Origin of the sequence: Gluconobacter sp. P1C6_b (genome assembly GCF_018811945.1) — a bacterium.
Lineage (GTDB): Bacteria > Pseudomonadota > Alphaproteobacteria > Acetobacterales > Acetobacteraceae > Gluconobacter.
Genome location: NZ_JACRVU010000001.1, coordinates 56753 through 114423, shown reverse-complemented (window position 1 = coordinate 114423; position 57671 = coordinate 56753). Strand labels below are relative to the sequence as shown.

At 61.8% G+C, this 57671-nt stretch carries 47 protein-coding genes (2 of these 47 running past the window's edge); 28 read left to right on the top strand and 19 right to left on the bottom strand.

Translation table 11 applies throughout. From position 1 onward, the window contains the following. The 3 genes from KP701_RS00530 to KP701_RS00520 all read right to left on the bottom strand — a co-directional run. Positions 1 to 34: the 5' end (the start) of an MFS transporter gene (locus KP701_RS00530; RefSeq protein WP_215745239.1), read on the bottom strand. The gene continues 1148 nt to the left of window position 1, outside the view; only the first 34 of its 1182 coding nucleotides appear in the window; the start codon lies at positions 32 to 34; the stop codon falls past the left edge of the window. 211 nt (positions 35 to 245) lie between these two features. Further along, positions 246 to 2291 (bottom strand): FUSC family protein, encoded by a 2046-nt coding sequence (locus tag KP701_RS00525; protein ID WP_215745238.1) that lies wholly within the window; start codon positions 2289 to 2291, stop codon positions 246 to 248. Positions 2292 to 2499: 208 nt separating this feature from the next. Continuing rightward, positions 2500 to 3705: a diguanylate cyclase gene (locus KP701_RS00520; protein WP_215745237.1), complete on the bottom strand. Its 1206-nt coding sequence runs from the start codon at positions 3703 to 3705 to the stop codon at positions 2500 to 2502. A gap of 263 nt (positions 3706 to 3968) precedes the next feature. Between KP701_RS00520 and KP701_RS00515 the strand changes: the two genes are divergently transcribed. Beyond that, positions 3969 to 4889: a bile acid:sodium symporter family protein gene (locus tag KP701_RS00515; protein ID WP_215745236.1), complete on the top strand. Its 921-nt coding sequence runs from the start codon at positions 3969 to 3971 to the stop codon at positions 4887 to 4889. On the opposite strand, the gene KP701_RS00510 is transcribed toward KP701_RS00515, so the two are convergent. Beyond that, the gene (locus tag KP701_RS00510; protein ID WP_215745235.1) at positions 4861 to 6183 is read right to left on the bottom strand and encodes an ATP-dependent RecD-like DNA helicase; all 1323 of its coding nucleotides are present in this window, start codon (positions 6181 to 6183) and stop codon (positions 4861 to 4863) included. The two genes, KP701_RS00515 and KP701_RS00510, sit on opposite strands and share 29 nt — an antisense overlap. Positions 6184 to 6280: 97 nt before the next feature. Between KP701_RS00510 and tmpT the strand changes: the two genes are divergently transcribed. Next, the gene (gene tmpT / locus KP701_RS00505; RefSeq protein ID WP_215745234.1) at positions 6281 to 6943 is read left to right on the top strand and encodes a thiopurine S-methyltransferase; all 663 of its coding nucleotides are present in this window, start codon (positions 6281 to 6283) and stop codon (positions 6941 to 6943) included. Between the two features lie 3 nt (positions 6944 to 6946). Here the strand turns inward: tmpT and hpnR are convergent, their stop codons facing one another. The 4 genes from hpnR to KP701_RS00485 form a co-directional block, all read right to left on the bottom strand. Next, the gene (hpnR, locus tag KP701_RS00500; RefSeq protein WP_215745233.1) at positions 6947 to 8500 is read right to left on the bottom strand and encodes a hopanoid C-3 methylase HpnR; all 1554 of its coding nucleotides are present in this window, start codon (positions 8498 to 8500) and stop codon (positions 6947 to 6949) included. A 365-nt stretch (positions 8501 to 8865) separates the two neighbouring features. Then, complete coding sequence (locus KP701_RS00495; protein ID WP_215745232.1) at positions 8866 to 11550, bottom strand: TonB-dependent receptor; 2685 nt, start codon at positions 11548 to 11550, stop codon at positions 8866 to 8868. 99 nt (positions 11551 to 11649) lie between these two features. Next, positions 11650 to 12573 carry a FecR domain-containing protein gene (locus KP701_RS00490; protein WP_215745231.1) on the bottom strand — a complete coding sequence of 308 codons (924 nt, stop codon included), beginning with the start codon at positions 12571 to 12573 and terminating at the stop codon, positions 11650 to 11652. A gap of 12 nt (positions 12574 to 12585) precedes the next feature. Then, positions 12586 to 13059: an RNA polymerase sigma factor gene (locus KP701_RS00485; protein ID WP_215745230.1), complete on the bottom strand. Its 474-nt coding sequence runs from the start codon at positions 13057 to 13059 to the stop codon at positions 12586 to 12588. 242 nt (positions 13060 to 13301) lie between these two features. Between KP701_RS00485 and KP701_RS00480 the strand changes: the two genes are divergently transcribed. Then, positions 13302 to 14900 (top strand): alkaline phosphatase, encoded by a 1599-nt coding sequence (locus KP701_RS00480; RefSeq protein WP_215745229.1) that lies wholly within the window; start codon positions 13302 to 13304, stop codon positions 14898 to 14900. 19 nt (positions 14901 to 14919) lie between these two features. Here the strand turns inward: KP701_RS00480 and KP701_RS00475 are convergent, their stop codons facing one another. From KP701_RS00475 to KP701_RS00465, 3 genes are read right to left on the bottom strand one after another with little or no spacing between them, the layout of a single operon-like run. Beyond that, on the bottom strand, positions 14920 to 15111 hold the full coding sequence (locus KP701_RS00475) for a hypothetical protein (protein WP_215745228.1): 192 nt from the start codon (positions 15109 to 15111) through the stop codon (positions 14920 to 14922). Beyond that, on the bottom strand, positions 15111 to 16979 hold the full coding sequence (locus KP701_RS00470) for a ferrous iron transporter B (protein WP_215745227.1): 1869 nt from the start codon (positions 16977 to 16979) through the stop codon (positions 15111 to 15113). The genes KP701_RS00475 and KP701_RS00470 overlap by 1 nt, the downstream gene beginning before the upstream one ends. 5 nt (positions 16980 to 16984) lie before the next feature. After that, positions 16985 to 17227 (bottom strand): FeoA family protein, encoded by a 243-nt coding sequence (locus KP701_RS00465; RefSeq protein WP_215745437.1) that lies wholly within the window; start codon positions 17225 to 17227, stop codon positions 16985 to 16987. Between the two features lie 409 nt (positions 17228 to 17636). Here KP701_RS00465 and KP701_RS00460 point away from each other — a divergent pair, with 409 nt between their 5' ends. Beyond that, the gene (locus KP701_RS00460; protein ID WP_225197475.1) at positions 17637 to 17978 is read left to right on the top strand and encodes a metal-sensitive transcriptional regulator; all 342 of its coding nucleotides are present in this window, start codon (positions 17637 to 17639) and stop codon (positions 17976 to 17978) included. Between the two features lie 13 nt (positions 17979 to 17991). On the opposite strand, the gene KP701_RS00455 is transcribed toward KP701_RS00460, so the two are convergent. The 4 genes from KP701_RS00455 to KP701_RS00440 form a co-directional block, all read right to left on the bottom strand. Further along, positions 17992 to 18324: a hypothetical protein gene (locus tag KP701_RS00455; protein WP_215745226.1), complete on the bottom strand. Its 333-nt coding sequence runs from the start codon at positions 18322 to 18324 to the stop codon at positions 17992 to 17994. 35 nt (positions 18325 to 18359) lie between these two features. Beyond that, complete coding sequence (locus tag KP701_RS00450; protein WP_215745225.1) at positions 18360 to 19133, bottom strand: copper resistance protein B; 774 nt, start codon at positions 19131 to 19133, stop codon at positions 18360 to 18362. Next, entirely contained in the window at positions 19130 to 20941 is a 1812-nt protein-coding gene (locus tag KP701_RS00445) for a copper resistance system multicopper oxidase (RefSeq protein ID WP_215745224.1), read from the bottom strand. Before KP701_RS00445 ends, KP701_RS00450 begins: the two co-directional genes overlap by 4 nt. Before the next feature lie 86 nt (positions 20942 to 21027). Then, positions 21028 to 21423 carry a hypothetical protein gene (locus tag KP701_RS00440; protein ID WP_215745223.1) on the bottom strand — a complete coding sequence of 132 codons (396 nt, stop codon included), beginning with the start codon at positions 21421 to 21423 and terminating at the stop codon, positions 21028 to 21030. Positions 21424 to 21729: 306 nt separating this feature from the next. Between KP701_RS00440 and KP701_RS00435 the strand changes: the two genes are divergently transcribed. The 4 genes from KP701_RS00435 to KP701_RS00420 all read left to right on the top strand — a co-directional run bounded on the left by KP701_RS00435 (position 21730) and on the right by KP701_RS00420 (position 28589). Then, a complete protein-coding gene (locus KP701_RS00435) occupies positions 21730 to 21942 on the top strand; it encodes a heavy-metal-associated domain-containing protein (protein ID WP_215745222.1) in 213 nt (70 codons plus the stop codon). A 152-nt stretch (positions 21943 to 22094) separates the two neighbouring features. Further along, complete coding sequence (locus KP701_RS00430; protein WP_252345303.1) at positions 22095 to 24443, top strand: TonB-dependent siderophore receptor; 2349 nt, start codon at positions 22095 to 22097, stop codon at positions 24441 to 24443. Beyond that, positions 24430 to 26148, top strand: coding sequence for an ABC transporter ATP-binding protein/permease (locus tag KP701_RS00425; protein ID WP_371818855.1), 1719 nt, complete (start codon positions 24430 to 24432; stop codon positions 26146 to 26148). Before KP701_RS00430 ends, KP701_RS00425 begins: the two co-directional genes overlap by 14 nt. Positions 26149 to 26213: 65 nt before the next feature. Continuing rightward, positions 26214 to 28589 carry a heavy metal translocating P-type ATPase gene (locus tag KP701_RS00420; RefSeq protein WP_215745220.1) on the top strand — a complete coding sequence of 792 codons (2376 nt, stop codon included), beginning with the start codon at positions 26214 to 26216 and terminating at the stop codon, positions 28587 to 28589. Positions 28590 to 28610: 21 nt separating this feature from the next. On the opposite strand, the gene KP701_RS00415 is transcribed toward KP701_RS00420, so the two are convergent. After that, positions 28611 to 29279, bottom strand: coding sequence for an alpha/beta hydrolase (locus tag KP701_RS00415; RefSeq protein ID WP_215745219.1), 669 nt, complete (start codon positions 29277 to 29279; stop codon positions 28611 to 28613). A 124-nt stretch (positions 29280 to 29403) separates the two neighbouring features. Beyond that, entirely contained in the window at positions 29404 to 30399 is a 996-nt protein-coding gene (gene cysK, locus KP701_RS00410) for a cysteine synthase A (protein WP_041111260.1), read from the bottom strand. 322 nt (positions 30400 to 30721) lie between these two features. Here cysK and KP701_RS00405 point away from each other — a divergent pair, with 322 nt between their 5' ends. The 10 genes from KP701_RS00405 to KP701_RS00360 all read left to right on the top strand — a co-directional run bounded on the left by KP701_RS00405 (position 30722) and on the right by KP701_RS00360 (position 41532). After that, complete coding sequence (locus KP701_RS00405; protein WP_215745218.1) at positions 30722 to 30919, top strand: hypothetical protein; 198 nt, start codon at positions 30722 to 30724, stop codon at positions 30917 to 30919. An 82-nt stretch (positions 30920 to 31001) separates the two neighbouring features. Continuing rightward, a complete protein-coding gene (locus tag KP701_RS00400; protein WP_371818853.1) occupies positions 31002 to 31973 on the top strand; it encodes an ABC transporter permease in 972 nt (323 codons plus the stop codon). After that, the gene (locus KP701_RS00395) at positions 31970 to 32953 is read left to right on the top strand and encodes an ABC transporter permease (RefSeq protein WP_215745217.1); all 984 of its coding nucleotides are present in this window, start codon (positions 31970 to 31972) and stop codon (positions 32951 to 32953) included. The genes KP701_RS00400 and KP701_RS00395 overlap by 4 nt, the downstream gene beginning before the upstream one ends. Then, complete coding sequence (locus KP701_RS00390; protein WP_215745216.1) at positions 32943 to 33896, top strand: ABC transporter ATP-binding protein; 954 nt, start codon at positions 32943 to 32945, stop codon at positions 33894 to 33896. Before KP701_RS00395 ends, KP701_RS00390 begins: the two co-directional genes overlap by 11 nt. Further along, positions 33893 to 34825, top strand: a complete 933-nt coding sequence (locus KP701_RS00385) for an ABC transporter ATP-binding protein (RefSeq protein WP_215745215.1) — start codon at positions 33893 to 33895, stop codon at positions 34823 to 34825. The genes KP701_RS00390 and KP701_RS00385 overlap by 4 nt, the downstream gene beginning before the upstream one ends. Before the next feature lie 105 nt (positions 34826 to 34930). Next, positions 34931 to 36391 carry a xanthine dehydrogenase small subunit gene (gene xdhA, locus KP701_RS00380; RefSeq protein ID WP_215745214.1) on the top strand — a complete coding sequence of 487 codons (1461 nt, stop codon included), beginning with the start codon at positions 34931 to 34933 and terminating at the stop codon, positions 36389 to 36391. Further along, positions 36384 to 38699 carry a xanthine dehydrogenase molybdopterin binding subunit gene (gene xdhB / locus KP701_RS00375; RefSeq protein ID WP_215745213.1) on the top strand — a complete coding sequence of 772 codons (2316 nt, stop codon included), beginning with the start codon at positions 36384 to 36386 and terminating at the stop codon, positions 38697 to 38699. Before xdhA ends, xdhB begins: the two co-directional genes overlap by 8 nt. Before the next feature lie 2 nt (positions 38700 to 38701). After that, a complete protein-coding gene (gene xdhC / locus KP701_RS00370; protein ID WP_215745212.1) occupies positions 38702 to 39574 on the top strand; it encodes a xanthine dehydrogenase accessory protein XdhC in 873 nt (290 codons plus the stop codon). Positions 39575 to 39679: 105 nt separating this feature from the next. After that, a complete protein-coding gene (locus KP701_RS00365; protein WP_155721201.1) occupies positions 39680 to 41227 on the top strand; it encodes a glucoamylase family protein in 1548 nt (515 codons plus the stop codon). 119 nt (positions 41228 to 41346) lie between these two features. Continuing rightward, complete coding sequence (locus tag KP701_RS00360; RefSeq protein ID WP_062501854.1) at positions 41347 to 41532, top strand: YqaE/Pmp3 family membrane protein; 186 nt, start codon at positions 41347 to 41349, stop codon at positions 41530 to 41532. 83 nt (positions 41533 to 41615) lie between these two features. Here the strand turns inward: KP701_RS00360 and KP701_RS00355 are convergent, their stop codons facing one another. Continuing rightward, positions 41616 to 43034, bottom strand: coding sequence for a sugar porter family MFS transporter (locus KP701_RS00355; protein WP_305798389.1), 1419 nt, complete (start codon positions 43032 to 43034; stop codon positions 41616 to 41618). Positions 43035 to 43356: 322 nt separating this feature from the next. Here KP701_RS00355 and KP701_RS00350 point away from each other — a divergent pair, with 322 nt between their 5' ends. Together KP701_RS00350 and KP701_RS00345 are read left to right on the top strand one after the other, a co-directional pair. Beyond that, complete coding sequence (locus KP701_RS00350; protein ID WP_215745211.1) at positions 43357 to 44262, top strand: LysR substrate-binding domain-containing protein; 906 nt, start codon at positions 43357 to 43359, stop codon at positions 44260 to 44262. Between the two features lie 130 nt (positions 44263 to 44392). Further along, complete coding sequence (locus tag KP701_RS00345; RefSeq protein WP_215745210.1) at positions 44393 to 46198, top strand: FUSC family protein; 1806 nt, start codon at positions 44393 to 44395, stop codon at positions 46196 to 46198. Here KP701_RS00345 and KP701_RS00340 read toward each other — a convergent pair whose 3' ends face one another. Continuing rightward, on the bottom strand, positions 46199 to 46993 hold the full coding sequence (locus tag KP701_RS00340) for an SDR family NAD(P)-dependent oxidoreductase (protein ID WP_215745209.1): 795 nt from the start codon (positions 46991 to 46993) through the stop codon (positions 46199 to 46201). A gap of 172 nt (positions 46994 to 47165) precedes the next feature. Between KP701_RS00340 and KP701_RS00335 the strand changes: the two genes are divergently transcribed. From KP701_RS00335 to KP701_RS00300, 8 genes are all read left to right on the top strand, one after another. Then, positions 47166 to 50798: a PAS domain-containing protein gene (locus KP701_RS00335; protein ID WP_215745208.1), complete on the top strand. Its 3633-nt coding sequence runs from the start codon at positions 47166 to 47168 to the stop codon at positions 50796 to 50798. Positions 50799 to 50874: 76 nt separating this feature from the next. Continuing rightward, positions 50875 to 51714, top strand: a complete 840-nt coding sequence (locus KP701_RS00330; protein ID WP_215745207.1) for an aldo/keto reductase — start codon at positions 50875 to 50877, stop codon at positions 51712 to 51714. Between the two features lie 81 nt (positions 51715 to 51795). Beyond that, a complete protein-coding gene (locus tag KP701_RS00325; protein ID WP_215745206.1) occupies positions 51796 to 53061 on the top strand; it encodes an outer membrane beta-barrel protein in 1266 nt (421 codons plus the stop codon). Positions 53062 to 53104: 43 nt separating this feature from the next. Further along, positions 53105 to 53581: a flavin reductase family protein gene (locus tag KP701_RS00320; RefSeq protein WP_041112625.1), complete on the top strand. Its 477-nt coding sequence runs from the start codon at positions 53105 to 53107 to the stop codon at positions 53579 to 53581. Between the two features lie 128 nt (positions 53582 to 53709). Continuing rightward, positions 53710 to 55893, top strand: coding sequence for a TonB-dependent siderophore receptor (locus KP701_RS00315; protein WP_215745433.1), 2184 nt, complete (start codon positions 53710 to 53712; stop codon positions 55891 to 55893). Positions 55894 to 55898: 5 nt separating this feature from the next. Next, on the top strand, positions 55899 to 56171 hold the full coding sequence (locus tag KP701_RS00310) for a hypothetical protein (protein ID WP_215745205.1): 273 nt from the start codon (positions 55899 to 55901) through the stop codon (positions 56169 to 56171). Beyond that, positions 56168 to 56485, top strand: a complete 318-nt coding sequence (locus tag KP701_RS00305; protein ID WP_225197455.1) for a hypothetical protein — start codon at positions 56168 to 56170, stop codon at positions 56483 to 56485. Before KP701_RS00310 ends, KP701_RS00305 begins: the two co-directional genes overlap by 4 nt. Further along, on the top strand, positions 56482 to 57671 hold the 5' portion of the coding sequence (locus KP701_RS00300; RefSeq protein ID WP_215745204.1) for a PepSY domain-containing protein. Its footprint extends 403 nt past the window's final position; 1190 of the gene's 1593 nt are visible here — the first part of the coding sequence; its start codon is at positions 56482 to 56484; its stop codon lies beyond the right edge, outside the window. Before KP701_RS00305 ends, KP701_RS00300 begins: the two co-directional genes overlap by 4 nt.

The window sequence follows — 57671 nt, the reverse complement described above, 5'->3', positions numbered from 1 at the left end:
CTGCGATCACCGGACCGGAGAGCGTTTTGAACACGACGGACTTCCTGACTGGAACGGCGACCTGAGCGTCCCGAACGCGAGGGCTTTTGGCACTTTGATCGTATTACGGAAACCCAAAAATTCAGCTCAGGCCCATCATCGCTCCTGAAGCGGCGGAATGCTCCGGGAGAGCCGGTTTTTCAGGGGGTTACGAACATCATGACTTTCATTTCTGCGCCCTGACATCACGGATTCGGGAGGCTGCTTCAGGTTCCTTCCAGAATGTCGTTCCGTCGTCCCAGCTCACTCGAAATGATGATGAGACATCCCGTGATGCTGGAGAGGAGCAGGCGGAGGTTGCTGTTGGTCTCCACCGTTTCCATTGTGGAAAAACTTTCCAGCGCATCCCGGGACTGGAGTTCCAGTGCCTCGGGGCCGGTAAAGGGGCTGGCAAAGCTCTGGCACAGGCGGGAGAGGACGGCCCGTGCATTCTCGGGCAGGCTGTTCTGGCCGCGATAGGCCTGGATCTGGAGCAGGTTGCGTCCGACCGTCATCATTGAAAAGGCGGCATGAAGCCATCGGTCGTTGGAGCCGGAACTGCTGGCTTTGGTATGGGCGATCAGCTGCTCCATGCCCAGGACGATCCGTCCGACCCAGACGGCTTCAGTCATGGACCGGCGGTTCCTGCCGATCAGCCGCAGGTCGGACAGCAGGTCCAGCCGGAAATTCCGGTAAAACCGTGTCAGCTGGAATGGAAAGACATAGCGGAACACGAGAACGCCGAAGCCGAGCCCGCTCAGCAGGGCGAACACCGTATTGAACCACTCGGCCTCGTTGATGCGGCTGTGGTTGTCCAGACCGATCAGATACGGAAAGAAGTTGCTGAAGGATGCCGCCCGCGCGGCGAGGGCGGGTGTGCGCGTCGCAAGCCCCCCGATCAGCATCGGAACCGAAATCGTCAGGCACAGCATCGCATAGGATGCCGTGGCCGGCATGACCAGAAAGACGGGAATGATCGCCGCGACCGCCGCCCAGACCGCACCCGAGAAGAACGCGCTGCTCGCCAGAACCGTGTTGCTGAAGGATGCGAAACGGGCGCAGACCACCGAGACAAACGTGATGAACAGCGGTCCGTCCGGCCAGGCCGTCACTTCCCACACATAGGCCGCCATCAGGACCGCGGCGCAGGAGCGCAGTCCGTTATGGATGGCAGCGTACCAGTTGCGGGGACGGGCGAGCCTGTAGCTTTCGGCTCTGGGGTCTTCGCCGGGATCGCCCGCCAGACAGCCCAGAAGATGCTGAAGCTCCGTCAGCGTCAGTTGCAGCCCCTGGATCAGGATGCGGTCGTTGAAAACGGTGCCGCTGTCACTTTCCTCGCGGGGCAGCCTTACGGTCTGTTCGACGTCCTCCTGACATCGTCCGATCAGGGCAAGAACCTCCTGACGCAGGGCCTGAAGCGCCTTTTCGTCATCAATATCCGCACGCAGCCGATCCAGAATCCCGGCCGCGTCATGCAGCAGGTCCTGGGTCCGCGCTGAACGTCTGGTCACGGCGCCCAGACGGCTGCGCATGCCAAGGGCCCGCGACATCAGGCGGGAGGCAAGGCCGAGCGTAGCCCGGGCGTAATCGACGATCCCTCGTGTGCGGCCGACCTCGATGGCGCTGAACTCGATCCGGTCGCTCAGGCTGAGAGACAGCGAGAAGATGTTGTGCAGATCGCTTTCGGGCGTGCCATGTTCGAGCAGGATATCGCGCGAGGCATTGGCGGCTTCGAGAACGATCTGCTGAAGCTGGCTGCGGATGGCGGCGCGTGCCTTGGCGGGAACATTGCTCCGGCAGGCCATATCCGCCACTGTGCCACAGATCACGCCCAGAAGAATGTATGTGCCCCGTGCCATCGCGATACTGAACACCTGATCGGGCTGCGCCTGTGCGCTCAGGGATACGATGGAACAGGTATAGGCCGTCAGAACGAACGCGTAGCTGCGGAAGTTATGGACCAGCGTTCCCAGCGCAGTGCACAGCCCGATCCACCCGGCCAGAGCCGGAAAGAACAGCCAGGGCGCCTGCGGAAAGGCTGAGGCCAGAGCGATCGCCGAGACGATCCCGCCCAGTGTCCCGGCCACGCGCCAGCGCGCCTTTGAAAGACTTTCGCCCAGGGTGCCCTGGGCCACGATCCAGACCGTCATGGGCGCCCACTGGGGCTGCCCCAGTTCCATCCATAACGCGATGGCCAGAGCGACCAGTGCAGCAATTGTCGTACGGATCGAAAAACCGAGAGCGGAAAGACGAGGGGCATATAACCAGGACAAATCACGAAAAAATACAGTAAATGATGACTGTATTTCCTGTGCTGCCCGGTTGAAGAATGGCCCCATGAAACCCCGATTCCAGTAAAACAGATTGGACGGGCTGATATGTGTCCTTCGAGGACAGGAAAATCAATTGCAATAATTATTCATATTTCTGGACACATTTCTCCGGACCACTCCCGCAGGCGCCCGGTTTCATGACCGGTTTTCAGGCGTGATGAGCGGTCCTCTCGGCCAGGGGGATATGGTGGGCCGGGGCGGGTCTTTCGTCCCATGGGGCGTGAACCACACGGTTACGGCCGGACTGCTTGGCGGTGTAGAGCGCGTTATCGGCCTGGGCCAGAAGCTCCGTGCGCGGGATCCCCCGGCCGGGACACAGGGCTGCGCCGATACTGAGCGTTGCCGTAACGGCTCCGCCCCCGATCAGGCGGGTTTCCGTCGAGAAGGCCTTTCGGAGGCGGTGTGCGGTCGCGAGCATTTCGTCAAGGCTGCCACACTGGAATACCACCACGAATTCATCGCCGCCAATGCGGAACAGAACCGTCGGGGGATAAAGGATGTCCGTACAGACACGGCCCATGGCAATGATGATCTGATCCCCGACCGCATGGCCATGGGCGTCATTGATGGACTTGAAATGATCGATATCGACCATGAGCAGGGCTTCGTGCGCGCAGATCTTGCCATCATTTTCCAGCCAGGCCTGGAAGGCCCGGCGATTGCTCCCGCCTGACAGGGGATCCTGCAGGATCAGTTCCTGCTGCCGGAACGCCAGCTGTTCCCAGGGAATGGCGATCATCGCCAGTGCAAAGAGCGCCACTTCGATGACGACCAGGAAATTGTAGGTCGTCACGGCCCAGATGGTGGCCGGTGCCGCACCGAGGGGGGCTGGCAGCCAGAAGACGAAGGGCACCAGAAGGAGATGGACGGCGGCATAAAAGCGAAGCAGCCTCAGCAGGCTGCGTCTTGCCGAGGTTCTGATCGGGGCTTTCTGCTGGAGGTCACGGGCCGCCAAAGCGTGAAAGGCCGCGATGGTCGCCAGGCGAAAGGCCGTACTGATCACATGGAACAGGCCAGTGGGTCCGGCCAGAACCGAAAGTATGAAGGACAGGCCGCAGCCAGATACCAGCAGCAGAAGGCGCGTCTGACAGCCCAGCATGACGCGGAGCGCCTGCCACGCGGCTCCATAGGCCATGACCATGAACAGGGCGCCCAGCCGCAGTCCCCACAATCCGGGAAGCATGGTTGGAACAATGAAAAACAGGCCGGAAGCCGATCCCAGAAGAAACGGGGCTGCGTACCAGGCCATACGCGACCATTTTCTGCTGGAGAGTTCAGACAGGATGAAATGAACGCCCAGAAGCAGGAAAATAACCGCACTGCATCCAAGCAGGGTAGGTGGATCAGGAGTCATTGATGGCGCATAGGCTATGGAACAGGCTGTACAGGCCACTCCCGTAAAGGCAGGCAGACGCTCGTCGACTCCCTGACCCGTAATAAACACAGTCCGACCTTACCTCCGCGTTAATGGCATTTTTCGGGCTGCCTCTTTCCGGTGCGTTCCCTTAGGAGGGATGACGGGCTGGCTGTTGCCCGGCATAAGGGCGTTTCTGTCATCTTCGCCAAGATGAGTCGTATGTCTCCTGAAAAATACCTTTTCCCTCCGGTGCCGCCCCGATGATGACACGCCTCTTTCCCTTCTGGGCCATTCTGGTGTCCGGCCTGGCGCTTCTTCTGCCTGGACCGTTCCTGACGCTGGTTCCTGTCATCACGCCGCTTCTGGCCTTCGTCATGTTCACGATGGGCGTATCGCTGACGCCCGCCGATTTCGGCCGGATCCTGCGTCGTCCCGCGCCGGTTCTGGCGGGCGTGGGGCTGCATTATCTCGTCATGCCGCTCGCCGCCTGGGGGATTGCGCATCTGCTGTCGATGCCGCCCGCGCTGGCCACGGGCATGGTGCTGGTCGGCTGCGTATCGAGCGGTACGGCCTCGAATGTCATGATCTATCTGTCGCGCGGAGACGTCGCACTTTCCGTCAGCATCAGCGCCTTTTCCACCCTTGTAGGGATTGTTGCGACGCCGCTTCTGGTGCGGTTTTATGTGTCTGCCGGTGTTGCCGTGGATAGCTGGGCACTGTTTCGCAGCATCCTGACGATGGTGGCGCTCCCCGTTCTGGCGGGGGTGACGCTCAATACACTGTGCCATCGCGCCGTGAAGCGGGTGGAGCCTGCGCTCCCGCTGGTGGCCATGGTGTCGATCCTGCTCATCATCGGGGCGATCGTGGCCGGCGTGGGGCCCTCCCTGAAAGAGGCGGGTCCGGTCATGCTGCTGGCGGTCATCCTGCATAATGGGATCGGGCTTCTGGGAGGCTACTGGGGCGGGCGGCTGCTTGGCTTTGATGAAAGCATCTGTCGCACGCTTGCGCTGGAAGTCGGGATGCAGAACTCGGGCCTCGCCGCTACGCTGGGGCGGCTCTACTTCTCGCCGCTGGCTGCACTGCCCGGAGCGATCTTCTCCATCTGGCACAACGTTTCGGGGTCCATTCTGGCGTCGCTGTGGGCGTCGCGGCCTATCGCGCGGAAAGGCCCGCCGTGTTGACGAGGAACACCATGTCGGTGGCGCGCGTCACCGCCACATAGCAGAGCTGCTGCGTCTCCAGCGGGTTCTGCCGGGCGCGACGGCCGATATCGCCGAGATCCACGAACACGTTTTTGAACGTGCTGCCCTGCGCAGTATGGACCGTCATGGCATAGATCGCCTGAAGCTGGAGCAGGGCGTTGTGAAACGCAAAACGGTGACTCCAGCGGCGGTGCTGCTGTTTCGCTTCCTGCACCAGACGCCGGTCCACAGCTTCCAGATCCTTCTGGTTCTGCACGATATGGCCGGTGATTTCCTCGCCCGCCATCGTCAGCAGGGTGACTTCCCATGATGCGAGATCCGCAATCCAGGCCGGAACGTCCTTGCAGAGCTCGAATTTATACGAAAGCCGCCCCGGTTTGATGTCCATGACGAGGACTTCCTCGTTCGTGGCAATCGCCTGACGCGGGCCGCCTTCTTCCTGCTGGACGGAAAACGGCGCACGGGACACGACCCGCTCGCCGGGCATGAAAGGTGTCGGCGTTTCGCCGCCATAACGCCAGAGGCGGACCATCCGGTTGATCTGATGCACGCGTGCATTCGTCCAGCACAGATAGCGGCACCAGTCGTTGTCTTCGGCGAAGGCATCGGACAGAAACGCCTTGCGGACCCAGCTTTCCACATCCTTGGGTAGGAACAGGCCCATCTGCTCCTGACGCGCATCCCGGACCCAGCTCCAGTCGGCGTCACCACCCTGACTGTGACGGATGATGGTCGCGGCTTCGAGGATCGGGTTGCCCGCGGCCTGCCGCACGACGGTCTCCAGATGGGAGCGTGAGGGCACGGAAAAGGAGGGCGACGCAGCTTCTCCCACGGGCGGAAGCTGGGCCGGATCGCCGACGAACAGCACGAAGCAATAGCGCAGAAGATCGCGGATCCAGTTCATCAGCTCCGCAGAGAGCATCGAGCACTCATCGACGATCACGATCCCATCGGCAATCGTCTGCGGCCGCTTGGAGCGTACGAGGGTCGTGGTCGTGCCCTGCGAGGATGGCTGAAGGCTCAGCAGGCTCTGGATGGTCCTGCAATCGACGTCCCGGTCCACTTTCGAGCGCAGGACGGCGGTGGCCTTGTGGGTGGGTGCCGTGATGACCACCACCTTCTTCTCGGCCATGAAATGCCGCGCGACAGCCTGCATCAGCGTCGTCTTGCCGCTGCCCGCATACCCCGTCAGAAGATGCGTCGGCCGTCCTGCGGCATGTGCGGCAATGATTTCATCAAGCGCCTGCCGCTGGGAGGGGGTGAGCATGACCATGAGCGGCTTTTCTCACATTTTCCCGACACATGCCATTGCCTCGCCCGCAGAACCCGGCACAGTCTCAGCCGGGAAAAGCAGGAAGAAAGCCGGACTGATGGATACAGCGTCGAATGCCGTTTTCTGGCAGGAAAAATGGGAACGCGGCGAGACGGGTTTTCATGAAACACAGGCCAATCCGCTTCTGACCCGTCATATCGCGGCTCTGGATCTTCCGGCGGGAGCACGGATTTTCGTGCCTCTGTGCGGTATGAGTCAGGACATGGTCTGGCTTGCCGGGCACGGTTACCACGTGACCGGATGTGAACTGAGCGACATCGCGGTACGCCGGTTTTTCAGCGATCTCGGCATTATGCCCGACCTCGTGGAAACCGGGGCGTTGCGTTGTTTTTCTTCTGGGGCCATCCGTATTTTCGCAGGAAATATTTTCGATCTGACGCCGGAAATGCTCGGCCCGATGGACGCCATCTATGACCGTGCCGCACTGATCGCCCTGCCGGAGGACCTGCGCCGGGCCTATGCCGCCCATCTCCTGTCCCTGACCGGTCCGGTTCCCGAACTTCTCGTGACGCTGGACTACGATCAGTCCTGCCTGAAGGGACCGCCTTTTTCCGTCGGCGAGGCGTTCCTGCGTGAATGCTATGGTCAGGCTTATGCTTTCACGCTTCTGAAAAGCCGGGCGGTCGAAGGCGGGCTGAAAGGCCGCTGCCCGGCGTCCGAAAACGTCTGGCGTCTCAGCCCGCTTCCGCCTTCGTCCTGACCGTTATTCGGCGGCGGCGGCTTCCGCGCCCATGCGGGTCTTGTCCACGAAGCCTTCTGTCGCATCGTCGAGCGCGCGTGTCCGGCGACCGCCGGGGCCGTGGACGTAAAGCGCCTTGCGGTCGATTTTGTCCACCACGTCCGGCTGGACCGGCATTTCGTAGCGCGGTTTGCGCATGTGGTCCGACAACTGGAGCTTCGGATCGAAGACCGAATTGAACTTCCACAGCATCTTCACGAAGTTCGTCTGTCCGTGCAGCAGCAGACGTGTCGCAATGCCGACCGTGCCCTTCAGCGCTTCCCAGCCCATGTGCTTGGTGTTGAGCACCTGCTGCGTCTTGACCAGTTCCTTGTAGAACTCGGGCAGCGGCAGGGTGGTTGGCAGGACGGCGTGCTGGATGTCGAACAGGCGATAGTCGCGCGTCGTCAGGCGACGGGCCTCGCGGTGCCAGATCTCCGTACCGGGATAGGGTGTCGTGACGGAAATGTTCACGATATCCGGGATTTCGAGGCACCACTGGCGCACGGCCTCGAACCGTTCGCGCGTCCAGGACGGATCGGCGATGATGTTGATGGCCACCGTCAGACCGAGCGAGCGGGCATATTCCAGTGCCTCGAAATTGGCGTCTAGCGACACGCGCTTGCGGAACTGCTTGAGCCCTTCCTCATCCACGGCTTCAAGCCCGATGAAAATGTAGGTCAGACCGATTTCGCTCCAGACCTTGAAGACTTCCTTGTTGCGCAGCAGAACGTCCGCGCGGGTTTCAAGATAGTATTCCTTCTTGATGCCGCGCTTCTTGATCTCGTCCGCGATGGCCATGCCATGTTCCTGATGGACGAAGGCCACGTCATCGACGATGAAGATGCCCGGTTCTTTCAGGGCCTCAAGCTCATCAGCAATGACCTGCGGGCTGACGGTCCGGTAGGAGCGGCCATAGAACGTCCAGGCACTGCAGAACGTGCAGTCCCACGGACAGCCCCGGGCGAATTCGATGGAAGCCGCCGGGTCCAGCGTGCCGATGAAATACTTGTTGCGGTGATGCAGCAGGTCGCGCGCCGGGCGCACGGTATCGAGGCTTTTCACGAAGATCGGCGGCGGACCTTCACCATCCACCGTGATGGCACCGGGAACCTTCAGCAGGTCGGTCTTCTTTTCGATGGCTTCCAGCAGGAGGCCGACCGTTGCATCGCCTTCACCCTTCAGGATGCAGTCAATGGCGCCTTCGGAAAGCTGGAGCACGTCAGGCGCAATGAAGGACACCGAGTGACCGCCCACAAAGATGAACTTCCCGGGCATCCGCTGTTTCGTTTCCTTGCACAGGTCAAGGATCTCGGGAATGTTCGCCAGATAGCTTCCTGAAAAACAGATCGCATCCGGTTTGAAGTCAGCGAGACGCTTCCAGTAGTCTTCATGGGTCTCGACCTGGAGATCGATGATCTGAACGTCATGTCCTTCATTGCGCGCGGCACCCGCCACAAGTTCAAGACCAAGTGGTTCAAGCCTCAGGAACACACGTGTGTACATCAGGGCACTTGGGTGAACGGCCAGAAGTTTCATGAAGTCATCCCATTCTCTTGTGGCGTGTCGCGTCACAACTTCGACACAGGGAGACATAGGCGCTCGGTTTGCTGCAATCAAATGACACACTTCCGTGATGACATCCTGCTGCGCTGATATGGGACGGAGAATGCACGCTTCTTCAAAAGGGCGGGATGTCCGCAGGCCCCGGCAAACCTGCATTCTTCAGACCGCCCTCGGGTTCAGGAGACAGCGGGAAAATTTCTGGCTTCACGACTGCGTGATCCGAGGGGTTCAGCAGGGGTGAACGGCGGGACTCTTGCCGGCATGAAAAAGCCTCTTCTCCCACAGCGGCATGCTGCGGGGGAAGAGGCTCAAGCCCGGATACGGGTAAAGGGCGGGGTTCAGAAGGCGGCTGAGACCGTTCCGAAGAACATACGGGGTGCCGTCGGATAGCCGGTATAGGTGCTGGCATCGCCCGCGGAGATCGAGGACCAGGACCGGGCATTCGTCAGGTTGCTGGCATTGAACTGGAGCTTGAGGCTGTTCATGTGCGGGATGTGGCGGAACGTGTAGCTGGAACTGAAGGCGAGTTGCACACGCGGCGGTACCATGACGCTGTTGGTGATCGTGCCCGGACGGACGCCCATATAGCTGCCGCTGAACTGCGCATTGAAGCCGCCCTGATTGTAATTGACGGCGAACTTGTCGGACCAGGCCGGAATGGCCGGAACCTTTTTGCCCTGCGTGGCATAGAGTGTTGCGCCGTCCATGAAGTCGTTGCCGTAGATGCTGCTGACATAGGACACGGCGTCATAGATCGAGAAATGCGGGCCAAAGCGCAGCGTGAACGACAGGTCCATGCCGTTCGTCGAGACGCTGCCGAGATTCGCCACCGTATTGCCGACGCCCGAAATGCCCTGACCCGGTGGGGAGATGGTGCCGAGACGGTTGTAGAAATCGACGTGATAATATTCGAGCTGCCCACTGATTCCGGTCAGGATCGGCGTATTGATCGGATGGCTGGTGCGGATGCCGGTTTCATACGTCCATGACGACTCAGGCTTGCCGCTGCGCTTGAACTTCTCGAAATCCGCCTGATTGGACACGGCCCAGGGAGACGTCGAGCCATATCCGGTGGAGGCAAAGGAGTTCATGTTCTCCTGGATATTGGCAAAAAGCTGCTCGTGCTGTGTGAAGTTCCACAGCGCGCCGAAAGCCGGCAGGAACGGATTGTAGGACGGGATCGTGCCGCCTGCGATGGTCTGGGTGCTGGTATCGACGATCGTTTTCGCGCCCTTAACCGACGAGGCCAGGGACTGCGGCAGGGCGGCAATCGGCAGCGTGCCGTTCGTATAGACCAGTTCGGACTTGAAACCTGCCGTCAGTGTCAGGCGCGGCGTTACCTTCCAGCTGTCCTGCAAATGCGTGACGAACGTGTTGGTGTAGAAATTGTTCTGCCACTGCGTGAAGAGCGGGTTGGTGGGGCGTTCGTAGGGCGTCAGGGTATTGGTGGCGGTCAGCGGATACCAGCGCCGGGCCTGCATGTTGTTGTTGCGCTCATACCAGCCGCCCAGTTCGATATTGTGATGGCCAAGGCGGTAATGCAGCGTACTGGTCAGACCCCCGCGATAGTCGCTGTATTCCGTGGTGCGAACGGCAAAAGCCGTGCCGCCCGTGGCATCCCAGACCTTCGGATCAATGCCTGCAACACTGTAGGTGAACTGGCCGTTCTTGATGTATTTCGTGCCGGTCGGGTCGAGATACGTGCCCAGAATGGTCAGGATCGCATTCGTGCGGATGGACGTCGCCACCACGCCCGCGCCATCGTCGTAATGGAAGTAAAGTTGGTTGTCCCAGTTCAGGTTCGGGCTGAACCGGTGGGAAATCTTCAGATAGGTCAGGTAGTCGGTCCGCTGCGCGGCGGAAAAGTAATATTTGTTGTTCGGCGTTGCCGGACCCGCCTTCGTGGAGCTTTCGGCCGGGTATCCCGCAGTAGCGGCGTTCAGATCCGGGTAGAAGGCGCCGCGGGCATAGAGATCCGTCGGAGCGGTCAGGCCCTGCGTGTTCGGCTCGGCCTTGTTCTGCCAGTCGAAATAGGCGGTGATGGTGGTGTTCTCGCCTTTATGAACGAATTTCCCGTTCACCTGATATCCGCCCTGACGGTTGGCGTTCCCGAGGTTCCACGGACGCGCATCCTGACGGGCAAACGCCATATAGGCCGAGTTGCCGTTGCCGAAATTGCCCGTATCAACGCGCGCGAATGTTCTGAATGTGGAATAGCTGCCGAAGGTCTGGTTGATTGTGGCGCCAGCCTTCTGCTTCGGGTCGCGCGTGGTGAACTCGATCGTCCCGCCCAGATTGCTGGTCGAGGCCGTGCCCAGCGCACCGGCGCCTGACGACAGGGACGTCGATCCGATATCTTCACTGATGGCCGCGCGCTGCGGGGACAGGCCGTTATAGTTGCCATAGGCCCCGGCACCGAGCGGCACGCCGTCCATCGTGTAGCCGAGCTGGTTCTGGTTGAAGCCGTGGACGTAAATGCTGGAGTTCTGCTCGTTATTGCCCCAGGGATCGACGTTGGTGAACGTCACGCCCGGCAGCAGGTCCAGCGCCTGCATCGGGCTCTGGCCCGGCATGAGCGTCTGCATTTCGTCACCGCTGACACTCATGACCGAACGTGTGCGGTGGCCGGTTGCGACGATCTGCTCGATCTCATGCGCCTGCGTCTCACGCAGGCGCTGCGGCTTTGGGCGGGGGGACGTGCCCTTGCGGATGATGACGCCGCCATCCGGCATGGCCTCGGCCTTCAGTCCGCTGCCGCGCAGCAGGCGCTTGACGGCCTCATCTGGCGACAGGGTGCCATTCAGGGCTGGTGCGCGGAGATTGGCCACCGCATCGGACGTGAAGATGATGTTGCGACCGGTCTGCTGCCCCAGTGTCACGAGGGCCTGCCCCATGGGCTGCGGCGCGATATGCACGCTGGATGTGGGGGCCGCGAAGGCGCTGGACAGCGTCTGCGTCAGAATGGTTGCGCCTGCCGACAGAAGCAGAACGGTGCGGCGGGGGTAACGGGTGGGCGGGGTCATGGGGCTCGTTTCCTGTCGTCGGGCCTGAATGCGGTCTCGACAGGAAGACAGATGAAAAATCGGAACCCTCAGCGTGGTGTGACGGTTTTCATCGAAACGTCACAAAGCAATGATTTCGTAAGCGTTATGGGTGGGCCGGATGCGCAGTGGCAGCAGATGCGGAAGCATCTGCAAAAACGCATCCCCCTGTCGCACATGATAAACGCCGCTCAGACGCTGCGAGGCCAGACGCGGCGCGGACAGAACGATCTGGCGCGAGGCATAGCGGTTGATTTCCTGGATCACTTCCGCCAGCGGCTGGTTGCGGAACACCAGTTCTCCGCCCTGCCAGGACAGAAGCGTTTCCAGATCGGGATAATCGATGTTCCACCCGCCATTGCGGTACATCCGCAGGCGCTGTCCCGGCATGACCCAGCGCCCCGCCGCCCGCAGAGCCGCGGCACTCAGGAACACCTTGCCCCGAACGGCCGTGACTTCCGTATCGCCGCTGTTGATCCGGATATCAGCGGCCGTCTGTCCGTGAAGCTGCACGGTCATGCCATCAGCGGCCAGATGGAATGCGTCCGGACCGGACGTCGAGAGCATGACCTGTCCGTGACACAGCCGCGCCTGCTGTCCGTTGCGCCCCACTACAAGGCGGGTCTGGGTATCGAGGCGGCAATGGGTATGGGGCGTGATGCGGATATCGCGGATGCTGCCGGTGCCCGTTTCCTCGATCCGGCTGGCATGCGCGCCTTCCCAGGGAGGCACTGCCAGAAAAACCGTCGCGGCCAGCCCGGCCAGCCCGGCCAGCGCATGCCGCCGGCTGAACGTACGACGGCCTATTTTCTGGTGCGGAACCGTAACGGATGGTGCTGCGACGCCACCTGCCAGTTCCCACAGTTCGGTCAGATGTTCGAAGACCGGACCGTTCCGGGGATCGCTCGCCAGCCACTCCCGGAACCTGTCATGATCGCGTTCCGTGCAGTCCTCGGCATGCAGTCGTGCAATCCATTCTGCCGCACGGGTTTTGGTGACATCCATCAGATCGGTATTTCAATAATCCATCCATGTTGAAAGGAAGACCAGCGCCTTTGCGATATGTTTTTCAACACTGCTTTCACTGATCGCCAGTGATTTCGCAATATGGCTGTACTTCATTTTTTCAACACGGTTCATCAGAAAGATCTGGCGGGTCCTGTCCGGAAGCTGTTCGCAGCCCGCACGGAAATGCGCCAGCTTCTGGCCCGATTCATAGATCTCTTCCTGCGAAGGCGCAGGGTCCGGGGTCTCGAGGAGCGCCTCGAACCCTTCCGCCGCCTGCACGTATCCCTGCTGCTCGCGACGGATCGCATTGAGCGAGGAATTGATGGCGCTACGGGTAATATAGGCTTCCTGATGCTGCACGCTGCCTTCAGGTCGCTCGAAATAATTCACGAGCGCATTCTGAAGGTGATCATCCGCATCCTCCCGGCGGGTCCGGGAACGCACCCTGCGATAAAGACGCAACCATTCCTGCTGACAGCGCATCCATGTTCCCGTTGCTGGACGTTTTCGAATCACCGCCGCGCCGGGGAGTTAGTTGTCCGGGCGATGGCGGACAAGCGTTTAGGGAATTCGTACGCTCTCATTCGTGACAGTTTCATGAAATGCCGCTTCGGGGTGTGGGCAAAACCCTTTGCCATGTGTCCACACAACGGAGGGTGTGTGTCCCAAGACCTCTGGGAGCCCGGTTCCGCTGCGAACCGGGCTCTGTTGGAAAGAAGTGCTGCATGGTGTTCATGAAACGTAGAAGCCTGCTGACCGGCCTTGGTGCGGGTCTCCTCCTGTCCACGCGCATCCGCGCCCTGCGGGCCGCAGTTCCGCGCGATCTGGAAAAGAACCCGAGCTTCAAGACGTTTCCGTTCCAGCTCGGCGTGGCGTCCGGTGATCCTGCGTCCGACGGGCTGGTACTCTGGACGCGGCTGGCCCCGAACCCGCTGGAAGAGGCGGGCGGGATGGAAGTCCTCAAGCCGGTTCTGGTGAACTGGGAGGTCAGCGAGGACGAGAGTTTCTCGAAACCCGTGCAGAGCGGACAGACGCTGGCGCATCCCGAGCTTGGCCATTCGGTTCATGTCGAGGTGGCCGGTCTGAAGCCGGACCGTCCGTACTGGTATCGCTTCCATATCGCGGGTTACGAAAGCGCCGTTGGCCGGGGCCGCACGCTCCCGCTGCCGGGTACGCCGCTGTCGCGCGTCCGTTTCGCAGCAGCTGGCTGCCAGCATTACGAATATGGCTACTACACCGCCTGGCGCGCCATCGCGAACGAGCCGATCGATTTCGTGTTCCATTATGGCGATTACATTTACGAAGGCCCGGACAGCGGGGATCATCTGCGCGACATTGACGGCCACAAGGCCCATGTCCTGCGCCGCCATGTCGGTCCGGAATGTTATTCGCTGGACGAATATCGCCGCCGTTATGCCCAGTACAAAATGGACCCGGATCTTCAGGCCGCCCATGCGGCGACGTCCTGGATCGTCAGCTTTGATGACCATGAGATCGATAACAACTGGGCCGGGGATACGGATCAGGACGGCACGCCACCGGAGATTTTCCGTCTGCGCCGGGCGTCGGGGCTACAGGCGTATTACGAGAATATGCCGCTGCGGGCGACGTCAATTCCCGATGGCAGCCACATGCAGCTCTATCGCAGCTTCCGCTTCGGTGACCTGATGAACATGTTCGTGCTGGATACGCGTCAGTACCGCAGCGATCAGGCTTACGGCGACACGAATGCGGCGCAGGGCAGGGATGTCTGGTCGCCCGAGCGCACCATGATGGGCGCGCAGCAGGAAGAATGGCTGTTCAACGGTCTGGGACAGTCGAATGCGAAATGGAACCTGCTGGCGCATCAGGTCATGCTCATGGATCTGGCGCATCGTAAATCCGCCCATTCCGAGCTGGTTTACAGCATGGATCAGTGGTCGGGCTATCTCTACAGCCGCAAGCGCCTGCTGGATTTCATCGACACGCATTGCCCCGGCAATGTGGTCAATGTGACCGGAGACGCGCACCGGCATTTCGCCGGGGACCTGCTGGTTGAACCGGGGCGGGGCAAGCCGGTCTCGGTCGAGTTTCTGGCGACGTCCATTTCATCGGGCGCGGACGGGCTTGGTGATGACGATCATTTCAGCCGGATCGCCCGCAGCGAGAACCCGCATCTGAAAGCTACGACCGACAAGCGCGGTTATGTGCTGTGTGATGTAGGGCCAAATGTCTGGCACGCCGATCTGAAGATCATCGATCGCGTTATGGTTCGCGACGGCGCGCTGTCCACCTATGCCAGTTTTGCCGTCGAGCGCGGCAATCCGGGCCTTCAGAAAGCCTGACCCCGCAGGGGCGGCTATCTTAGTGGCAGCCGCCCTTGCCGGACCGGTCGCAGCCCGAGCAGCCGCCGCAGCCCTTGCCGATCGTGGGTTGCGGGGCGGGTGCGAAGCCCACGGCCGTGCGCAGGCGGCCCCAACCCTGTGGGAAGAGGCGCGCATACCAGTAAATTGCGGCGGCGCAGACGATCAGCAGGGCAACAGCAACTTCGATCATCAGGGAACTCCCGTAATGGCGCGGGTGATGTGATAGGTCAGGAACGCCGCCAGATAGGCCAAGCCAAACAGATACGCCGCAGCCCATAGAACGGTTTTGATCGATCCGGTTTCCCGCCGCATGACAGCCAGCGTGGAAATGCATTGCGGCGCATAAACATACCAGGCCAGCAGCGAAAATGCGGTGGCCATGCTCCACTGCGTCGAGAGCAGCGGCAGGAGCTTGTCAGCCGCGCCGTCATCCGTGGCCCCGATGGCATAGACGGTCGCCAGTGAACTGACGGCCACTTCACGCGCCGCAAGCCCCGGGATCAGCGAGACGCAGATCTGCCAGTTGAAGCCAATGGGCGCGAACACCCACTGCATCAGATGGCCGATGCGTCCGGCCAGACTGTAGTCGATGGGGGCACCCGGAGCGCCGGCGGGCGGCAGCGGGAAGCTCGACAACGCCCAGAGCAGCACGTTCAGCGAGACGATGATCGTTCCCACGCGGGAGAGAAACATCACCGCGCGCTGCCACAGGCCGAGTGCCAGGCTCTTGAGGTTCGGGCGGCGATAGGGCGGCAGTTCGAGCAGCAGCGGATGCTCTTCGGACTTCACGCCCCGCGTCATGACACGGGCGGCGATCACGCCGCTGACGATGGCCACGGCATAGAGCCCGAACAGCACCAGCCCCTGAAGCCCGAAAATCCCCAGGATGGTGCGGTGCGGCACGAACGCGCCGATCAGCAGCGTATAGACCGGCAGACGCGCCGAACACGTCATGAGCGGTGCGATCAGGATCGTGACCAGACGGTCGCGCGGGTTCTGGATGGTCCGGGCCGCCATGATGCCCGGAATGGCGCAGGCAAAGCTCGACAGCAGGGGAATGAAGGAGCGGCCGCTCAGGCCGGCCAGCGCCATCAGCCGGTCCAGCAGGAAGGCGGCGCGGGGCAGATAGCCGGATTCCTCAAGGGCGAGGATCCACAGGAACAGGATGAGGATCTGCGGCAGGAACACGATGACCGTGCCCGCCCCGGCAATTACGCCATCGGCCAGAAGGCTGTGCAGAATGCCATCCGGCAGGGGCTTGAGGACGATCTGCCCGAAGGTCGAGATCCCGCTGTCCAGCCCGTCCATGAGCGGCTGCGCCCAGGCGAAAACCGTCTGGAACATGACGAACAGCACGACCAGAAGAATGACCGGCCCCCAGACCGGATGCAGGAACAGCCGGTCCAGCCGGTCGGTCAGGCGGTCCGTTCCCGCGGAAGGATCGACGACATAGGTCGCCAGAAGCCGTCGCACTTCCATGTGGGGATCGATCCCCGCCGGGAGCGGGTCCGGTGGCGCGGGAAGGGGCAGATCGAGGGCCTGAAGAAGAGGCACGACGCCCGCGCGGTTGAGACTGACGACGGGCACGATGGGCATACCCAGATCGGCCTGCAATCCGGCGACGTCGATCTGGAGTCCGTTGCGCCGGGCTTCGTCCATCATGTTCAGCGCGACGATGACCGGCAGGCCGAGCTGTTTGAGTTCCAGCAGAAAGCGCAGATGCAGGCGCAGATTGGTCGCCGAAATGACGGCCACCAGCATTTCAGGCTGTGGTTCGGAGCGGTGGCGGCCCAGACAGACATCGCGCGTGACGTCCTCGTCCGGGCTGGTCGAATCAAGGCTGTAGGCGCCTGGCAGGTCCAGCACGCGGATCGCACGACCATTTGGAGTGCTGAAGAACCCTTCCTTGCGCTCGACTGTCACGCCCGCATAGTTCGCAACCTTCTGTCGGCTTCCCGTCAGCTGGTTGAACAGGGACGTCTTGCCGCAGTTCGGATTTCCGACAAGGGCGATATGCAGACTGGGGGCGGGCGTCTGCGTCGAGGCTGTAGAATTCATGGAGATCAGGCGGCAGTCCGCAGACCCACGCGCGCGGCTTCACCCCGGCGCAGGGCAAAGCGCGACGTCCCAAGACGCACGGCAATCGGATCCCTGCCCATCGGTCCGGTTGCGACTACCTGCACGGCTTCACCGGGTACAAAACCCAGCTCTCCCAGACGTGTGGCAATCGGGTCCAGGGATGCACGCTGCTCGACCTTCTCGATCACGGCATGTGTGCCCATGGGCAGTGTATCCAGATACAACATCAGTTCCGTACCCCGGTGAATGTGGCGGCGGCTCATAGCCCCGACCTTCATCCTAGATAGGCGCATCCTGCCCGTCCGGGAAGAGGAGTGAGAATGATTTGCATCAAGAGTGCTGCAGACTGAACGAAACTGCCGGTTTTATAATAAATTTTATGAAACCCGCCGTCAGGGGAGCAGGGCGCGGCAGAAGCAGCCGGAACAACAGGAAAGACCTGACTGTCCGGGGAGGAGGGGGTATGTTTTTCCTGCCGTGAGACTCGGTTTTTTCCGATCCCGAAACACGAGAGGGTATCGTTGGACTGGAAATTCCGGACGCAGGGGGGCATACACCGGCCTGTGGGCGCCGGATTGGGCGGGCATGAACCCATGATGTTACGTTCGGAATGTCTGGCAGAGGGCGGATCCTGGAATGGCACTATCCCATAAAGAACATGCAGTGGATGTCTGCGAGAGCTGCGCGCCGCTGGACGATGACAGCCGGCGTGTCGAACAGCCCCGCAAGAAGGCCCTGACGAACCGGGTCCGCCGGATCGAAGGGCAGGTCGGCGGTGTTCTCAACATGATCGAGAACGACCGCTACTGCGTCGACATTCTGACCCAGATCTCGGCCATCAAATCGGCACTGGATGGTGTGTCCATCCAGATCCTGTCGTCCCACGCCAATGGCTGCGTGCGCCGCGCGGTGCAGGACGACGGTGGGGAAGACGCGATCGACGAGCTTCTCCAGGTCGTCCGCCGGATGATGCGCTGAAAACCCTGCGCGTTCAGCGGTCCAGCGTTTCGCCGGGTGCGGGCTGGCCCTGCATGGACGAGTTCGACATGCCCATGTCCATTTTCTGACAGGCGGCGAGCTGCTGCTTCATTTTCGGCGTCAGGGTGCTCCGCTGCCTGCTGAGCGTCTGCAGATGCGAGCACAGGACCATCTGCTGATCCATGCTCAGCCCGGCCAGCGGATTCTGGGGGCTGGATGACGGCATGGACATCTTGCCGCCACTCATGTCCATGTGGCTCATATCCATGCCGGACATCGACGGGTCGGCGGCGTGCGCCATGCCGGTGGCGAGAAGGATGCTCAGTGCGAGGAAAATCTTGCGCATGATGTTGGGCTTTCGTTGTGATTGAACAGGAATGATCAGAACCAGCTTCGGACGCCGAGGCTGAAGCGGACGGAGCCGGTGTCGTCGTGCTGGTCACGGGCGATCCGGCGGGCCTGGGTGAGATATCCGGAGTAGGTCACGGCTACGTAGGGCGCGAATTTCCGCCAGATTTCGTATCGCAGGCGCAGACCGGCATCGACATCCGATAGACCGGCGCCAGCCTGACGTCCCGCGTCGGATTTCGTGTACAGGTTGAACTCGGCCTGGGGCTGGAGGATCAGGCGGTTGGTCAGCAGGAAGTCGTAAGACCCCTCGATGCGGGCGGCGAAACGTCCGCGATCGCTGACATAGGCCGTGGCCCCGAACTCGAATTCATACAGCGCCAGACCTTCGATTCCGAATGCGCCCCAGGTGCGGGTTGGACCGTCATCGAGGTCCATGCGCACGCCGCCCTGAAGGTTCCAGTAGGGCGAGATGGAGCGCGTATAGAGCAGTTCATGGTCGCCATCGCTCAGGCGGCCCTTTTCGAGCGTGCCTTCGGATTTCAGCCAGATCTTGTTGTAATCGCCGCCGAACCAGGCTTCGCCATCCCAGCGGAAATCGGTGCCACCGGGCGCATAGCGGCCTTCAAGCTGGTTGAAGATGCCGTGCAGCCAGGTGCCCTGATCCATGGCGGGCTTGATGTTGCCGATATAGACGACCGGGGTCGCTTCCGGCGCATCGGCGGCGTGATAGACCGGCTGGTCGGCGCGGGCCGTGCCGGACAGGGCGGCGAGGGCCAGAACCGCGCGGGAAAGGGCGTGTTTCATGCCACGATCACCGTGCGGAACATGCCCAGATCCATGTGATACATCAGGTGGCAGTGATACGCCCACATGCCGGGGGTATCGGCCGTCACGAGATAGCTCAGCTTCGAGCCCGGCTGGGAAATGATGGTGTGCTTGTAGGGGCGGTAGTCCCCCTGACCGTTTTCCAGCTCGCTCCACAGGCCATGCAGATGGATCGGATGTTCCATCATGGTGTCGTTGATGAGCGTAAAGCGCACGCGTTCGCCCAGCTTGAGGCGGATCGGGCCGGATTCCGAAAATTTCCGGCCGTTCATGCCCCAGATATAGCGTTCCATGTTGCCGGTCAGATGCAGGATGATCTCCCGCGTCGGCGGCCGCAAATCCGCTCCGGGGCGCGTGGCGCGGAGCTGTCTGTAGTTCAGGACGCGGCGGCCATTGTTCTCCAGCCCGTCGCCGGGGCTGCCGGTCCGGTCGATCGGCATCATGGCGCGCATCTGGTTTTCGACATTGATGGGCGGTGGACCGGGATCGTCCACTTCCATCTTCATGCCGGACATATCGCCCGACATATCCATGCCCTTCATGTCCATGCCGTGCATGTCCATTCCGGCCATGTCGCCATCCATCTTCATGCCGGACATATCGCCCGACATATCCATGTCCTTCATGCTTTCGCCGGGCTTCATGTTCCCCATGCCCATATCGACCATGGTGCGGACCGGGCGCGGATCCATGGGTGGCAGGGGCGCAATCATCCCTTCGAGCGGGGCCAGCGTGCCTCTTGCGTAGCCGGTGCGGTCCTCGCTCTGGGCGAAAATGGCATAGGCGCGCTCGTCCTTCGGCTGGACGATGACGTCATAGGTTTCGGCCACGCCGATGCGGAATTCGTCCACTGGGACAGGCTCGATATCGTTGCCGTCAGCCTGCACGACCAGCATTTCAAGCCCCGGAATCCGGACATCGAAGAACGTCATGGTCGAACCGTTGATGAAGCGCAGGCGCAGTTTTTCGCCGGGCTTGAACAGCCCGCTCCAGTTCATGTCCGGAGCGTGACCGTTCAGCGTGTAGGTGTAGATCGCGCCCGAGACATCCGCGATGTCAGTTGCGGCCATGCGCATTTTCGACCAGGCCAGACGGTCCGCGAGGGCTGCACCTGCGCTTCCTGCCTCGTGCGCTTCCTTCGGGAAAGAGGCTGCCGTGCGCTGGCGGAAGACGTAATAATCGTCCTGCATCTTGAGGTTGCTGACGATGTCATCGGGCATGACATCCGTCCATTCGCCCAGGAAAATCACGTAATCGCGGTCGCAGGCATTCGGGTCCGGGCGGCGCGGGTCAATGACCAGTGCGCCATACAGGCCCATCGCTTCCTGCATCCCGGAATGGCTGTGATACCAGTAGGTGCCGCTCTGGTGGAGCTTGAAGCGATAGGTGAAGGTCTCGCCCGGTGCGATGCCGCCAAAGCTCATGCCCGGCACGCCGTCCATGTTCGAGGGCGTGCGGATGCCGTGCCAGTGGATCGAGGTCGGCTCGTTCAGCGTGTTGGTGACGTTGATGCTGACGGTATCGCCTTGTTTCCAGCGCAGGATCGGACCCGGCACCGTGCCTCCGGCTGTCGGCGCGTGCATGGTCTTGCCATCCAGCGAGATGCGCGTGTGGCCGATCTTCAGATCCCACCGGTCGGACGGCATGGGGGGTATGATGCCGGAAGAGGCCTTGGACGAGAATGCGTGCGAGGTGCGGGGCAGGGCCGCCAGAAGGCCGCCTGCGCCAATACCCGTTACGAAACGTCGTCGTGTCAGGCCGCCCCGGATGCGGGACGGAAAGGTCATGAGAAAAATCCGCGAAAATGACAGAGGATCAGGCCCTGTCTGCCTCTTGAGGGCAGCAGAACGGGTCCACGCCTGTCAGGCGTGTGTCAGAGCGCGCGGAGTTTTGGCGGGGGGGAGGCGGGGATCCAGTCGGTGCCGCTGAAACGGTCGTGCCGCCCGGACGCAAAGGCCCGTGCCGCCAGACTGACGGGACCGGAAGGCTGGATGGACGCCACGGTCAGCATGGGTTCAGTCGAGACCACATGCGTATGGCAGCAGCCTTCGGAAGACTGCTGGGGATGGGGAATCGCATGGAAGGCTGACGTGCTGCAGCAGTCCGTGCTTTCGGGCTTCTGGTGATGGGCCATGTGCTGCATTGCCATGACCATGTGATGGGGCGCTTCAGTCCGGGCCTGCGCGGTGGACGTGCCGAGCAGAAGCCCGACCTGCATCAGCAGGCAGGCCAGCAGGCCGATCCAGATCCGGGCATGTGTCCTGACCATCAGAAGTCCCAGCAAGGGTAAGAAACAGGGTGATTCGATGTTTGAATCTGATGCGATCCTATACCCGCCGGGGGGATGGGGGAAGATTATTTTTCGAGACGTAAAAAAAATGACTTGTCGAATCTGTTTCGGGGGCAATATGAAAATTGCATACCCCAGTACGGTATATAAAACGTAATAAAATAGTGGAAAATTGGATATTGCTAGAATCGTTTTATCGTGAATAGTTATATATACCCTACCCCCACACCGTATGTTGATATGCCGTTACAGGGGTGTGGCTCTCACTCTGAAGGATTTCGTGACATGACAGAAACAGCACACATGACGGTCGAGGGCATGTCCTGCAACGGCTGCTCCGGTAAGCTCCAGCGCGCCCTTGAAGCCGTGAACGGTGTGACGGCCGTGGATATCGTTCTCGATGGCGGAAAGGTCACGGTGTCTTACGACCCGGCCCAGGTTTCGCCCGCCGCCTTCAGGGACGTTGTCGAAGACACGGGATTTGACGTCGTTTCCTGAGGCGCGACACGTCTCCTCCTGAAAAGATGGTGCGGGCCAGGTCTGCCAGATTCGGAACAGGAGCGTTTCATTACCGGCCCCATGCCGCTACACGATGCTTTCAGGACGCAGGATGTTGCATGGCGCCGGCATGTCTCTCTAGGACAGACACTATGACACAGCATGGCACTTCAGTTCGTCGTCTCAGCCTTTCTGCCATTTCCCACAATGCCCTGATCTGGGGCAGCCTGATGGCAGGCGTCTGCCCTGCGGCCATGGCCGATACGGTCGCGGCGCGGACGAAAAACCACCCACCCGTCTGCCATGCCACTCACAGAACGCTGCACCCGGTTCACTGCACTCCGCATCATGCTGCTGCTCCGGCGCAACAGTCTGCGAAAGCGCCTGTCACCACTTCCGTAGCCGCCGCTTCTGCCACGGCCGTCGCGCAGTCTTCTGCCGATGTGGACGGGACAGAGGCAGAAAACATCCAGGTTCTGGGTACCAACCACACCTATACGGCGCCTGCCGTCGAGGCCTGGGGCAAGAGCCCCGTGGCGCTCAAGGATGTGCCGCAGTCCGTTTCGGTCATCACCCAGCAGCGCATGGAAGATTCCAACATGCTGACGATGGCGGACGCCATGCGCCAGATCAACGGAATCCGCGTTCTGCCAGGTTCTACGGCCAATTCGAATTACTATTCCCGGGGCTATCAGCTCACAACATCCGTGGATGGCACGCCCGATGCGTCCGGCACGCTGAACAATGCCGCCTTTGACCTGTCCATGTATGACCGCGTCGAGGTGCTGCGCGGGTCGTCGGGTCTGTTGCAGGGCGGCGGTGGCGCTGGTGGCGTCGTCAATGAGGTCACGAAGAAGCCGGGCCGGGATTTCGCGGTCGATGGGTCCGCCATGGTCGGCAGCTTCAACAATTATCGTGCTGATGTGGATATGACCATTCCGCTGAACCGGTCGAAGACGCTCCGCTTCCGGACCGCCGATCTGTTCCAGGACAATGATTTTTTCTACAAATACTCCCATTCGCGTAAATGGCAGGCCTATGGCGCGCTGGAATGGGACGTCACGCCGACCACGACGTTCCTCGTTTCCCATGCGGCCCAACAGCAGGACATCACGGCGCCGTATTACGGTCTGCCGGTCACGACGGAAAAGACCCTGTGGTATGGCGGACGCGATGCCAACCCGAGCCAGAGCTGGGGTTACAGCAACTACATGACGCAGCAGACGATTGCGTCCATCACCCAGAAGCTCTGGGGTGACTGGACGGCGACCGCGCGCGCCACGTTCTATGACCAGAGTTACAATACGCTGTATAACGAGCCCTGGACGACGATCGACGCTAAAACCGGTCTGCTCCAGTATCAGGATATCGGCGTGGTCGGGATGCGGGGCAAGAACACGTCGCGCTCGGCGGATGTGTATGCCCAGGGCAGTTTCCGCCTTCTGAACCGCACACATCATGCGCTGTTCGGCTTTAACTATAATTCCTATGAGCAGCTGACGCAGTATGCGAACGTCAACTGCGATGCCATTTACAACAATGTCAGCATCAACAACACGGGTGTCGTGAAGGCGCCGGCTGCGAACTGCATCGATTACAAGCAGAACGATGATGGTTACGGCACGGACGACTACGCCTATCAGTGGGGTTTTTACGGACAGCTCCGTCTTGAAGTGATCCGGCATCTTTCGCTGATCCTTGGCGGCCGCGTGTCGCGGTTCTACGAGAAGCTCCAGTATGTTTCCCCCGGTCCGAAGAGCGAATGGACGACGACCTCGGATATTCGCGGCCAGCTTACCCCATATCTGGGTACGGTCTATCAGATCACGCCGAATATCTCCTGGTATGCCAGCTATTCCAGCATCTTCACGCCTTCGGTCGGTCGGCAGACCTATCGCGGGGGCGGGCTGAAGCCGCAGGAAGGCAATCAGGTCGAGACCGGTTTCAAGGCGGAATATTTCCATGGCAGACTGAATATTTCCTCTGCCCTGTTCCGGATGGAGAGCGTGAATCAGCCGGTTCAGGATCCGGATCACTCGCAGTTCTACATGACAACTGGTCCGATCCGGCGGCAGGGCTGGGAAGCGCAGATCGATGGCGAGATCCTGCCGGGGCTCGATGTCTCGATCGGCTATACCTATCTGGATACGAAGGTCTCGAACTCGAAGGTCAGCGATTTTGGCGGCGTCTATTCCCCGCACCACATGTTCAAGTCCTGGGTGCATTACAACGTCCCATACGGCCGTCTGAAAGGGCTCAATTTCGGTGCGGGCATTGATGCCAACAGCAATCTGCGCGGCAGTTATGCGACGACCGTTCAGGGTGGCTACATGACGCTGGATAGTATGATCGGCTACAAGATCAACAAACATCTGAAGCTGCAGCTCAACGCGACAAACCTGACCAACCGCTATTATTATGAGCGCGCCAGCGGTGTCTGGCAGTTCAACTTCCCTGCCGCACCCCGCAGTTTCATGGCCACACTTCGTGCAAACTACTGACGAAACGACCCCGCCACATTCACTTTCGGACTGGAAAGTCCTTTTTCCCTACTGGAAATCCGAAGAGAAGTGGTGGGCCTGGTCCCTTCTGGGAGGGACCATCGGACTGTCCGTGCTTTACGTTCAGTCCGCCGTCTGGTTCGGCGCCTGGTATCACCGGTTTTTCGATGCATTTTTTGCCGGTCAGGTCGCACATTGTCTCGGGATGCTGCCGCTTTACCTGCTGGTGACGGTGGGCTCGGTGGGGGTGCATGTAACGCAGACCTATCTGACGCAGGTCCTGTCCATGCGCTGGCGTTTGTGGAACACGCGGGTCTATCTGCGGCAGTACCTGTCGGAAGAAGCGTATTACCGCCTCGAACACGGGCCGAACCGGGCGGATAACCCGGATCAGCGTATCGCGGATGACCTGTCGCAAATGACGGTCCAGACGCTCAAGCTCGGTCTGGATGCGATTGATGCCGTGACCACGCTGTTCTCCTTTGCGGTCGTTCTGTGGAACATCGGGGGGGTATTTTCTTTTGACTGGCATGGCCATCATTTCCATATCCCCGGTTATCTTTTTCTGGGCGCTGCCATCACGACCCTGACGGCCTCGGGGATTCTGGAGCGGTTCGGCTCGCCTCTGATCGGTGCGAATTACCGGCAGCAGCATTTCGACGCGGATCTGCGTGCGGGGCTGATGGATATCCGGCGCAACTCCGAACAGATCGCCTTTTATGGCGGCGAGGACGCCGAGCATCTGCGACTGTCCGGCTATCTGGCGCATATCGCCACCAACTGGCGGAGCGTCGTGCGCTACACTTGGCGGGTCAATTTCATCGGGGAAGTCTATACCGGTGTCGCAACGGTCCCGCTGTGGCTGATGCTGGCTCCCAAAGCCATGGCCCATGCCCTGACATTCGGCCTCTATTCACAGATCAATTCCGCCTATACGCAGGTCCGGATCAGTCTGGAATGGTTCATTTTCAATTATGCGGATCTGGCGACGCTGCGTTCGGTGCTCCAGCGTCTGGGTGAGTTCGAGCGGACGGTCAGCCAGCAGCCCGAGACAGGGATTGAACGTTTCGCATCGGAAATCCCTTCGGTTCAGATCCGCGACCTTACGCTCTGCCTTCCGGATACGAAACCGATTGCCCGGATCGGTACGCTGGTGCTGGAAAGCGGGGAGCGCTGGCTGGTCCGTGGGCCGTCAGGTTCAGGGAAAAGCACGTTCCTGCGCGCACTCGCCGGATTGTGGCGTCACGGGAGTGGGGCGGTGTCCTTCAACATGCGGCAGGCCATGTTTCTGCCTCAGCGCAGCTATGTGCCGTCCGGCACCCTGCGTCAGGCCCTGTGCTATCCCGCAACGCCGGACCGTTATGAAACACTGTCCTGCCAGCGCGCTCTGGAAGCCGTGAATCTGGCGGGATACAGCCCTCGGCTGGATGAAATCGCTGACTGGGGCGATGTGTTGTCTCCCGGAGAGCAGCAGCGTCTGGCCGTGGCGAGAGCGCTCCTGTTCCGGCCCGCGATCCTGTTTCTGGATGAGGCGACCTCCGCTCTGGATGAAGGCAATGAATGCCGCCTTTACGAGGCCCTTCTTTCCGCGCTGCCAGGCACCACCTTCATCAGTGTGGCGCATCGCGATGCCCTGTGCCGCTTCCACGATCACGAGATTATGCTTGGCGATGGGAATGCCGTCTTTTCCGTGCTTGAAAAATAGGGTGGTGGGGTATATTTCTCACAAACTCTTTGCAGAATCCTCCTAGCCGACAGGACCCTATCCAGATGTCAGAAACGATCAGTTTCCCCGTCGGTGGCATGACCTGCGCCGCCTGTGCCGCGCGGATTGAAAAAGTTCTCAACCGTCAGGACGGTGTGAAGGCGACCGTGAACTTTGCGTCCGAACGCGCGCAGGTCGCTTTTGAAAACGCCTCATCCTCCGTTGAAAGCGTCGTGGCGGCCGTGCGTCGTGCGGGTTTTTCCGTGGACGAGCAGAGCCTTGACCTGTCGCTGTCGGGCATGACCTGTGCGGCCTGTGCCGCGCGGATCGAGAAGATCCTGAACCGCCAGCCTTCCGTGCAGGCCAGCGTGAATTTCGCGGCCGAGCGGGCGCATATCAATTACATTCCCGGCGTGGTCGAACCGGCCTTCCTGATCGGGAAGATCGAAAAGGCCGGTTTCGGTGCAACGCGTCTGGATGAGGGAACGCGTGAAGACCCCAAAGCCAAGCGGGCCGCCATCTGGAAGCGTGAGCGCAACCGCTTCATCCTGACGCTCATCCTGTCCCTGCCGCTCTTTGCCGAAATGATCGGCATGTTCTTCGGCCGCATGATCGTGCCGGTTCCGTTGCAGTTCCTGTTTGCGACGATCGTGCAGTTCGTCTGTGGCGCGCATCTGTATCGCAGGGCGTGGAATGCCGTGCGGGGCGGGTCGGCCAACATGGATGTGCTGGTCGTGCTGGGAACGTCCATCGCCTGGCTGTTCAGTGCGGTTGTCGTGGTGTTCGGACTGCATCAGCATGTCTATTTCGAAGCCAGTGCGTCCATCATCACGCTGATCTCGCTTGGCAAGCTCATGGAGACGCGCGCCAAGAACAGGACCAGCGCCGGGATCGAGAGCCTGCTCCAGCTTCAGCCGCAGATCGCGCATGTCGAACGCGATGGCGTGATCGTGGATCGCGCCGTTGCGGACATGCATGTCGGGGATATTTTCGTCGTGCGTCCGGGCGAGAGCGTGCCGGTAGATGGCGAGATCATCGAGGGTTCTTCTGAAGTCAACGAGTCCATGCTGACGGGTGAGAGCGTTCCGGTTCTCAAGGACGTCGGCAACGAGGTCTTTGGCGGGACCATGAATGCCAATGGCGCATTGCGTGTCCGGGCGACGGGAGTTGGGGCAGATACCGCGCTGGCGCGGATTGTGAAAATGGTCGAGCAGGCACAGGGGTCGAAAGCCAATGTGCAGCGTCTGGCCGATAAGGTTTCTGGCATTTTCGTGCCTGCCGTCATCGGGATCGCCGTTCTTACCTTCCTGATCGGCTGGGCCGTCACCGGTTCCGCGACATGGAGTCTTGTCTCAGCGGTGTCCGTTCTGGTCATTGCCTGCCCGTGTTCGCTGGGTCTGGCGACGCCGACGGCCATTATGGTCGGGACGGGGCGTGGCGCGCAGTCCGGCATTCTGTTCCGTAATGCCGATGCGCTGGAGCGGGCCGAGAAGCTCAGGACCATCATCGTCGACAAGACCGGTACCCTGACGCAGGGGCGCCCCACGGTTGCAGCCGTTCATCCGGCGGTGGGTGTTCCGGTGGATACGCTTCTGGGTGTTGCATATGCCTTGGAGCATAATTCCGAGCATCCGCTGGCCCGTGCCATCGTGGATTATGCCGAAAGCCACGAGGGGAATGCTCCTGCTGTGATAGAAGACTTCCAGGCGGTCCCGGGCAAGGGCGTCATTGCCCGGTGCGGCGGGCAGGAAGCGCGTCTGGGCTCGCCAGCCTTCATGCAGGCGAGTGGCCTGGATCTGTCTGCGTTGCCGGTTGCCGCGCTGGAAAGCGAAGGCAATACCGTCATCGCCGTGGCGCAGGGCGGTCAGGTTCTGGGGATCATCGCGCTCGCGGATGAGCTCCGTTCCGATGCTGTGGCAACCGTGAAGGCTCTGAAGGCCCGGGGCATCCGGGTCGTGATGCTGACGGGTGACAATGAACGCGCGGCCTCTGTCGTGGCGCGGCAGGTCGGTGTGGATGACTATCTCGCCGGCGTGCTGCCCGAGCACAAGGCGGATGGTGTTGCGAAATACCGTGCGCAGGGCGGTCTGGTTGGTATGGTCGGCGATGGCATCAATGACGCGCCCGCACTGGCCGCCGCCGATGTGGGGTTTGCCATTGGGGCGGGCTCTGCCGTCGCTCTTGATACGGCCGATGTCGTGCTGATGAAAAGCGAGATGACGGGTGTTCTGGATGCGATTTCGCTGTCCAATGCGACACTGTCCAAGATCCGGCAGAACCTGTTCTTTGCCTTTATCTACAACATTCTGGGCCTGCCGCTGGCGGCTTTCGGGATGCTGAATCCGATCGTGGCGGGCGCTGCCATGGCCATGAGTTCCGTTTCGGTGGTCAGCAACTCCTTGCTGCTCAACCGCTGGAAACCGATCTCGGGCAAGTCCTGAGGCGGAGTGTTCCGGGGGCCTTTACTGCACCCGGAACGGGAGTTTCCTGCGGGCGAAATCGAGCATGGCGGTTGCGCCATGCTCCCACAGGCCCAGCGGTTCGCTGCTGCCGATATGGCCGACAGCGCCCGCCTTCAGAAAATCCGACTGCCACTGACCGGCCAGCGCGCGTGCGCGCGGAAGGGACAGCCAGGGGTCATTGCTGCTGGCCATGATCGCGGTGGGAACGGGCAGTGGCGTGCGGGGAAGCGGGCCGAAAGAGCGGATGCGTGTGACGTCCGGATGGGCCGTCTGGTCAATATCCGCAGGTGCGACCAGAAACGCCCCGGCCACGCGCTGTCCACCATGCTGGCTCAGCCATCTGGCGCTCAGCACGGCTCCGAGACTGTGGGCGATCAGGAAAACCGGACGGGACGAGGCCTCGACCGCAGCAGTGAGCGCTGCTTCCCAGTCTGCAGGGCGGGGCGTTTCCCAGTCTGTCTGGTGCAGACGTTTCAGGCCATAAGCCTGTTCCCAGTGGGACTGCCAGTGATCCGGCCCCGAACCGAACAGGCCAGGGACCAGCAGCAGTTCGACCTGCTGGCCGAGGCGCTGGAACGCGCCGGCGAACTGCTGGCGGCCCGTATCAGGCAGGCTGTGCGTAGCCCATGCGGGATCGAAAGATGTCGGACGGCCGGAAAACAGGTTCATAACGTTATCTCCTCTCAGCCGCCCCGATTCTTTTGCAGGAAAGCGGAACAGGATCTGGAGCTAATAACGAACATAAACGACTATTAAATAAAACAACTTTTATTTATAGTTGTTTTATTGGTGCTCAGGCCAGCCCGTCGAAGAGCTGTGTGGAGAGGTAGCGTTCCGCAAAGGACGGGACGATGGCCACGATCGTCTTGCCCCGGCTGGAGGGCTTGCGGGCCAGTTCCATTCCCGCAAACAGCGCGGCACCCGAGGAAATCCCGATGGGAATGCCCTCAACGGCTGCACACAGGCGTGCCGTCGCCACCGCTTCCTGCTCGGAGACCTCGAACACGCCATCCAGCGCCTTGAGATCCAGCGTGTCGGGCTCAAAACCCGGACCGATGCCCTGAATGCCATGCGGGCCCGGCTCATCGCCATGCAGCACGGCACTTTCGCGCGGTTCTACCCCATAGACCTTGATGGATTTGCGGTGTTTTTTGAGCCCGTGGGCAATGCCGGACGCCGTACCGCCCGTTCCCAGACCGGCCACGACCATATCGACCTTGCCTGCTGTGTCTTCCCAGATTTCCCGGGCCGTTGTGGCTTCGTGTACGGCCGGGTTGGCGTCGTTTTCGAACTGGCTGGGCATCCAGGCATCGGGCAGGGTGCGGTTGAGCTGCTCGGCGCGTTCGATGGCGCCGGCCATGCCACGGGATGCAGGGGTCAGTTCCGTGTCGGCACCCATCAGGCGCAGCATTTTCCGGCGTTCGGTCGAGGCGTTTTCCGGCATGGTGACGATCAGCCGGTATCCCAGTGCCACGGCCGCGAAAGCGAGCGAAATGCCGGTATTGCCCGAGGTCGGCTCGATCAGCACCGTGCGGCCCGGCGTAATCAGGCCGCGTGCTTCGGCATCCCGTAGCATGGCCACGCCGATCCGGTCCTTGACGGAGCCGAGGGGGTTGAAAAATTCCAGCTTGAGGAGCAGCCGCCCATTGAGATGCTCACGCTGGGTCAGGTGTGGCAGCGCGACCAGCGGTGTACCTCCCACCGTCTCCAGAAAGGAGTTGAAAACGCGGCCCCGGGGGGCGGCATAACCTTCGAACGGGGCGGGGGACAGCGGAACCTTCTTGCTCATGGCCTCACTTAACACGGGAAATGGGGGAAAGGGCAGACGGTAAATGATGATTTCCGTTACAACGAATTAATAGCGTTATTACGGACGTGAAGTCGATATCACATCATGTTCATGCGTTATATATTGACGCTGCGCCGTATGACGTCGTATGTGATCCGCTCCGGTGGCATCCACAACAACAGGACCAGTCGGTCAATGATGTGTCGAATGTGTAGCTCGCAGCGCAAACGCTGCTCCGCTTCAGGTCCGGAGGCAATGGTCTCCGGCGTGTCATAACGCCCGACAACTGGACTGTCGGGCTCTTTCTTCAGGGTCCGGCATCATGCTTGGTTCAACAGTTATCGAAATCAACGGTGTTTTTCTCGGCGCGGCCATTCTGGTCAGCGAAAGCGGGACGAGACGCTTCTATGCCGCGCATGACAGCGTGCGTGCGCTCCACAACGAACTCCTTCCCGATCTGGTCGCGCTGCAGCAGCGCATCCGCCAGCACGTGCGCAAACCCGGCCGCCAGATGGTCTGATTGACGAGGAGCCTCTTCTGTCCGGACGTGTTCGTGCTGTAGAACGAAAAAAGATCACGAACCGGAACGGAATGGAGCAGGCGTGGAAGGAAGTTATCGGCGGATTATCCGCGCTGTTCTGACGCGCCGTGACGGCGCTTTCGCGGCCCTGCTGCTGGCTTCCATCATCTTCGCCTGCCTGTCCGCCCCGCTTTATGCGGCGCTTAACGGGATTGATCCGTTTTCTTCCGACATTGCTGGTACGACGATCCGGAACGGGCAGCATGTTGATCTCATGCAGCCCAACGACAATCCGCTGCATCTGGGGCTCAGTCCGATCGGGCCGGACTGGCGGCCGGGGCCGTATGCACTCGGGGCGGACTCGCAGGGGCGGGATGTGGCGGCGCGCGTTTTGTATGGCGGGCGCAATTCCCTGCTGATTGCGGCGGCTTCTGCGACGTTCTGCCTGTGTCTGGCGGCCTGTATCGGGATTTGTGCGGGGTATTTCGGCGGCTGGATCGACCTGATCCTGTCGCGCATTCTGGACATGCTCTGGGCGATCCCGGTCTATCTGTTCGCGATTTCGCTCTCCGTCGTCACGGTGGGGCATGGAATCCGGCTGGGTCCTGTGACCATCGGGGCGGATAATCTGCTGATCCCGATCGGGATTATCGCACTGGTTTATGTGCCCTATGCGGCGCGGCCGTTGCGGGCGCGGGCGCTGAGCCTGTCGCAGGCAGGGTTCGTCATGGCGGCGCGGGGGATGGGAGCGTCGGACTGGCGCATCCTGTGGCGGGAAATCCTGCCGGGCCTGACGCCGACCATGGCTGTTCTGGCACCACTGGTCATGGCGCTGTGCATGCTGGCGGAATCCGCACTGTCGTTTCTCTCGCTCGGCGTGCAGGCGCCGGCGGCGTCGTGGGGGACGATCATTCAGGACGGGGAAGGGCTGCTCTATACGCGACCCATGGTGGCCATCGTGCCGGGACTGGCGATCGTTCTGACCGTGCTGGCGCTCAATGTTCTGGGCAATGCGCTGCGGGATCAGCTTGATCCGAAAGGGGCGGGCCGATGATCCGCAGTCTTGCCTCCCGGACCGGGCAGATGCTGCTGGTCATTTTCGGGATTTCCGTTCTGGTGTTCTGCATTTTCTTCGCGACACCGGGCGCCGACCCGACGGCGCGTATTGCAGGACGGGGTGCCAGTCCGCAGGTCGTGGAACGCATCCGTGCGGAGTATGGGTTCGATCGTCCGCTGCCCGTTCAGTATGTGAAGATGATGGAAAAGCTGTTTATCAGCCGGGACCTGACGTCTTTCGTTAATCACGGGCAGCGCGTCGTGCCGGAAGTGCTACAGGCAGCCCCCGTGACGCTCTCGCTTGTGCTGTGGGCAGCGTTTTTCTGGGTCAGTGGATCGCTGGTTTTCGGGATTGCTTCGGCTGTTCTGCGGGATAGCTGGGTGGACCGGCTGCTGATGGTACTAGGGCTGATCGGCCTGTCCATGCCGGTGTTCTGGCTCGGCGAGGTCGTCAATCTCGTCACCCAGAGCCGCTGGCATGACACGTTTCTGTTCCGCTGGGTGCCTCCGCTTGGATATGTGCCGTTTTCGCAGAGCCCGTGGGGCTGGGCGAAGGCGCTGTTCCTGCCGTCTTTGACGCTGGCGGTGTGTTTCATCGGCCTGTATGCGCGGGTCCTGCGCTCCGAACTGCTGACTGCCATGGGCGAAGACGCCATCCGCACGGCACGTGCCAAGGGGGCGGGGCCGGTGCGCGTGTGGCTGTGGCATGGTCTACGGCTGTCCTGGCTGAGTTATATTTCGCTGTTCGGGCTGGATTTCGCCCAGCTTCTGGGGGGTGGCGCGCTTCTGACGGAAGTCGTCTTCGCCATGCCGGGCGTGGGGCGGCTGACTTATCAGGCGCTGGCAACGCTCGACCTGCCGCTCATCATGGCGACGGTCATGTATGCCGCCGTGTTCGTCGTCATCGCCAATGCGCTGGTGGACGGGCTCTATGCCCTGCTGGATCCGCGGATCATGGAGGGACGGCATGGGCGCTGATGCTCTTTTAAAGCTGCATCATCTGCATCTGGAACTGCCGAATGGGACCGCCCTGCTGGAAGATGTGTCTCTCACCGTGCGGCGTGGGGATGCGCTGGGCGTGGTGGGGGAGTCCGGGTCGGGGAAGAGCCTGACGGCCATGAGTGTGATGGGGCTGTTGCCAGGGCTGAAGGCTTCGGGGTCCATCCGTTTTGAAGGGCGCGAGCTTCTGGGGATGAAGGATCGGGAGTGGCGGCGTCTGCGTGGTGCGGGCATGGCCATGATCTTTCAGGATCCGATGGCGGCATTCCTGCCGGTGCGTTCCATCGGGGCTCAGATTGATGAACAGATCCGCCTGCATGATTCCGTCAGCCGTCGTGAAGCCCGGGCGCGGACCGTGGCTCTGCTGGGGCGGATGGGCGTGCCCGATCCGGAAGCGGCAGCAAAACGCTATCCGCACCAGCTTTCCGGTGGTCTGCGCCAGCGCGCCATGATCGCGATGGCGTTGTCCTGTGATCCCGCGCTTCTAATCGCGGATGAACCGACCACGGCGCTCGATGTCACGGTGCAGGCGCAGATCCTGACCTTGCTGTGCGAAATCCGCGACAGCGGGGCGGGTGTCATGCTGATTACGCACGATATGGGCGTCGTGGCGCAGACCTGCACGCATGTGGCGGTCGTTTATTCCGGGCTTGTGGTGGAGCAGGGACCTGTTGCAGCGGTTATGGCACGGCCTTTGCATCCCTATACGCAGGCTTTGCTGGAGGCGATCCCGCCGCTGGATGGGCCGAGACCAGAGGCGCTGCCGACCATTCCGGGGCGTCCACCGGCTCCGGATGCGCGGCCGGAAGGGTGTGTTTTCGCGCCCCGCTGTCGCTTCGTGCGATCGGACTGTGCCGTGCGTCCGGTGCTGCGTGAACCGGAAGAAGGGCGGCGCGTGGCCTGCGTGCTGTACGACGCATGACCATCCTGCTTGAAGCGAAAAACCTCAGCAAACACTACCGCCTGTCGCACGGGGAAACCCTGCGGGCCGTGAGCGATGTGTCGCTGGTCGTGCATCGCGGGGAGGCTCTGGCGCTGGTCGGAGAGTCCGGCTGTGGCAAGTCCACCCTGGGCCGGACGCTGATCGGACTGGGGGTGCCGAGTTCGGGCGAGGTGTTCTTTGAGGGGGAGCGGATTTCCGGCCTGTCGGACCGGGCTTTGCGGCGCTGGCGGCCGCGGATGCAGATGGTGTTTCAGGACTCGTCCTCGACCTTCAATCCGCGCCGCACCATCGGCGATACGCTGGCCGAACCGATGCGGATTCATGGACGGACTGGCATTGCCGAGCGGATCGGGACGCTGCTGGAGCAGGTTGGCCTGTCGTCGTCCGTTCTGTCCCGGTATCCGCATGAGTTTTCGGGAGGGCAGCGGCAGCGTCTGAACATTGCTCGCGCCTTGATGCTGGGGCCGGATCTTCTGGTCGCGGATGAGCCGACATCCGCGCTCGATGTGTCGGTGCAGGCGCAGATCGTGAATCTGTTGCGGGAATTGCGCAATTCGCTGGGTGTGGCGTGCGTGTTCATCTCCCACGATCTGGCGGTCGTGCGGCAGATGGCGGACCGGATTGCCGTCATGTATCTGGGGCGGATTGTGGAGGAAGGGGATGTGCTGGCGGTTCTGGAAGCCCCGGCCCACCCTTATACGCGGGCGTTGCTGAACGCGGTGCCGCGTCCGGACCGGCCCTTGCCGCCGCCGCTCAAAGGCGATGTGCCAAGCCCGATAAATCCGCCGCAGGGCTGTGCGTTTCACACGCGCTGCCCGCTGGCCCAGCCGCGGTGCGCGCAGGAACGGCCGGAACTCCACAGGATCGCGGAAGGCCGGACGGTCGCCTGTCATTATCCCCTGATCTAAAAAAGGCAACGCTTCGTTCAGATCTTGGATATAGACGGCAACGCCTGCGGTGGGGCACAGAAGTCTGCACGCCCCCCTCGTATTTTTTGCCTGAGATTCCGCCCGATGCGCCAGACCATCCGCTTTTATCTGGGGGAAGACCTCTGCACGCTCAGGGATCTGTCCCCGATGCTGACCCTGCTGGACTGGCTGCGTGAGCGTGGCCGGACCGGCACCAAGGAAGGTTGCAATGAAGGCGATTGCGGGGCCTGCACGGTGCTGGTCGTTCGGCTTGAAGACGGGCGGCTGAACTGGCGGGCGGTCAATGCCTGCATCCAGTTCGTCAGCATGCTGGACGGCGCACAGGTCTATACGATCGAGGATCTCGGCACGCCGGATGCGCCGCATCCCGTGCAGACGGCGATGGTCGAGCAGCATGGCTCACAATGCGGGTTCTGCACGCCGGGTTTCGTCATGTCGATGGCCGCCTATCGCAAAACCGAAGGGGCCAAGGCGGATGATCAGGCCATTGATGACGCGCTGGCCGGGAATCTGTGCCGCTGCACCGGCTATGCGCCCATCGTGCGCGCCATGAAACAGGCGATGGCAGCCGGTCCGGATCGTTTCGACGCACAGGTGGACGTCATTGCCGAGCGTCTGACGGCGTTGCAGGACGGCGAGAGTGTGCGGCTTGAGGGGCCTGAGGGCATGCTCAGCATTCCGGCATCCGCCGACGATCTGGCGGAGATCCTGCTGGCCGATCCGGAGGCGACCATTGTTGCGGGAGCCACGGATGTGGGGCTGTGGGTGACGAAGGGGATGCGTCGTCTCAAGCACATAGTACCCATCGGGCGCGTTCCGGAACTGCGTGCTCTGACCAGAACGCCCGAGGGGCTGCGGATCGGGGCTGCGGTGACGTATCAGGAGTCGCGTTCTGCTATTGCGGACCTGCTGCCGGATGCGGGGGAAATGATCCGCCGTCTGGGCTCCACGCAGGTGCGCAACAGTGCGACTGTCTGCGGGAATATCGCCAATGGTTCTCCGATTGGGGACGGGCCGCCGATGTTCATTGCAGCCAATGCGATGCTGCATCTGCGGCGCGGTTCGGAGCGTCGGTCCATCGCTCTGGAAGACTATTTTATTGCTTACGGAAAGCAGGACCGGCAGCCCGGCGAGTTCGTGGAGGCCCTGACCATTCCTGTTCCCCCACGGGGTTCTCAGTTCCGGGCCTACAAGATTTCCAAGCGTTTCGATCAGGATATTTCTGCTGTCCTTGGGGCTTTCATGATTGAGACGGACGTTCAAGGGCGGATCACTGCGGCACGGCTGGCCTATGGCGGTATGGCGGCTACGCCAAAGCGGGCGTCTGGCGCGGAAGCGGCATTGCTCGGACGGGTCTGGAATGAGGAGGCGCTTGAGGCGGCACAGGCGGCGGTTCTGGAAGACTTCGCCCCGCTGACGGATATGCGGGCGAGTGCCTGGTATCGGCAGACCGTGGCCGCCAATCTGCTGACGCGGTTTTTCGAGGAGACGACGGGCGGCGGTCAGGCGCGTCTCACCCGGACGGGGGGGCTGGCGCATGTCTGATCTCGTTCCGGGAGCGGCTTCGACCAGCATGAAGCATGAAAGCGCGCTGCTGCATGTGACGGGGCGGGCGGCGTATATTGACGATATGCCCGAACCTCGCGGCACGCTGCATCTCGTGCCGGGACTGAGCACGAAAGCCCATGCGCGGATCGTTTCGATGGATCTGGACGCCGTGCGCGCCGCGCCGGGTGTCGTGTGCGTGCTGACGGCGGACGATGTGCCGGGGGAAAACCAGATCAGCCCGGTTCATCGGGAAGACGAGCCGCTTCTGGCGACGGATCATGTCCATTTCTGGGGGCAGGTGATGTTCGCCGTGGTGGCGACCTCGCGTCAGGCCGCGCGTCAGGCCGTGCGGCTGGCGAAGATCGAGTATGAGGAAAAGCCTGCGATCCTGAACATTGCGCAGGCGCGGGAGAATGGCAGCCCGATGGTCTGGCGCTCCCTGACCATGCAGCGCGGGGATGTGGAACAGGGGCTGAAAGCCGCGCCGCGCCGTCTGTCAGGGCAGATCGAGATCGGCGGGCAGGAGCATTTCTATCTGGAAGGGCAGGCCGCACTCGCCCAGCCCGGAGAGGCCGGGGAAATGCGCGTCTGGTCCTCCACGCAGCACCCGTCCGAGACGCAGCATCTGGTGGCGGCCGTGCTCGGGCGGCCGCATCATCTGGTCACGACGGAAGTGCGGCGGATGGGCGGGGCGTTCGGTGGCAAGGAGACGCAGGCTAATGCCTGGGCCTGTCTGGCCGCTATTGCCGCTGACCGGACGGGGCAGGCCGTCAAGGCGCGTCTGGACCGCGATGACGACATGATGGCGACCGGAAAGCGGCATGACTTCCTGATCAATTATGACGTCGGCTTCACCGATGAGGGTGATATTCTGGCCGTGGACATGGTTCTGGCGGCGCGGTGTGGCTGGGCCGCGGATCTGTCCGGACCGGTGACGGACCGGGCGCTGTTTCACGCCGATAATGCCTATTTCTATCCCGATGTACGGCTGAAATCCGAGCCTTTGCGAACCAATACCCAGTCTAACACGGCCTATCGCGGGTTTGGCGGGCCGCAGGGCATTGTCGCGGCGGAGCGCGTGATTGAGGAAGTCGCCTTTGCGACCGTACTTGATCCCGTGACGGTCCGGCTGCGCAATGTTTACGGGACTGGGACGCGCAATCTCACGCCGTACCACATGACGGTCGAGGACTCGATTACGGCCGAGATCCTCACGAAGCTGGTCGAGCGCTGTGACTATCAGGCGCGTAAGGCCGAAATCCGGGCGTTCAACCGCACCAGCCGCATCATCCGTCGCGGGATTGCCCTGACGCCGGTGAAGTTCGGCATTTCCTTTACGGCCACGCATTACAATCAGGCCGGCGCGCTGGTGCATGTCTATACGGATGGCTCGGTTCAGGTGAACCATGGCGGAACGGAAATGGGGCAGGGGCTGCACACCAAGATGGTGCAGATCGTCCTGCGTGAGTTCGGCCTGACGGCGGATCGCGTCCGTATCACGGCGACCACGACCGGGAAGGTTCCGAACACGTCTGCTACGGCGGCGTCCTCGGGGGCGGATCTGAACGGCATGGCGGTGCTGGACGCAGTGCGCAAGATCAAGGACCGGATGATCACGTTCGCCGCCGAGAAATGGGGTGTGGCTGCCGAAGATATCCATTTCCGGTCCGATGGCGTGCATGTCGGCGCAGAAGTCATGACCTTCCAGCAACTCGCCTGGCAGGCTTATTTCGCGCGGGTGTCGTTGTCCTCAAACGGGTTTTACAAGACGCCGAAAATTTCCTGGAATCCCGAGACCGGGCGCGGGCGGCCGTTCTTCTATTTCGCTTATGGCGCGGCCTGTGCGGAAATATCGGTTGATCTGCTGACGGGCGAGCACAGCATCGACCGTGTGGATATCCTGCATGATGCCGGGCAGTCCCTGAATCCGGATATCGATATCGGGCAGATCGAGGGCGGGTTCGTGCAGGGCGCGGGCTGGCTGACGACGGAGGAACTGGTCTGGGATGGAGGTGGCCGTCTGCGGACCCATGCGCCCAGTACCTACAAGATCCCGGCCTGTTCCGACCGGCCACGGATTTTCAATGTGGAACTGCTGGAAAACGCGCCCAACCGGGAGGAGACGATTTTCCGCTCCAAGGCCGTCGGAGAGCCGCCTTTCGTGCATGGGGTCGCGGTTTTGCAGGCCATTTCGGATGCGATCGCCAGTCTGGACGACTACCGGACCTGTCCGAAACTGGATGCTCCCGCCACGCCTGAGCGGGTTCTGAAAACCCTCATGGCGCTGCAAGAGCGCGCAGGCTGACTATGCTGACGGATGTTCTGCGATGGCGGCGGGAGGGGCAGGACATGGTGCGCCTGACCGTCATCCGCGCCCGGGGATCGACGCCACGGGAAGAAGGCGCGTTCATGCTCCTGACCCGGACCGAACAGAGCGGCACGATCGGCGGAGGACGTCTGGAATGGGACTGCATGGCAGAGGGGCGGGCCCTTCTTGCGGCGGGTGGGGCTCCGGTCGAGCGCCATATTTCGCTGGGGCCTGCCATCAACCAGTGCTGTGGCGGGGCGGTGACGGTTCGCATCGAGCGTGTGGAAGACGCAGAGGGCCTTGAGGCTGAAATCCGTGCGGAATGGGAGAAGCTGCCTCAGTTGCTTCTGTTCGGAGCCGGGCATGTGGGGCGCGCTCTGGCACGTTCCCTCGCACTTCTGCCGCTCCGGCTGATCTGGATTGATGCGCGCGAGGAGGAGTTCGGGATCGTGCCGTCCGGGGTTGAGGCGCATGTTACGGAACGCTGGGAAAATCTTCTGAACGCGGCTCCTGCCGGCTCGGGCGTTCTGGTCCTGACCCAGAGCCATACGCTGGATGCGCTCATTACGGGCGCGGCTCTGGAGCGGGGCGATCTGTGTTACGTCGGGATGATCGGGTCCCGGACGAAGCGCAGACGGTTCGAAAGCGCCTTCCGGCAGATCGACATTCCGCAGGAGAAAATCGACCGTCTTGTCTGTCCGATCGGGGATGTTGGAGTGCGGGACAAGCGGCCGGAGGTCATCGCGACCTTCGTGACGGCGGAAATTGCGGCCCGGATGCTGTGTCAGGCAGAATCGTGTAGTGATGCTGGCGTTTCGAAGACTGGTATTTCAGATATTGATGATGTTACATTCGCCCCAATCCTGTCATAAAGTCTGAGGCTGCAAGGGCGGAGTTCCTTCACTTTTCGAGCGTCACGGAAAGTTGATGTAACGGTGGGTGCGTCTGTGTTGCTCCTTCTGCTTATCCTCCCCCGCATGAGCATGCAGCACCGGACGCAGCGGACTTCCGAAGTCCCGACTTTCTCTCCAGCCACCGTGAGTGGTCGAAGGAAAAAATCCCGGATTTCCCGCCTCTGTCAGGTCGGGTTTGCGCTGGGGGCGCTGGCGGGGACGTTTGGCATCGCACAGGCCGGGCCGACAGTCAGCACCGCGCTGACGCCGGCGCTCCAGCCCGCAAGTCTGCCGGCGGCCGATGCGGCTTTCGTCGATGATCTTGAAAAGCGCACGTTCAACTGGTTCTGGGAAAACGGCAATCCGAAGAATGGCCTTGTGCCGGACCGTGCGCCGCTTCCCAATGGCGCGGCGAGCATTGCCAGCGTCGGATTTGGCCTGACGGCTTATGGTATTGGCGTGGAGCGGCATTACATCACCCGCCAGCAGGCCGTGGACCGGACCCTGACGACACTGCGTTTCCTGGCCAGTCTGCCGCAGAACGATCACGTCTCGGGGGCTGCGGGCTATAAGGGTTTCTTCTACCATTTCCTTGATCCCAATACCGGCCTGCGTGTTGCGGACTGGTCCGAACTGTCCAGCGTTGACACGGCGCTGCTGATGGGGGGCGTGCTCTTCTCGCAGTCCTATTTCGATCATGACACGCCGCAGGAAAAGGAAATCCGCGACGTTGCAGACAAGCTGTATCGCCGGATCGACTGGACCTGGATGAAGGCGCATGGTCCCTGGCTCAGCATGGGCTGGATGCCGCCGCATACGTTCCTGCCCAGCGACTGGAAGGGCTATAACGAGGGTCTGATCATCTATCTTCAGGCGCTTGGCTCACCGACGCATCCGCTCCCGGCCGAGACCTGGAAGGCATGGACCGCGACTTATGAAAACCAGTGGGGCGATTTCCAGGGCCACAAGCTGCTGAATTTCGCGCCGATGTTCGGGCATCAGTACAGCGAATCCTGGATCGATTTCCGGGGCGTGCAGGATGCGTGGGACCGGGCCCATAACGTCGATTATTTCCAGAACGGGCGTGAAGCCGCCTATGCCCAGCGGGCCTATGCGCAGGCCAATCCGGGCGACTGGAAGGATTACGGCCCCAATATCTGGGGGCTGACCGCCTGCGACGGTCCGGGCGATGCGCAGCAGGTCTATGATGGCAAGAAGCGCCATTATCTGGCCTATAGCGCGCGCGGAGCCGGGCGCGATTACATTCTGGATGATGGTACGATTGCGCCGACGGCTGTGGGTGGGTCCATTGCCTTTGCGCCGGAAATCGCCCTGCCGGCGCTCAAGGAAATGCGCGCCCGTTACGGGGACCGGATTTACAACAAATACGGGTTCCTCGACGCTTTCAATCCGTCCTTTGCGGACCAGAAAAGCTACTGGGTCGACGGGCAGCAGCTTGGCATCGATCAGGGGCCGATCCTGCTGATGCTGGAAAACTGGCGCAGCGGCCTTGTGTGGAACACGATGAAGAAGAACGCCTATCTGCGGACCGGGCTGGAGCGCGCGGGTTTCGAAGGTGGATGGATGCGGACCAAGACGGCGACGTCCAAGCCGGTTGGCCAGTCGCTCTGAACTGTCACTCCAGGCGTTCTGGGGCCTGCGTTCGCGCGGGTCCTCATGAACCGGAGTTGCATCCCGAGCGTTTCTCAACGATCACTGATGTCAGAGCATCTTTGTGAAAGGAGAGCATCATGCGTCTCATTCTTGCCCTGCTTCTGCCCTGGCTGCAGTTCTTCACCATCGGCCGTCCGTTTGCCGGTCTGGTGTGTCTGGTCCTTCAGGTCACGGTGATCGGCTGGATCCCGGCTGCCATCTGGTCGGTCTATGCGCTGAGCCAGTACAATACCGATCGCAAGATCGCTGCCGGTCGCGGCTGACGCTCCGGACATGAAAAAGCCCCCGTTCCTGACTGGAGCGGAGGCTTTTTTTGTGCGGTAAGGGCCCCATTGAGGGGCTGGGTTCAGCGGCCGATATTGCGCAGGGTCACGCCCTGATTGAGCTTCGTCTCGATGGATTCCAGAGACACGCCCTTCGTCTCCGGGACAAAGAACAGAACCATGAAAATGAAGAGCGCATTCAGTCCGGCATAGAGCCAGAAGGTGTGTGAGGCCCCGAGTGTCGTGAGCAGGCCGAGGAACGTGGCGCCCACCACCATGTTCGTGACCCAGTTGGTGACGGTCGAGCAGGTGATGCCGAAATCGCGCCCCTGCAGCGGCATGACTTCCGAGCACAGAACCCAGACCAGCGGACCGGCCGAGAAGGCGAAGCCTGCGATGAAGCACAGCAGGACCGAGATCGCGAGGTAATGCGACAGGTCCGTATTGCCGACGGCACCCGACATGATGGTCGCCAGAACCGCGAGGCCGGCTGACATGATGGCAAATCCCGTGATCAGCATCGGACGACGGCCCCAGCTGTCCGCAAAGGCAATGGCGATGAACGTGGCGAGCCAGTTGACCACGCCGACGATGGCCGTGCCCCACATCTGGCCGCTCGCCCCGAAGCCGACTTCCTGGAAGATGCGTGGCGCGTAGTACATGACCACGTTGATGCCGGTGAGCTGCTGCATGACCTGAAGCACAATGCCAAGCATGACGGCGCGGCGAAAGTTGCGGTTCTCCAGAAACATCGCCAGACCGCGCTGACGGTCATGGATCTGTCCCTGGATGTCGCGGATTTCCTGATGGGCGAGTTCAGGGTTGTGACGCAGTTCCTTCATGATCGACAGGGCTTCCTCATGACGGCCACGCAGCATCAGCCAGCGCGGACTGTCGGGCAGGAAGAACGAACCGATCAGGAAGAACGTGCCGGGAATGGCCATAATCCCCAGCATCCAGCGCCATGAGCCGCTGTAAGACAGAATGGCATTGGACACGAAGGCCAGCAGGATGCCCAGCGTGATCATCAGCTGGTACATCGACACCAGACTGCCGCGCCGCGAGATGTCCGAGACTTCGGAAATGTAGAGCGGAGCCACGAAGCTTCCGATACCGATCGCCAGACCCAGCATGGTGCGCCCGATGATCAGTTCGGACACAGAGGATGCGAGGGCGCAGACGAGTCCTCCCGCCACGAACAGGAATGCGCTGAAGATCAGGGAGCGGCGGCGGCCAAACGCATAGGACATGCGGCCCGCGCCCACGGCCCCCACGGCCGCGCCGAACATCATGGATGATACGATCCAGGACTGCTCGAATTCGGAAGCATGGAATTCGTCACGGATAAAGCCGAGTGCGCCGGAAATGACGCCCACATCCAGTCCGAACATCAGGCCTGCAATCGCAGCCAGCGCAACAGCGAACATCATGCGCCCGACCATGGGCGCCTTGGTTGCGGCAGCAGAAGGGGCGGGGGAGGGGTTGAGCACTGTGTCGCTCATGACGGGAAAACTCCGGCGACCCGCAGGGCAGACCTGTCAGGGGAAAGGCAGAAAAAACCGGACAGAACAGCCTGTGCCGGGGATCGAGGGGAAGGCTCTTCTGTGACAGGCACGATGATTCGCCATCTTGAGCCCTAAAGTATAACGCATAATTGGGAAAATATTCAAAACTATATGTGATAATCGGCTGGATTTTCTGTCCTGATGCAATCAGGTCACAGATGGGGAGGCGGGGACGCGCTTCCGCGCGGCCTGACGGATTGCCACGGATGGATCAGGGCGACACACTTCCTACCCTTTCCGTGTTCATGGACAAGCCCTCGTGTTCCTGCGTCAGCTGACCTATCTCATCGCTCTCGACCAGTACCGGCATTTTTCCCGGGCCGCGGAACACTGCAACGTGTCGCAGCCCGCGCTGTCAATGGCGATCCGTCAGCTCGAGCATGAACTTGGCGTGCCCATTGTCCGGCGCAACCGGCGTGTTCTGGGGCTGACCCCGGAAGGCGAGCGCGTGCTGGCCTGGGCGCGGCAGACGATTGCGGCTCTGGACGGTCTGCGTCAGGAAGCCGATTTCGCGCATGAAGTCGCAGGTGGCACGCTTTCCATCGGCACCATCCCGCCCGCCATCCAGATCATGCCGCTGCTGATGGAAAGCCTCAGGGCCGCTGTGCCGGCACTCCATATCGAACTGACGGTGTCCGCCAACACCGACATCCTGCATGATCTGACCGAACAACGCCTCCAGATGGGGCTGATCTATCTGGATCAGGTTCCCGAAGACGGCCGTTTCGAGACGCACCAGCTTTATGCGGAACAGTATGTCTTTGTAGCGGGATCCCGGATGGAGCTGCCGTCCCGCAGGACGTTCAGCTGGGCGGATGCGGGCGAACATCCGCTGGGCCTTCTGGGCCATTCCATGCGGACGCGGCAGATCGTGGATGAGTGCTTTGCGAAGGCCGGGGTCAGGCCCAATGTGCTGCTGGAGACCAATGCGCTCGAACTGCTGTATGTGGAGCTGCTGGCCGGGCGTCTGGCGACGATCCTGCCCGTCGCGGCCCTGCCGCACCAGCGCGACCCCGCCATGCCGCTGCAGATCCGGCGGCTTGCGTCATGCCCTTCGCCGGGGGTTGGGCTGGTGCGGCTGAAGCAGCCGGTGCAGACGGCCCTGATGTCCCGGAGCTGGGAAATCGCGACGCAGCTCGTTCTGGAAGATGCCCTGACCGTCTGATGAAAGTCATAAGTGTGACTTATGATGCAATCATGACAATGTGTTGGACAGGGCCTGACCGTTCTTCGAAAATTGCGGCTTTTCGGACGGAAGAGTGTCAGGTTTGGGCGGGAGAGCGGCTGATCTCGCGGTGTCGGGATCAACATTCGGATCGGAGCTGCGGGATATCCTGATCCAGCGCTGGGGATGGCTGTTTGCGCCGTCTGCGAAGGATCTGGGTTTTGCCGTCCGCACGTCGGTGGCGGCGATCCTGTCCCTGCTGATTGCCATGTGGATGGAACTGGACAGCCCGCAATGGGCGCCACTGACCGTCTGGGTGGTGGCGACGGCCTCGCGCGGGGAGAGCCTGTCCAAGGCGCGCTGGCGGTTCGCGGGCACGATCATCGGGGGTTGCATGGGCGTGGCCCTGATTGCGGCGTTCCCCCAGCAGGCCGGACTGTTCTTCATCGCGTTGGCGCTCTGGATCGGGCTGTGCTGCGGCTGGGCGACGTTTCTGGACGGTTATCGCCGGTACGGATTTCTGGTCATCAGCTTCACCTCCGCCATCGTGGCGACCGGCGCGATCAGCCAGCCTGACGATGTGTTCAATGTCGCGATGGCGCGTGGCACGTACATCATGCTGGGTACGGTCTGCGAAGCGGGGCTGGCGGTCCTGTTCCTGCCGAATGTGCAGAAAGAAGCCCGCACGCGGCTGCTCGGAAAGCTTCAGCAGGTCACGGCAAAGGTGGCGTCCCATGCGGATGTGCTGCGGGCGGGACGGTTCGATCCGGAAACCGAGGGGCGTCTGCTGGCCGAACTGGTGGACGCCAATACGCGCATCGAGTTCGATGTTCTTGAAATGGGGTCGGGCACCCGGCGCAGCGCGGATCATGCAAGGGCGGTTCTGGCGCGTCTGCTCGCCGTTCTGGCCCGGGCGCAGGGCGGCGCGACGGGCATTGATGTGGACCGGGACCTCGAGGCCGCACGAAATCACATTCAGGCGATCATCGCTCCGCCGCGTCATGACCGTTTCGCGTTCCGCACACGCTCTCCGCGCCATATCCTCGAGGCGGTCCTGAACGGACTGCGGGCTGCGACCGGTATCATGGGGGCCTGGCTTTTATGGGAAGTGACGGCCTGGCCTTCCGGGCCGGCCTTCGTGTCTTTCGTGGCGCTGGTTTACGGCCTGCTGGCGACCCGGGAGATCCCCGCACTGGCGTCGTCCGGCTTTTATCGCGGGGCGGTGTGGTGCGCGGGTGTGGCCGGGATCTATGCGTTTTTCGTTGTGCCCGCCGTCACGGCGCCGGAATATCTGGCGCTGCTTCTGCTGATTCCGATGGTAATTGGCGGATTGGCCGCCCGGGCGCCGAAGCTCGTGAACCATGCGTTTTCGTTCAACATGTTCCTGCCTGTTCTGATCGGGCCGTCAAATCTCATGCGTTATGACGAGGTGTCGTTTCTTAACGGCGCCAGTGCCTTTCTGGGGGCGGTCATCTTCACGCGCGTCACGTTCGGCGTGGTATTTCCGTTCCGCGCTGACAGCCATTTGCGGCGTACGTCGGCCTGGGTCGAGCAGCAGCTCCGTTTCATCGCGCGGGGCGGCGGGCAGACGGTTCACCAGTGGCTGGCGATCAACGCTGCCAGCATGGTGCGCGCTGTGCGGAGCTGTCAGGGCGTCCCGCGTGATGTGATGCTCGCTTATATGGCGCGGCATCTTAATGCGATGGCGCTGGGGCTGTGGGTGATCGAACTGCGCGATGCCGCCGCACGGGAGACTACGCCCGTATCCGTCCGCAAGCGTCTGCAGGTTTTCCTGCGGGCATGGTTCCGCAAGGGAGACGGTGCGGCTCCGCTGGCGCAGACTGTTTTCCTGTCCCTGCGCAGTGATCCGGCCGTCGAACCTGACGTCCGGACCGCATTGCAGCGGCTGGCGGGGGATGTGCCCCCGTCTGGCTGATCAGATGGTGTCGACGGTGCCGCCATCGACACGCAGGGCCGCGCCCGTGGTGGCGGATGCCAGGGGCGAGGCGGCATAGGCGACAAGATTGGCCACTTCATCGACCGTGGCCATGCGGCGCAGGATGTTGCTCGGGCGGTGCTTTTGCACGAAATCTGCCGCCAGTTCCGCGACCGGGCGGGTGCTGTCGGGGTTCTGGGCCTTGAGCATGTCCTCCACACCTTCGGACAGTGTGGGGCCGGGCAGGACCGAATTGACCGTCACGTTCGTGCCCGCCATCAGCTTGGCCAGCCCGCGGGCCAGACCCAGCATGGCGGTCTTGCTGACGCCGTAATCCACCATTTCGACCGGGATGTTCAGCGCGGATTCCGATGCGATGAACAGCACGCGGCCCCAGTTGCGCTCCTTCATGCCCGGCATATAGGCGCGGGACAGGCGTACGCCGGAGAACAGGTTGACCTCGAACAGGTGCTCCCAGCTTTCATCTGTCGTCTGGAAAAAATCATTCGGTCCGAAGATGCCGGCATTGTTGACGAGGACATCCACGCTGCTTTCGGCTTCGAAGAGCGCCTTGCAGCCCTCGGCGGTTCCGACATCGGCGACGACACTGCGGAACGCGCCGCCCGGAACGGCCTTGGCCAGTTTTTCAAGGGCGCCATCAACGCCTTCCTGTTTGCGGCCGTTGATGATGACTGTGGCTCCTGCCTCGCCCAGTTTCCGGGCGATGGCCAGGCCGATCCCGCCGGTCGAGCCGGTAACGAGGGCGGTGCGGCCGCTCAGATCGAGGTTCAGCATGGGAGACTCCTGAAAATGTGATCGTGTCCCGACAGGAACGTCAGGGAGGCGGGAAAGTGGCACATTCTTTTGTAGAGGTTTCGTGACAGGATGCGACGCATACGGGATCTGCTATTGCTGTGACATACTTCCGAAACAGGATGTGTCAGGATGCAGGCGCTGAGAGGGAGGAATGATGGATCTTGTGGAGGGCACTGAAAAGGCCTCCGGAGCGCTGATGCTGCCTCCGGCGCCTGCTGTCGGCCGTGCGTCCATCCTGTGTGTCCATCTTCTGGCCCTGGCCGCTGCGGAAGGCGGGGGGGAGGCTGCGCTTCTGCTGCGCGATGCCGATGGCGTGCGTGTTCTGGGCGGCGAGGGAAGTGCGATCGCCGCGGAAGGCGCGGCCTGCCTCATGGATGGACAGTCCCTCGATGCCTGCACCGTGCGGCTCCTGCCGGTGCGCTCCGGTGCGGTTGAGGTCTGGCTGTGTGTGCGGCGCAATGCGCCTGCGCTCGAGCATGTCCTGGCCCTGTGCGCCCTGCAGGTGGATGATCTGCTGCGCGAGCGCGCCGCGGCCCCGCCATCGGGTGAGCATGAGCTTGTGGAACGCATGCAACTGCGGATGCAGCGCATGGCGGACACGGCGGATGTCGCGTTCTACCGCTGCGATTTCGCAACCCGCGTGGTGACGGGGGACGCGCGTTTCGCGAGCCTCTGGGGCTTGCCGCCCGAGCGGCTGGCCGTGGGTGTGCCGATAGACGAACTGCTGATGTTCCTGCATCCCGATGACCGGCTGGTCTATGACGGCAGCCTTGAGGACGAACTGCGGGATGAGGGCTGTTACGAGCTGCGGTTCCGGATTCTGGTCTCATCCCCGTCCGTGCCCGGTTCAGGACAGGCGCAGTCCCGCTCCCCCCGCAGTTCCCTGCTGCGGCATGTTCTGCTGCGCGGGTGGCGGGAAGATGAAAGCCGGCCCGACAGCCGCCGCAGCGTCGGGCTGGCGATGGATGTGTCTTCCGCCTCCATGACGGCGGAAGCCCTGCGGTCCAGCGAGGCATTCACGCGGTTGCTTCTGTCCAGTTTGCCGGACTGCATCCACATCCTCGACTGCGAGGGCTGCATCCGCTTTGTGAATGAAGGCGGTATCCGGTCCATGGAAATGGACAGCCCGATCATCATGCACGGCCTGCCCTGGGTCGATCTGTGGCGGGGGCAGCCGCGCCGCCGGGCCGCTCTGGCAGTGCAGACTGCTCTGGCGGGTGAGACCGCACGGTTTCAGGGTTATGCCATGACCATGCGGGGGCAGCGCCGGTTCTGGGACGTGGCCGTTACGCCGGTCTTTGGCGAGGACGGCGATGTGCGGCGTCTGCTGGCGATCGGGCGTGACCTGACGGAAGCCAACCAGTCCGCCGAGCGGCTCCAGCTCGCACTTGAGGCAGGCGCGATCGCGGGGACCTGGATGTGGGATGACAGCACGTCCCGCATGACCGGGGATGCCCGGCTTGCGCAGACGCTTGGGCTGGATCCGGCCCGGATGCGCGAAGGCGTCATGCCGAATGTCATTTATGATTCGGTGGACCCGCGGGACCGGTTCGCCGTGGTTCAGGCCGTCACGGCGGCGACGCGGCGGGGCGGAAAATGCCGGTTCGAGTTCCGGGTGGACACGCCGGAAGGGCAGCGCTGGTTCGAAGGCAACGGACGCTGCGACCTGGGGGATGAGGGGCGCGTGGCCCGCTTTCCCGGCATTGTCTTCGATATCGACCGGAGCAAGCGGCAGGCCCTGCGTCAGGCCGCGCTGGTCGAGCTGGGAGACCAGCTTCGCGCGCTGGATGATACCAGCATGATGGAAGAGGTCGCGGCCCGCATCATCTGCCGTGAACTGGATGCAAGTGGCGCGGGCTATGGCGTCGTCAATGATGACTGGACCGGCATGACCGTTGGCGGCGCGCCGGAGGTCACACGGCCTCTGGTGGGCGTGCGGATGTTCGCGGATTATGGCGAGTTCAGGCCGATCCTGGGGCGGGGTGAGCCCGTGGCCATCGCCGATGTTCATACCGACGCCCTGACGGCGGGTTATGATGCCCGCTATGACGCCGAGGGTATCGTGGCGATCCTCTGCGTTCCGATCTTCAAGTTCGGGCGTTTCGTGGGGCTGATGTTCGTCTGCCACGATGCGCCCCATATCTGGACGGACGAGGAAATCGTTTTCACCCGCGCCGTGGCGGACCGCACCCATGCGTCCATGCGGCAGGCCCGTACGCAGCAGCAGATCCGCGATCTCAACGTCATGCTCGAAGAGCGGATCCTGCAGCGCACCCGCGAGCGTGACCGACTGTGGAACATTGCCCGCGATCTGTTCATCATCATCGACCGTCGCGGCTATTACGTTGCGGTCAGCCCGAGCTGGGAAGAGACGCAGGGCTACAGGGTCGACGAGCTGGCAGGTCTGCGGCTGGATGCGCTGTGTCATCCGGATGACAGACGCATGGTGCTGGATACGTTCGAGCGTCTGCTGGCGGGGACGCCCTGGCCGACGGCGGGGCTGGATGTCCGGATGCGGCGATCGGACGGCAGCTGGCGGACCTATAACTGGAACTGCAACGATGAGGGCGATGCGATCTATGCGGTCGGGCGTGACCTGACCGAGCGCAACGAACTGGAAGAGCAGCTCCGCCAGGCGCAGAAAATGGAGGCTGTCGGACAGCTCACGGGCGGTCTGGCGCATGATTTCAACAATCTGCTCGCCGGGATCGGGGGCGGGCTGGAACTGATCGGACTGCGGCTGGCGCAGGGGCGGACAGACGGGCTGGGGCGTTACATCGCGGCCTCGCAGGATGCGGTCCGCCGGGCTGCGTCGCTGACGCACCGTCTTCTGGCCTTCTCGAGGCGTCAGACCCTTGATCCCACACCCACGGACATGAATGTGCTCGTTCGGGGGCTGGAAAGTCTGCTGCGCGGGACGGTCGGGCCGGGCATAGAGCTCCTTTTCGATCTGCAGCCGGGCCTGTGGCTGACGCGGGTGGATGCGAATCAGCTTGAGAACGCGATCCTGAACCTGTGCATCAATGCCCGCGATGCCATGCATGACCGCGGGACAATGCTGCGGCTTGAGAGTGCCAACAGGGTTCTGACGGCTGATGTCGCCACTGACATGTCCATCCGGGCGGGCGATTATGTTGTGCTGACGGTGCAGGATGAAGGCTGCGGCATGCCTCCCGAGATCGTGCAGCGCGCCTTTGACCCGTTCTTCACGACCAAGCCGCTGGGGGAGGGGACAGGGCTGGGGCTGAGCATGATCTACGGCTTTACCCAGCAGTCAGGCGGACAGGTGGAGATCCACTCCACGCCGGGGCAGGGGACCGTCGTTTCGCTCTGGCTGCCACGCTATCAGGGGCAGGAAACCATCCGTCCCGAACCGCCCTCTTTGTCTGTTGCGTCCCAGCCGCGCCTTCTGGAGGGGCAGCGCGTTCTCGTCGTGGATGACGAAGAGGCCGTGCGGATGATCGTGTCGGACATGGTGACGGATCTGGGCGGGATCGTGCTGACGGCGTCCGATGGGCCGTCAGCTGAGGCGCTGGCCGCGGAGGGGGTGCCGCCCGCGGTTCTCGTCAGTGATATCGGGATGCCGGGTGGCATGAACGGCCGGGAGCTGGGCGAGCAGATGTTGAAACGCTGGCCCGGGCTGAAAGTGCTGTTCATCACGGGCTATGCCGAACAGAGTGTTCTGGGCGATCAGGCCCTGCTGCCGGGTTGTGCGCTGCTGGTCAAGCCGTTCACGGTTGCGGCATTCAGCCGGAAACTGGCTGTTCTGCTGAAAGGGGACTGAACCCGGCATTCGGCGCGGGCGTTGGTCAGTCAGCAGGCTTTGTGCCTATGGTTTTCATCTTTGCAGGGAGACAGACATGTCGTCACAGGTTCCATCCGCCGAGGCCCAGACCGTGATTTCCTTTCATGACGGTCACACCATGCCCCAGATCGGGCTGGGGGTTTGGGAAACGCCGCCGGATGAGACGGCCGAGGTCGTGAAGGAGGCCGTGAAGCTCGGTTACCGGTCTGTCGATACGGCGCGCCTGTACAAGAACGAGGAAGGTGTCGGCAAAGGTCTGGAAGACCATCCGGATGTCTTCCTGACGACCAAGCTCTGGAATGACGAGCAGGGCTATGACAAGACCATGCGTGCCTATGACGAAAGTGCGCGGCTGCTGCGTCGTCCAGTGCTGGATCTGTATCTGATCCACTGGCCGATGCCGGCTCAGGGGCAGTATGTCGAGACGTGGAAGGCGCTGGTCGAGCTGAAGAAATCCGGCCGTGTGAAGTCCATCGGCGTGTCCAATTTCGAGCCGGAGCACCTGGAACGGATCATGGATGCCACGGGTGTCGTGCCGGTCGTCAACCAGATCGAGCTGCATCCCGATTTCCAGCAGCGCGCCCTGCGGGAATTCCATGAGAAACATAACATCCGCACTGAGTCCTGGCGTCCGCTGGGCAAGGGGCGCGTTCTGAGCGATGAGCGGATCGGGAAGATCGCCGAAAAGCACAGCCGGACTCCGGCACAGGTCGTGATCCGCTGGCATCTTCAGAACGGGCTGATCGTCATTCCGAAATCGGTCAATCCGAAGCGTCTGGCTGAAAATCTGGATGTGTTCGGCTTCGTGCTGGATGGGGATGACATGCAGACCATCGAACAGATGGACCGCAAGGATGGCCGGATGGGCGCTGATCCGAATACGGCGAAATTCTGAGGAATATTCCCCTTTAGCAACATTAAGTAAAAAATCAGGTCTGTGCTATGGGCTGCCTCATGCAACCGGAAGGTGGATGGCATGAGGCAGCGTTTCAGTCGGGGTTTTGGGGCGATACTGGCGGTTTTTGCAGGGCTCGGAGTCTCCGCTGCCGGTGCCCAGACCGTGGGGGAGCAGACCACGACCGGGCAGGGCAAGGCCTGGACGGATCAGTGGTTTTCCGATGTCTCCTTTGGCGCCCAGATCGAAGGGGGGGTGATGGGCAGTTCCAGCCATCCCGCCAGCAACCTCAATTTCGGCCAGCTCCTTTCCCCCTATGCCGATCAGGCGACGCTGAACCAGTTGACCTTCACGCTCACCAAACCGGTCGATCCGATCGGTGGCGGGTATGGTCTGGGGATGAACCTGCGGATGCTCTATGGCTCCGACGCCCGCAGCTACACGATTGCCGGTGTTTCAGACCGCTGGATCAACGGCCGCTATCAGGCCATGCCGGTCTTCGCGAATGTTGCGATCCACATGCCCTGGTTTACGGCCAAAGGGCTGGATGGGCAGATTGGTATCCTGACCTCTCCCATGGGTGTGGAGGCGCTCGATCCCTCGACCCGTGCTTTCTATACGCTGGCCTATACGACTGAATATTCCACGCCGTTCGAGCATGTGGGCGGCATGTTCCAGCTCCATCTGGATGACCATTTCGATCTTCAGTTCGGTGCGGATACCGGCAACCAGACGTCTTTCGGACGCGGCGACAACAATGGTCGTCCTGCCGGCTATATCGGTGTCACGGGCAATAATCTGGCGGACGGGCATCTGTCCTTCACCTATCTGCTGCGGGTCGGGCCGGAAAATGCCGTGCGGTCGCTGGGCGCTCGTGCGAATGGCGCCATGCGGTACTGGAACGATCTGAACGGGACCTGGACGTTCTCGAAAAAATGGAGCGTCACGGCGGAGCTGAACCAGCTTCATGACGAAGGCCTGCGCGCCGATACATACAGTGCGGTCGTCTGGGGCGGGTGGCACATTCGTCCGAATTTGACCGTCAATGCGCGTGCCGAGCTGTATCGGGACAATACCGGGAGTTTCGTGGCGAGTTTTGCGGAGAATGAAGGTTATGCGCAGGCCCTGCTCGGCAATCCGACGCGTTCGGAATCCGCGCCCGCCACGACGTATGGGGCCCTGACACTCAATACTGTCTGGCGGCCGGATGTGGGGCATCACGTCAAGCTGCTCCAGTTCCGGCCGGAGCTGCGCTTTGACCGCTCGCTTAACAATACGCGGCCGTTCGATGACCAGCATCACATGGGGCGTATCCTGTTCGGGGCGGACATGACGCTGGGGTTCTGAAGGGGAGGTGCGCTTGCTGCCAGATTATGGCAAGGAGGTTGTCATGACGACTCCGAACGAAACCGATTTCCGCAAAGCCATGTCCCATTTCGCCACGGGTGTTGCCGTGGTGACGGCCAAAGGCAGCGAAGGCGAGCAGGGCGCGACCATCAGCGCCCTGACGTCCGTCTCCCTCGATCCGCTCCTGCTGCTGATCTGTCTTAACCGGGCCAGCGCGACCTATCGTGCGATTGCGGAAGCCGGGGTGTTCGGCCTCAGCATTCTGGGCAACGACCACAAGGACGTGGCAATGCTGTTCGCCAGCCGCACGGCCGACAAGTTCGGGTCGGACGTGATCGAGCGCGCGGCGGATGGCACGGCCTTCGTCCGCGATTCACTGGTCAAGATGCACTGCGAACTGGTCGAGACCTTCCAGGGGGGCACGCATGCCCTGTTCATGGCGCGTCCCGTTGCACTGGAACTCGATGAGAACCGGCCGCCGCTGCTGTATTTCCAGGGTCAGCTCGGCATTACGCTCTGATCCGTTCGTCTGCTCCCGTTCCCGGATCAGGGGGCGGGAGGGAATGGAAGGAAGGGCTTTTCTGATTTAGTTGAGAATAATTATCATTCGTGATAAACCCCGCGCCTCTTATGGAGCGAGAGTGTGTGATGCGGGTGCATGCATGTTTTATTCCCTGTGCGGCGATCCTGATCGGGCTGCCCGCAGGTGTTGTATCTGCGCAGGATCTGGAGGGCGGGACGGACCGCCATCAGCATATTCCGGGGGCATCTCATGCCCAGAAACGGCTCTCTTCTTCCCGTGCCGGAGCCGTGGAGACGGTCCGGGTTCATGCCAGTCATGCCAGTCTGCTGGCCGCGAACGGGAATGCCGCGACCAAGACGTCCACGCCCCTTGAGGACGTTCCACAGAACCTGACGGTCATCACACAGGCCCGGATGTCGATGCTCAACTCGCGCAGCCTCTCCGAAGCGGTACGATACGCGGCTGGTGTTTCCGATTACGGCTCCAAGGATGACCCGCGCGGCTATCTGGGCACGATCCGGGGCTTTTCTCCGGATATCTATCTGGATGGCACCCGGACGCCGGATGCGTCCAGTTCCCAGTCCTTCAGTATTGAGCCCTGGGGGCTGGAAGAAATGGACGTGCTGCGCGGGGCGTCTTCGGCGCTTTATGGTTCCGGACAACTCGGCGGGATTATCAATGCCGTCAGCAAGCGCCCGCGCGTGGACCAGCAGAATCAGGTCGCGTTCCAGACAGGATCCTACAGTCGCGTTCAGGGGGCGGCAGATGTTGGTGGCGCACTCAACGGGTCCAAAACGCTGCTCTGGCGTTTCAACGGGCTGCTCCGGAAATCCGATACCTATGCGAAGAACATCAAGAACAATGAGGTCTATGTTGCGCCGTCTCTGAGCTGGCGCCCGGATGACAGGACGGATTTCACGATTCTGGCGAGCTATGAACAGCTCGATGCGGGTTCGACGGCCCAGTTCCTGCCAGCGGATGGTACGATCTATGCCAGCCCGTATGGATATATCGCGCGCAATTTCCTGAACAGCGATGCGGATTATGATGTCTATTCGAAACGGCAGGCCGCAATCGGATACAGTTTCACGCGGCGTCTGACTCCCAACTGGACCATCAATCAGAACATGCGTTACGCCCATCTGGACCTGTCTTACCGCTATGTGACGGCCGTTGCCCTGTCTGCTGACCAGCGGACGCTGACACGTCAGGCGCTTCTCCAGTCTGCAAACTACAACAATGTCACACTGGACACGCGTTCGGACCTGAAGCTGCGGACGGGGCCGGTCCGGCATGAAATCCTGTTTGGCGTGGATTTCCGGAGCGACTTCATGGCCAACCGTCGTGGACAGAAGACGGCCCCGTCTCTGGATCTGTACAATCCGGTCTACAGGCCCATCTCCTGGCCAGGCTACGGAACCAAGACCAATACCAATGAAACCGAGACCCAGACGGGTGTGTATGCCCAGGAACAGGCCCGGTGGCATGATTTCTACCTGACACTGTCCGGGCGGGGAGATTTCACCCAGAGCCTGACGGTCGATAACCTGACAGCCGGCCGCACGCCGCAGCAGAACACTGCCTTCACAGGCCGCGTGGGGCTTTTGTACAAATCGCCGATCGGCCTGTCGCCCTATGTGTCCTACGCCACGTCATTTCAGCCGCAGGTCGGCACGACGCGTCTGAACACGCCCTATCTGCCAACGCGCGGGCGGCAGATCGAGGCCGGTCTGAAATACAAGCCGCCGCATGGAACGCCGTGGGGCGAGGATTTCATGCTGACTGCGGATTTCTTCGATCTCGTCGAGACGAATGTCCTGACGACGGATCCTGAAGATTCGACCTATGACATTCAGACCGGCGAACAGCGCACCCGGGGCTTCGAGGCCGAAGGCGTGGGGCGCCTGCCGTATCGCATCGATATGCTGGCCTCGTTTACCTATCAGGATCCGCGGATTACCAAAACGACCGTTGCCGCACAGCTCAATCAGCGGCCGGTCGCTATTCCGTCCCATATGGCATCGCTCTTTCTCAAGCGGGATTTCCGGCTGACGAAGGACTGGATGACAGGGATCGGCGGCGGTGTTCGCTATACGGGGAATACAGCCGGCGCACTTCCCGAGACCTTCTCCGTTCCCAGCCAGCTTGTCTGGGACCTTCAGGCCCATGTGGACTATCAGCGTTTCGGGGTGCAGTTCAACGGGACCAATCTTGCGAACCGCCATTATGTTGCGGTCTGTACGCGTTCGGTTGCTTGTGCATGGGCTCCGGGCCGGGCAGTGTTCGTAACCCTTTCCTATCGCTGGTGACCATCTTGGTTGTCCTGATCCTCGCAACCATGGCTGTCGTTCTGTCGGCTGTCCTGTTCTACATGTCCGTGCCCTCCCAGCGCCTGCGGCAGACGCCACTGCCCGGGCGGTCCGGATGGCTGTGTGGTCTGGGATGCCTGATTGCCGGAACGATCCTCTTCAGTCGCGTTCTCCAGCCTGTGGCCGCGATACTGATCGTCATGACGCTTCTGATGGTGTCCTGCATCGGGGTCACGCTTCTGGTCGCAGTCGGAAAACGGGAGGGACGCAGCCTGTGACCGATACTGTGCAAGAGTCGCGCAACGCTCCGCTGGATGGACGGGGATGGGCAGGCAAAGGGCTGGCGGGGCTTGTTCTCGGAGCCACCCTGGCCACGGGGCTTATGGGTATTTTCGGCCTGCTCTTTCATGCCGATGCCCAGTTCAGGACGGCTGCCGCGCAGATCCTGCGCTGGTTTCCCGGTCCTGTCTGGGGTGTCGTTCTGGCCCTGTCCTTCCTTTTCCGCTCTCCCGTGCGGGCCTGGACAACGCTGGGCGTTCTGAACGGGGTGGTCTGGGCCGCCTATCTGCTGTTGCGAGGCATCCTGGTATGAAGATCCGTGGCGATATCGTCCGGCTGTACCGGAATGTTCACAGCTGGGTCGGCATCATGGCCGGGCTGTTTCTGTTTGTCGCGTTCTATGCCGGTGGCATGACGATGTTCGAGGGCGTGGTGGAAAGTTGGTCCGCCCGGCCGGCCGCGTTGCCTGCGGCTGTCTCGGTGGATCATCTTCCTGACCTTCTGCAGAAGGCCTTCGCGGCCGATCCGTCTGCCGTGGCAAATCATACGGTAATTCTGTATCCCGACGCTGCCCATCCCTCCAGTCTGATGTGGTCTGCATCCCATGACCGTGAACATGGTCCCGCACGGACCATGTATGCCGGTCTGGCCCCGGACGGCAGTTTGATAACGCGGACACAGACCCCCTCACAGGCGGCCAGTTTCATCAATATCCTGCATCAGCGTATCGGACTGCCGCTGGGGCGGGAATCCGGCCGTCTGGTCATGGGGATCGTGGCGCTGCTTTATGCGGTGGCCCTGGTATCGGGGACAGTGATGGTGCTGCCCTCTCTGCTCCGGAATTTGTTCGCGCTGCGTCTGACAGAAAGCCTGCGCCGGATGTGGCTGGATTTTCACACGCTTCTGGGCGTGTGTTCGCTTCCTTTCCATATTGTCATGGCGGCGACGGCTGCGGGATTTGCCTTCCAGCGCCCGATTATGACCCTGGAGCAGAACCTTTTCCGTCCGGCCCTGTCTGTTGAAAGTACGCAAGGGGGACGCGATGGAGCCCATGCCCACCATCACGGGAGTGGGCACCCGGGAATTGACCGGCCGCTTCTGGAGCCGGGAGCGCTGGTCGCGTCTCTGGCAGAGCAGGTTCCGGATTTCGAGCCGGACGCGCTCGTCTATTCCACCCGCAACGGCAAACTCTCCCTCCGCGTGACCGGACATGATACGCGCCACGTTACCCGGCGTCCCGATGGCGGCTATGTGGACGTTGATCCTTGCGGCGGCCGCATCACGTCCACGGATTTCCTGCCTGGTCATCAGGGGGGAGGCTTTCTGGCGCTGACCACAATCTATGCGCTGCATTTCGGGACGTTCGGTGGTCTGTGGGGGCGTGCAGGTTACGCGCTGCTCGGCTTTGGCGGGGCCTTCCTGTTCTATTCCGGAAACCGTCTGTGGCTGTCGTCGCGGCGCCGTCGGGAGCGCAGTGCCGGACTGTCGCAGGACAGTCT

Bases quoted from the DNA above. Each gene is read 5' to 3' on its own strand.
- KP701_RS00520 (WP_215745237.1), bottom strand. From the start codon at position 3,705: ATGACTCCTGATCCACCTACCCTGCTTGGATGCAGTGCGGTTATTTTC.
- KP701_RS00515 (WP_215745236.1), top strand. From the start codon at position 3,969: ATGATGACACGCCTCTTTCCCTTCTGGGCCATTCTGGTGTCCGGCCTG.
- KP701_RS00510 (WP_215745235.1), bottom strand. From the start codon at position 6,183: ATGGTCATGCTCACCCCCTCCCAGCGGCAGGCGCTTGATGAAATCATT.
- tmpT (WP_215745234.1), top strand. From the start codon at position 6,281: ATGGATACAGCGTCGAATGCCGTTTTCTGGCAGGAAAAATGGGAACGC.
- hpnR (WP_215745233.1), bottom strand. From the start codon at position 8,500: ATGAAACTTCTGGCCGTTCACCCAAGTGCCCTGATGTACACACGTGTG.
- KP701_RS00495 (WP_215745232.1), bottom strand. From the start codon at position 11,550: ATGACCCCGCCCACCCGTTACCCCCGCCGCACCGTTCTGCTTCTGTCG.
- KP701_RS00490 (WP_215745231.1), bottom strand. From the start codon at position 12,573: ATGGATGTCACCAAAACCCGTGCGGCAGAATGGATTGCACGACTGCAT.
- KP701_RS00485 (WP_215745230.1), bottom strand. From the start codon at position 13,059: ATGCGCTGTCAGCAGGAATGGTTGCGTCTTTATCGCAGGGTGCGTTCC.
- KP701_RS00480 (WP_215745229.1), top strand. From the start codon at position 13,302: ATGGTGTTCATGAAACGTAGAAGCCTGCTGACCGGCCTTGGTGCGGGT.
- KP701_RS00475 (WP_215745228.1), bottom strand. From the start codon at position 15,111: ATGATCGAAGTTGCTGTTGCCCTGCTGATCGTCTGCGCCGCCGCAATT.
- KP701_RS00470 (WP_215745227.1), bottom strand. From the start codon at position 16,979: ATGAATTCTACAGCCTCGACGCAGACGCCCGCCCCCAGTCTGCATATC.
- KP701_RS00465 (WP_215745437.1), bottom strand. From the start codon at position 17,227: ATGTTGTATCTGGATACACTGCCCATGGGCACACATGCCGTGATCGAG.
- KP701_RS00460 (WP_225197475.1), top strand. From the start codon at position 17,637: ATGGCACTATCCCATAAAGAACATGCAGTGGATGTCTGCGAGAGCTGC.
- KP701_RS00455 (WP_215745226.1), bottom strand. From the start codon at position 18,324: ATGCGCAAGATTTTCCTCGCACTGAGCATCCTTCTCGCCACCGGCATG.
- KP701_RS00450 (WP_215745225.1), bottom strand. From the start codon at position 19,133: ATGAAACACGCCCTTTCCCGCGCGGTTCTGGCCCTCGCCGCCCTGTCC.
- KP701_RS00445 (WP_215745224.1), bottom strand. From the start codon at position 20,941: ATGACCTTTCCGTCCCGCATCCGGGGCGGCCTGACACGACGACGTTTC.
- KP701_RS00440 (WP_215745223.1), bottom strand. From the start codon at position 21,423: ATGGTCAGGACACATGCCCGGATCTGGATCGGCCTGCTGGCCTGCCTG.
- KP701_RS00435 (WP_215745222.1), top strand. From the start codon at position 21,730: ATGACAGAAACAGCACACATGACGGTCGAGGGCATGTCCTGCAACGGC.
- KP701_RS00430 (WP_252345303.1), top strand. From the start codon at position 22,095: ATGACACAGCATGGCACTTCAGTTCGTCGTCTCAGCCTTTCTGCCATT.
- KP701_RS00420 (WP_215745220.1), top strand. From the start codon at position 26,214: ATGTCAGAAACGATCAGTTTCCCCGTCGGTGGCATGACCTGCGCCGCC.
- KP701_RS00415 (WP_215745219.1), bottom strand. From the start codon at position 29,279: ATGAACCTGTTTTCCGGCCGTCCGACATCTTTCGATCCCGCATGGGCT.
- cysK (WP_041111260.1), bottom strand. From the start codon at position 30,399: ATGAGCAAGAAGGTTCCGCTGTCCCCCGCCCCGTTCGAAGGTTATGCC.
- KP701_RS00405 (WP_215745218.1), top strand. From the start codon at position 30,722: ATGCTTGGTTCAACAGTTATCGAAATCAACGGTGTTTTTCTCGGCGCG.
- KP701_RS00395 (WP_215745217.1), top strand. From the start codon at position 31,970: ATGATCCGCAGTCTTGCCTCCCGGACCGGGCAGATGCTGCTGGTCATT.
- KP701_RS00390 (WP_215745216.1), top strand. From the start codon at position 32,943: ATGGGCGCTGATGCTCTTTTAAAGCTGCATCATCTGCATCTGGAACTG.
- KP701_RS00385 (WP_215745215.1), top strand. From the start codon at position 33,893: ATGACCATCCTGCTTGAAGCGAAAAACCTCAGCAAACACTACCGCCTG.
- xdhA (WP_215745214.1), top strand. From the start codon at position 34,931: ATGCGCCAGACCATCCGCTTTTATCTGGGGGAAGACCTCTGCACGCTC.
- xdhB (WP_215745213.1), top strand. From the start codon at position 36,384: ATGTCTGATCTCGTTCCGGGAGCGGCTTCGACCAGCATGAAGCATGAA.
- xdhC (WP_215745212.1), top strand. From the start codon at position 38,702: ATGCTGACGGATGTTCTGCGATGGCGGCGGGAGGGGCAGGACATGGTG.
- KP701_RS00365 (WP_155721201.1), top strand. From the start codon at position 39,680: ATGAGCATGCAGCACCGGACGCAGCGGACTTCCGAAGTCCCGACTTTC.
- KP701_RS00360 (WP_062501854.1), top strand. From the start codon at position 41,347: ATGCGTCTCATTCTTGCCCTGCTTCTGCCCTGGCTGCAGTTCTTCACC.
- KP701_RS00355 (WP_305798389.1), bottom strand. From the start codon at position 43,034: ATGAGCGACACAGTGCTCAACCCCTCCCCCGCCCCTTCTGCTGCCGCA.
- KP701_RS00340 (WP_215745209.1), bottom strand. From the start codon at position 46,993: ATGCTGAACCTCGATCTGAGCGGCCGCACCGCCCTCGTTACCGGCTCG.
- KP701_RS00335 (WP_215745208.1), top strand. From the start codon at position 47,166: ATGATGGATCTTGTGGAGGGCACTGAAAAGGCCTCCGGAGCGCTGATG.
- KP701_RS00330 (WP_215745207.1), top strand. From the start codon at position 50,875: ATGTCGTCACAGGTTCCATCCGCCGAGGCCCAGACCGTGATTTCCTTT.
- KP701_RS00325 (WP_215745206.1), top strand. From the start codon at position 51,796: ATGAGGCAGCGTTTCAGTCGGGGTTTTGGGGCGATACTGGCGGTTTTT.
- KP701_RS00320 (WP_041112625.1), top strand. From the start codon at position 53,105: ATGACGACTCCGAACGAAACCGATTTCCGCAAAGCCATGTCCCATTTC.
- KP701_RS00315 (WP_215745433.1), top strand. From the start codon at position 53,710: ATGCGGGTGCATGCATGTTTTATTCCCTGTGCGGCGATCCTGATCGGG.